49 protein-coding genes and 3 pseudogenes (2 of these 52 cut by a window edge) are annotated in these 57,525 nt (G+C 70.2%); 27 read left to right on the top strand and 25 right to left on the bottom strand.

The features are described from left to right. The 7 genes and pseudogenes from ABT342_RS17465 to ABT342_RS17435 form a co-directional block, all read right to left on the bottom strand. Positions 1–64, bottom strand: the start of a protein-coding gene (locus ABT342_RS17465; protein ID WP_351573848.1) for an MMPL family transporter. It extends 2,102 nt beyond the left edge of the window; the window shows 64 of its 2,166 coding nt (coding positions 1–64); the start codon lies at positions 62–64; its stop codon lies beyond the left edge, outside the window. A gap of 101 nt (positions 65–165) precedes the next feature. Continuing rightward, positions 166–942 (bottom strand): cytochrome d ubiquinol oxidase subunit II, encoded by a 777-nt coding sequence (locus ABT342_RS17460; protein WP_351573845.1) that lies wholly within the window; start codon positions 940–942, stop codon positions 166–168. A 9-nt stretch (positions 943–951) separates the two neighbouring features. Beyond that, entirely contained in the window at positions 952–2,079 is a 1,128-nt protein-coding gene (locus ABT342_RS17455) for a cytochrome ubiquinol oxidase subunit I (RefSeq protein WP_351573842.1), read from the bottom strand. Positions 2,080–2,090: 11 nt separating this feature from the next. Then, positions 2,091–2,513: pseudogene (locus ABT342_RS17450) on the bottom strand (response regulator); the annotation flags it as partial. Continuing rightward, entirely contained in the window at positions 2,510–3,718 is a 1,209-nt protein-coding gene (locus tag ABT342_RS17445) for a sensor histidine kinase (RefSeq protein WP_351573839.1), read from the bottom strand. The gene ABT342_RS17445 and the pseudogene ABT342_RS17450, both read right to left, overlap by 4 nt. 178 nt (positions 3,719–3,896) lie before the next feature. Beyond that, complete coding sequence (locus ABT342_RS17440; protein WP_351573836.1) at positions 3,897–4,613, bottom strand: NADPH-dependent F420 reductase; 717 nt, start codon at positions 4,611–4,613, stop codon at positions 3,897–3,899. A 152-nt stretch (positions 4,614–4,765) separates the two neighbouring features. Then, positions 4,766–5,176, bottom strand: coding sequence for an alpha/beta hydrolase (locus ABT342_RS17435; RefSeq protein ID WP_351573833.1), 411 nt, complete (start codon positions 5,174–5,176; stop codon positions 4,766–4,768). A gap of 165 nt (positions 5,177–5,341) precedes the next feature. Between ABT342_RS17435 and recA the strand changes: the two genes are divergently transcribed. Beyond that, a complete protein-coding gene (recA, locus tag ABT342_RS17430; RefSeq protein WP_351573830.1) occupies positions 5,342–6,478 on the top strand; it encodes a recombinase RecA in 1,137 nt (378 codons plus the stop codon). Further along, positions 6,363–7,055: a recombination regulator RecX gene (gene recX / locus ABT342_RS17425; RefSeq protein ID WP_351573827.1), complete on the top strand. Its 693-nt coding sequence runs from the start codon at positions 6,363–6,365 to the stop codon at positions 7,053–7,055. Before recA ends, recX begins: the two co-directional genes overlap by 116 nt. Before the next feature lie 204 nt (positions 7,056–7,259). On the opposite strand, the gene ABT342_RS17420 is transcribed toward recX, so the two are convergent. The 8 genes from ABT342_RS17420 to ABT342_RS17385 form a co-directional block, all read right to left on the bottom strand. Further along, the gene (locus tag ABT342_RS17420; protein ID WP_502965561.1) at positions 7,260–7,679 is read right to left on the bottom strand and encodes a rhodanese-like domain-containing protein; all 420 of its coding nucleotides are present in this window, start codon (positions 7,677–7,679) and stop codon (positions 7,260–7,262) included. Further along, a complete protein-coding gene (locus ABT342_RS17415; protein WP_351573821.1) occupies positions 7,670–8,206 on the bottom strand; it encodes a cupin domain-containing protein in 537 nt (178 codons plus the stop codon). Before ABT342_RS17415 ends, ABT342_RS17420 begins: the two co-directional genes overlap by 10 nt. 96 nt (positions 8,207–8,302) lie before the next feature. Beyond that, on the bottom strand, positions 8,303–8,389 hold the full coding sequence (locus ABT342_RS17410; RefSeq protein ID WP_348541654.1) for a putative leader peptide: 87 nt from the start codon (positions 8,387–8,389) through the stop codon (positions 8,303–8,305). Between the two features lie 32 nt (positions 8,390–8,421). Then, positions 8,422–10,020 (bottom strand): FAD-dependent monooxygenase, encoded by a 1,599-nt coding sequence (locus ABT342_RS17405; RefSeq protein ID WP_351573818.1) that lies wholly within the window; start codon positions 10,018–10,020, stop codon positions 8,422–8,424. Between the two features lie 174 nt (positions 10,021–10,194). Then, complete coding sequence (locus ABT342_RS17400) at positions 10,195–11,139, bottom strand: amino acid ABC transporter permease (protein ID WP_351573815.1); 945 nt, start codon at positions 11,137–11,139, stop codon at positions 10,195–10,197. Next, on the bottom strand, positions 11,136–11,801 hold the full coding sequence (locus ABT342_RS17395; protein WP_351573812.1) for an amino acid ABC transporter permease: 666 nt from the start codon (positions 11,799–11,801) through the stop codon (positions 11,136–11,138). Before ABT342_RS17395 ends, ABT342_RS17400 begins: the two co-directional genes overlap by 4 nt. Before the next feature lie 75 nt (positions 11,802–11,876). Continuing rightward, on the bottom strand, positions 11,877–12,713 hold the full coding sequence (locus ABT342_RS17390; protein ID WP_351573809.1) for a glutamate ABC transporter substrate-binding protein: 837 nt from the start codon (positions 12,711–12,713) through the stop codon (positions 11,877–11,879). 167 nt (positions 12,714–12,880) lie between these two features. Next, positions 12,881–13,666 (bottom strand): amino acid ABC transporter ATP-binding protein, encoded by a 786-nt coding sequence (locus ABT342_RS17385; protein ID WP_351573806.1) that lies wholly within the window; start codon positions 13,664–13,666, stop codon positions 12,881–12,883. A 305-nt stretch (positions 13,667–13,971) separates the two neighbouring features. On the opposite strand from ABT342_RS17385, the gene ABT342_RS17380 reads away from it, so the two are divergent. Beyond that, positions 13,972–14,673, top strand: a complete 702-nt coding sequence (locus tag ABT342_RS17380) for a response regulator transcription factor (RefSeq protein WP_351573803.1) — start codon at positions 13,972–13,974, stop codon at positions 14,671–14,673. A 15-nt stretch (positions 14,674–14,688) separates the two neighbouring features. Continuing rightward, positions 14,689–16,038: pseudogene (locus tag ABT342_RS17375) on the top strand (sensor histidine kinase); the annotation flags it as partial. 333 nt (positions 16,039–16,371) lie between these two features. On the opposite strand, the gene ABT342_RS17370 reads toward ABT342_RS17375, so the two are convergent. Then, entirely contained in the window at positions 16,372–17,391 is a 1,020-nt protein-coding gene (locus ABT342_RS17370; RefSeq protein ID WP_351573800.1) for a TAXI family TRAP transporter solute-binding subunit, read from the bottom strand. 133 nt (positions 17,392–17,524) lie between these two features. Between ABT342_RS17370 and ABT342_RS17365 the strand changes: the two genes are divergently transcribed. From ABT342_RS17365 to ABT342_RS17350, 4 genes are all read left to right on the top strand, one after another. Continuing rightward, on the top strand, positions 17,525–18,067 hold the full coding sequence (locus tag ABT342_RS17365; protein WP_351573798.1) for a DUF6153 family protein: 543 nt from the start codon (positions 17,525–17,527) through the stop codon (positions 18,065–18,067). A 92-nt stretch (positions 18,068–18,159) separates the two neighbouring features. Further along, positions 18,160–18,804: a DUF305 domain-containing protein gene (locus ABT342_RS17360; RefSeq protein ID WP_351573795.1), complete on the top strand. Its 645-nt coding sequence runs from the start codon at positions 18,160–18,162 to the stop codon at positions 18,802–18,804. 113 nt (positions 18,805–18,917) lie between these two features. Next, a complete protein-coding gene (gene miaB, locus ABT342_RS17355; protein ID WP_351573792.1) occupies positions 18,918–20,435 on the top strand; it encodes a tRNA (N6-isopentenyl adenosine(37)-C2)-methylthiotransferase MiaB in 1,518 nt (505 codons plus the stop codon). 255 nt (positions 20,436–20,690) lie between these two features. Then, on the top strand, positions 20,691–21,407 hold the full coding sequence (locus ABT342_RS17350) for a class III extradiol dioxygenase subunit B-like domain-containing protein (RefSeq protein WP_351573789.1): 717 nt from the start codon (positions 20,691–20,693) through the stop codon (positions 21,405–21,407). 104 nt (positions 21,408–21,511) lie between these two features. Here ABT342_RS17350 and ABT342_RS17345 read toward each other — a convergent pair whose 3' ends face one another. Both ABT342_RS17345 and ABT342_RS17340 read right to left on the bottom strand, forming a co-directional pair. Then, complete coding sequence (locus ABT342_RS17345) at positions 21,512–21,796, bottom strand: antitoxin (protein WP_351573786.1); 285 nt, start codon at positions 21,794–21,796, stop codon at positions 21,512–21,514. Between the two features lie 23 nt (positions 21,797–21,819). Further along, the gene (locus tag ABT342_RS17340; RefSeq protein WP_351573783.1) at positions 21,820–22,044 is read right to left on the bottom strand and encodes a hypothetical protein; all 225 of its coding nucleotides are present in this window, start codon (positions 22,042–22,044) and stop codon (positions 21,820–21,822) included. Positions 22,045–22,226: 182 nt separating this feature from the next. Here ABT342_RS17340 and miaA point away from each other — a divergent pair, with 182 nt between their 5' ends. From miaA to hflX, 6 genes are all read left to right on the top strand, one after another. Continuing rightward, complete coding sequence (gene miaA / locus ABT342_RS17335; protein ID WP_351573780.1) at positions 22,227–23,165, top strand: tRNA (adenosine(37)-N6)-dimethylallyltransferase MiaA; 939 nt, start codon at positions 22,227–22,229, stop codon at positions 23,163–23,165. Between the two features lie 106 nt (positions 23,166–23,271). Then, on the top strand, positions 23,272–23,730 hold the full coding sequence (locus tag ABT342_RS17330) for a hypothetical protein (RefSeq protein WP_351573906.1): 459 nt from the start codon (positions 23,272–23,274) through the stop codon (positions 23,728–23,730). A 91-nt stretch (positions 23,731–23,821) separates the two neighbouring features. Beyond that, positions 23,822–24,745 carry a diaminopimelate epimerase gene (dapF, locus tag ABT342_RS17325; RefSeq protein ID WP_351573777.1) on the top strand — a complete coding sequence of 308 codons (924 nt, stop codon included), beginning with the start codon at positions 23,822–23,824 and terminating at the stop codon, positions 24,743–24,745. A gap of 140 nt (positions 24,746–24,885) precedes the next feature. Further along, on the top strand, positions 24,886–27,030 hold the full coding sequence (locus tag ABT342_RS17320) for a RelA/SpoT family protein (protein ID WP_351573774.1): 2,145 nt from the start codon (positions 24,886–24,888) through the stop codon (positions 27,028–27,030). 122 nt (positions 27,031–27,152) lie between these two features. Beyond that, positions 27,153–28,655: a M1 family metallopeptidase gene (locus ABT342_RS17315; RefSeq protein WP_351573771.1), complete on the top strand. Its 1,503-nt coding sequence runs from the start codon at positions 27,153–27,155 to the stop codon at positions 28,653–28,655. A 172-nt stretch (positions 28,656–28,827) separates the two neighbouring features. Next, on the top strand, positions 28,828–30,321 hold the full coding sequence (gene hflX, locus ABT342_RS17310; protein WP_351573768.1) for a GTPase HflX: 1,494 nt from the start codon (positions 28,828–28,830) through the stop codon (positions 30,319–30,321). A 105-nt stretch (positions 30,322–30,426) separates the two neighbouring features. On the opposite strand, the gene ABT342_RS17305 is transcribed toward hflX, so the two are convergent. Both ABT342_RS17305 and ABT342_RS17300 read right to left on the bottom strand, forming a co-directional pair. Further along, positions 30,427–31,599, bottom strand: coding sequence for a trypsin-like serine peptidase (locus tag ABT342_RS17305; protein ID WP_351573766.1), 1,173 nt, complete (start codon positions 31,597–31,599; stop codon positions 30,427–30,429). A 289-nt stretch (positions 31,600–31,888) separates the two neighbouring features. Next, entirely contained in the window at positions 31,889–33,115 is a 1,227-nt protein-coding gene (locus ABT342_RS17300) for a trypsin-like serine peptidase (RefSeq protein WP_351573764.1), read from the bottom strand. A 335-nt stretch (positions 33,116–33,450) separates the two neighbouring features. Between ABT342_RS17300 and ABT342_RS17295 the strand changes: the two genes are divergently transcribed. The 5 genes from ABT342_RS17295 (at position 33,451) to ABT342_RS17275 (ending at position 41,490) form a co-directional block, all read left to right on the top strand. Next, entirely contained in the window at positions 33,451–34,827 is a 1,377-nt protein-coding gene (locus tag ABT342_RS17295; protein WP_351573762.1) for a diaminobutyrate--2-oxoglutarate transaminase family protein, read from the top strand. Positions 34,828–34,855: 28 nt separating this feature from the next. Next, on the top strand, positions 34,856–36,793 hold the full coding sequence (locus ABT342_RS17290) for an IucA/IucC family protein (protein ID WP_351573760.1): 1,938 nt from the start codon (positions 34,856–34,858) through the stop codon (positions 36,791–36,793). A gap of 43 nt (positions 36,794–36,836) precedes the next feature. Then, positions 36,837–37,592, top strand: coding sequence for a GNAT family N-acetyltransferase (locus tag ABT342_RS17285; RefSeq protein ID WP_351573758.1), 756 nt, complete (start codon positions 36,837–36,839; stop codon positions 37,590–37,592). Positions 37,593–37,651: 59 nt separating this feature from the next. Then, entirely contained in the window at positions 37,652–39,454 is a 1,803-nt protein-coding gene (locus ABT342_RS17280; RefSeq protein WP_351573755.1) for an IucA/IucC family protein, read from the top strand. A gap of 62 nt (positions 39,455–39,516) precedes the next feature. Then, positions 39,517–41,490 carry an ATP-dependent DNA helicase gene (locus tag ABT342_RS17275; RefSeq protein ID WP_351573752.1) on the top strand — a complete coding sequence of 658 codons (1,974 nt, stop codon included), beginning with the start codon at positions 39,517–39,519 and terminating at the stop codon, positions 41,488–41,490. A 176-nt stretch (positions 41,491–41,666) separates the two neighbouring features. Here ABT342_RS17275 and lexA read toward each other — a convergent pair whose 3' ends face one another. Further along, positions 41,667–42,461, bottom strand: a complete 795-nt coding sequence (gene lexA, locus ABT342_RS17270; protein ID WP_351573749.1) for a transcriptional repressor LexA — start codon at positions 42,459–42,461, stop codon at positions 41,667–41,669. Between the two features lie 479 nt (positions 42,462–42,940). Between lexA and nrdR the strand changes: the two genes are divergently transcribed. Both nrdR and ABT342_RS17260 read left to right on the top strand, forming a co-directional pair. Further along, the gene (nrdR, locus tag ABT342_RS17265; RefSeq protein WP_351573746.1) at positions 42,941–43,453 is read left to right on the top strand and encodes a transcriptional regulator NrdR; all 513 of its coding nucleotides are present in this window, start codon (positions 42,941–42,943) and stop codon (positions 43,451–43,453) included. A 157-nt stretch (positions 43,454–43,610) separates the two neighbouring features. Continuing rightward, complete coding sequence (locus ABT342_RS17260) at positions 43,611–46,505, top strand: vitamin B12-dependent ribonucleotide reductase (RefSeq protein ID WP_351573743.1); 2,895 nt, start codon at positions 43,611–43,613, stop codon at positions 46,503–46,505. 129 nt (positions 46,506–46,634) lie between these two features. On the opposite strand, the gene ABT342_RS17255 is transcribed toward ABT342_RS17260, so the two are convergent. Both ABT342_RS17255 and ABT342_RS17250 read right to left on the bottom strand, forming a co-directional pair. Next, positions 46,635–47,165 (bottom strand): TerD family protein, encoded by a 531-nt coding sequence (locus ABT342_RS17255; RefSeq protein WP_351573740.1) that lies wholly within the window; start codon positions 47,163–47,165, stop codon positions 46,635–46,637. A gap of 109 nt (positions 47,166–47,274) precedes the next feature. Beyond that, the gene (locus ABT342_RS17250; RefSeq protein ID WP_351573737.1) at positions 47,275–48,234 is read right to left on the bottom strand and encodes a DUF1152 domain-containing protein; all 960 of its coding nucleotides are present in this window, start codon (positions 48,232–48,234) and stop codon (positions 47,275–47,277) included. A 91-nt stretch (positions 48,235–48,325) separates the two neighbouring features. Here ABT342_RS17250 and ABT342_RS17245 point away from each other — a divergent pair, with 91 nt between their 5' ends. The 6 genes and pseudogenes from ABT342_RS17245 (at position 48,326) to ABT342_RS17220 (ending at position 54,484) form a co-directional block, all read left to right on the top strand. After that, positions 48,326–48,931, top strand: coding sequence for a YdbC family protein (locus tag ABT342_RS17245; protein ID WP_351573734.1), 606 nt, complete (start codon positions 48,326–48,328; stop codon positions 48,929–48,931). A 68-nt stretch (positions 48,932–48,999) separates the two neighbouring features. After that, a pseudogene (locus ABT342_RS17240) lies at positions 49,000–49,660 on the top strand (histidine phosphatase family protein). A 12-nt stretch (positions 49,661–49,672) separates the two neighbouring features. Beyond that, a complete protein-coding gene (locus ABT342_RS17235; protein WP_502965560.1) occupies positions 49,673–50,638 on the top strand; it encodes an ADP-ribosylglycohydrolase family protein in 966 nt (321 codons plus the stop codon). Between the two features lie 149 nt (positions 50,639–50,787). After that, positions 50,788–52,635 (top strand): DUF4153 domain-containing protein, encoded by a 1,848-nt coding sequence (locus tag ABT342_RS17230; protein ID WP_351573728.1) that lies wholly within the window; start codon positions 50,788–50,790, stop codon positions 52,633–52,635. 399 nt (positions 52,636–53,034) lie between these two features. Beyond that, a complete protein-coding gene (rnhB, locus tag ABT342_RS17225; RefSeq protein ID WP_351573725.1) occupies positions 53,035–53,742 on the top strand; it encodes a ribonuclease HII in 708 nt (235 codons plus the stop codon). A 106-nt stretch (positions 53,743–53,848) separates the two neighbouring features. Then, positions 53,849–54,484, top strand: a complete 636-nt coding sequence (locus ABT342_RS17220) for a hypothetical protein (protein WP_351573722.1) — start codon at positions 53,849–53,851, stop codon at positions 54,482–54,484. A 196-nt stretch (positions 54,485–54,680) separates the two neighbouring features. Here ABT342_RS17220 and ABT342_RS17215 read toward each other — a convergent pair whose 3' ends face one another. Next, the gene (locus tag ABT342_RS17215) at positions 54,681–55,310 is read right to left on the bottom strand and encodes a hypothetical protein (RefSeq protein ID WP_351573719.1); all 630 of its coding nucleotides are present in this window, start codon (positions 55,308–55,310) and stop codon (positions 54,681–54,683) included. Positions 55,311–55,524: 214 nt separating this feature from the next. Further along, positions 55,525–57,525 carry the 3' portion of a RecQ family ATP-dependent DNA helicase gene (locus tag ABT342_RS17210; protein ID WP_351573716.1) on the bottom strand. 171 nt of this gene lie beyond the right edge of the window, so the window shows 2,001 of its 2,172 coding nt (coding positions 172–2,172); its start codon lies off the right edge, out of view — the gene reads right to left on this strand; it ends in the stop codon at positions 55,525–55,527.

Here is a 57,525-nt window from a genome sequence, read left to right as displayed (position 1 = left end):
CAAGGCGTTCGAAGACGCTGCCGCGGCGGCGGACCGAGCGCTCGGCATCGCGCGTGAGGGTCATGGTTGCTCTCCGATGGTCATGATCGCTCTCCAAGGGGTGATCAAGAGGCCAGGTGATGAGGGATCACAGAGGTGATGAGGGATCACAGAGGTGATAAGGGGTTACAGATAGGAGGGGCGGGTCACGCGGTGCCGGAAGGCGTGCCACGTCCAGGCCTGGACGGCGACCAGCAGCGGTGTGATCACGAGCAGTGCGGGTACGAGCAGCCCGAGCGTCGCGTCGTCGGCGACGTACGATCCGATCTCCAGCCCACCCCCGGCGAACAGCGGCACCCCACCCATCAGCACCGAGGTCAGCGCGAACGACTTCCCGGGCCCGGTCCGCCCCACCAGCCGGCGGGCGCGTTCGTACGGAGCCCCGGTCAGCCGCATCGCCGCGAAGCCGAGCCCGTGCACGGCGAACAGGGCGGCGACCGCCGCCGCCGTGAGCGCCGCGACCGGCCCGGTGGCCACAGCGCCCGGTGCCCCGGCGAACAGCGCGGCCAGCAGCCAGCCCCAGGCCAGCGCGATGGCCCAGCTCCCGCACACGAGGGCCCCGTCGCAGACGGCACGCCACGCGCGCCCGCCGGTACGGCCCCGCAGCCACAGGCCCATGTCGCGGGTGATCCAGCCCGCCAGCAGCGCGACGACCACCGGAGCCTGGCCGCTGAGCAACTCCCCTTCGAGATCGGGGAAGCAGCCGACCAGCAGGCCCGCCGTCGCGATCAGCCACACCTCGTTGCCGAGGAAGAAGGGGGCGAAGGAGGCGATGACCAGCCGGCGTTCGCGCTCGTCACGGCCGAGGTGGGGGGCGAGCATTCCGGTTCCGATGTCGGCTCCGGCCAGGACGAAGTACCCGGCGGCGAAGAAGCCGAGCAGCACGAGGGCGAGGGTCTCCACGACGGCTCCTCAGTAGCTCGGGGCGGCAAGCGGACGGGCTGTGTCGTCGTGCGCTCGGTCGTCGTGGCCGAGCCCGTCCTCGACGGGCCCGCGCCGCGCGCAGCGCACGAGCAGCCAGATGTTGACCGCGGCCAGCAGCGCGAACAGGGTGGTGAAGGTGATGAGAGAAGCGCGCATCGCACCTGGGGAGAGGCCCGAGACGGCGTCCTCGGTCTTCAGCAGCCCGTACACCACCCAGGGCTGGCGGCCCGCCTCCCGGAACACCCAGCCGCTGATCATCGCGAGGTAGGGGAGCGGCATGGAGGCGATGAGCACGACGTGCCAGGCGCGGAAGCGGTGCACAGCGGTCCGGAAGAACGCCAGGACGACGCCCGGCACCACCAGGTACATCATCAGGGCGAAGGACAGCATCATCACGATCCCGCCGCCGCGCGTCCAGGCCTCCGATGGCACGTAGTCGCCAGGACCGAACCGGGTGACCATGTCAGCCTGGATCTGCGCGATTTCGGCCGTCTTCTGGCTGAACACGGCCGATTTCATGGGCTGGAGTGTCTTGAGTGAGGACAACTGGACCCCGCCGAAGGCCGCCGTCACGAACAGCGCGGGCAGCGACAGGAACATGCCCGTCCGCAGCCCGCTGCCGAAGAGCCGCCACTGCGGAGTGCGCCGGAACAGGTGGTACGCGCTGACGCCCGCCATGAAGAATCCGGCCGTCAGCAGCGCCCCGGCCACGATGTGCCCGAAGGCCAGCAGGGCGCTGGGGTTCGTCAGGAGGGCCCCGGCGTCCGCCAGGACCAGCTTCCCGCCCTCCTCGCGGTGTCCCACCGGGTTGTTCAGGAAGCCGTTCGACACGAGGATCCAGTACGCCGACAGATAGGCGGTCAGCGTGACGACCCAGATCATCGCCAGATGGGCCCACCTGTTGAAGCGGTTCCAGCCGAAGATCCACAGCCCCAGGAACGTCGACTCGACGAAGAACGCGACGATCGTCTCGACCGCGAGCGAGGCCCCGAAGACATTGCCCGCGTAGTGCGTCAGCCCGCTCCAGCTCAGCCCGAACTGGAACTCCATGACGATGCCGGTGACGATCCCGACCGCGTAGTTGATGACGTACAACTGCCCCCAGAAGCGCACCATCGTCTGCCGAGACCCGCGAAGTCCGCGATCAGGCGCCGGGTGACGGCGGGGGCGATCAGCGCGTCGCCGCGCGCCACCACCCGTACCCCGTGCAGCAGTTCCATCGGTTCGGTGTCCTTGACCAGGAAACCGGAAGCTCCCGCACGCAGCGCTCCGTAGACGTACTCGTCCACGTCGAAGGTCGTGAGGATCACCACGCGCACGCCGGCGAGACGTTCGTCGCCGGTGATGCGGCGGGTGGCTTCGAGACCGTCCAGGCCCGGCATGCGGATGTCCATCAGGACGACGTCGGGGCGCAGTTCGCGGGCGAGCGCAATGGCCTGCTCGCCGTCACCGGCCTCGCCGACGACCTCGATGTCGGCCTCGTCGCCGAGTATGGAGCGGAAGCCGGCCCGTACCAGCGTCTGGTCGTCCGCGAGCACGACACGAATCATCCCTGGGTCCCCCCGGTGGTGGTGAACGGCAGCCGGGCACTCACCCGGAAGCCGTCCACGGTGTTCTGAGCGGTCAGTTCGCCACCGAACGCCTTCGCGCGCTCGGTCATTCCACGGATCCCGCTGCCCAGCGCCTGCTCGTCGGCGGAGCCCCGGCCGTCGTCGTCGATCCGCACTCGTACGTCCTCGTCGGTGAAGGCGATCGTGACCAGTGCGCTGTGCGCCCCGGCGTGCCGGGTCACATTGGTCAGAGACTCCTGCACGATCCGGTACGCGGCCAGGTCGAGCGGCGGCGGCAGCGGCCTCGGTGTGCCCTCGGTCCTCGTACGTACGTCGATCCCGGCCGAACGGGCCCGCTCGACCAGCTCGCCGAGCCGGTCGAGCCCGGAGGCAGGCGCGGTCGGCGCGGCCTCGTCGGCCTGCCGCAGCACGCCGAGCGTGGCACGCAGCTCGCGCAGGGCGTCCTTGCTGGTGGCCTTGACCGCCTTGAGCGCCTCCTCGGCGGTGGCCAGGGCGGCCGCCGGCTCCGGCTTCTTGCCGAGCTTGTGCAGCGTGGCGGCGGACTGGACGTTGATCAGCGAGATGCTGTGGCCGATCACGTCGTGCAGTTCGCGGGCGATCCGCAGCCGTTCCTCGGTGGCGCTCTGCCGGGCCCGCGCCTGCTGCTCCCGCTCGGCGGCGAGCGCGCGTTGCTCCACTTCGTGGAGATACGCGATACGGGTGCGCTGCACGCGGCCGATCGCGACCATGCTGATCAGCCAGCCGGCCAGCATGAAGAGCGAGGTGTCGTCGATCTGGCGGTTCCCGGCCGTCTGCCGGACCTCGCCGAAGCCGACCGCGAGCAGGGTGATGACGCCGAGCGCGACCGCGGCGGTGAAACGGCCCTCGGCGCTCGCCGTGTACAGGGCCAGCGCGAAGGTGATCATCAGCGGCCCGTCGTGCGTGCTGAGCGGGTAGTACACGACCGAGACGGCCAGGGTGACGACGGCGACCGCGACGGGGTGGCGACGGCGGAAGTACAGCGCCCCGCAGCCGACGGCGATCAGTGCCCAGCCGATCAGGGTGCGGCTCGGCGACTCGCTCGCGTACCGCATGGCGACCAGCGTCCACACGATCACGAGGGCCGTGACGGCGAGCGTGATCGCGATGTCGGCGGCGCGCGCGGATATCCGGCCGCCGTCGGGGGCGCGGGAGGGGAGAGCCATGCCCGAAGGATAGGCAGGGAGCGCCGGTGGCCGTGCCGTCCGGGGCGGCCCACTGCCTCGCTCAGTTCGCCGGATCCGATTCGTCATGGTTCGGCAGAACCGGTTCGTCACAACGGGGCTCGGCATAACCAGTTCGGCATAACCGGTTCGTCGCGACCGGCCCGGCGCAACCGGTTCGTCACGTCCGCACGATCTTGATGCCGAACCGGTGGCTGCCGCCGAGGGCGAGTCCGATGGCGGTGTGCAGGTGCGAGTGCATTTCCATGCCACGGGCGGCGTGCAGCGAGCCCAGGTCGAGGATGTCGCTCCAGCCGTAGGAGCGCAGCAGCTCGGCGACGGCCGTCTTGGCGTCCTCGTGGTCGCCCGCGACGAACATGGTGTGGTCGCCGCCGCCGAACTCGGCCGGATTCACGACGGTTTCCTGTTCCTGGGTGACGAAGGCTTTGACGACCTTCGTGTCGGGAAGGGCGCGCTGGATCTGCTCGCCGAGGCTGTCGGTGTCGACAGGGCTCAGGCGCGGCATGGTGCCCCAGGGGGTCGGCCAGGGGTGCGGGACGTCGGGGTTGTAGATGAACGGCACGGCGTAGTCGATCAGGACCTTGCCGGCCAGGGCACCGGACGGGATGGCGGTCAGGGTGCGGACGGCGTTGGCGCCGTCGATGCCGTTGATGACCAGCTCGCCCGCGGCGGCGGCGTCGGCGAACGTGGTGAGCGCCAGGTCCGGGTGGCCGGCGAGGAAGTCGGCGAAGGGCGGGGTCCCCATCATGTCGGGCTCGGTACGGGCCAGTGTGGCCTCGGGGTCCCGGGTTCCGACGGTCACCTGGTGGCCGAGCTCCTTGAGCTTGGCGGCGTGACAGCGGGCACCGGCTCCGGTACCGAGGACGGCGATCTTCATGGGTCTCCCTCTGCGGACGAAGGGCGACAGCTTGCCGCCCCGATTGAGGACGATAGGTCCCTTTTAGGTCGCTGCATGTCCTAGATGCGCCGCGAGCCGGGTGAACAGCTCGCTGACGGCGGCGTCGGCGGCGGGCGAGATGGGGAACATGTTCAGGAAGCCGTGGATGAGCCCGTCGTAGTTGCGTACGAACACATCCCCCCGGCCTTTCGCAGGGCCCGGGCGTAGGCGAGGCCTTCGTCGCGCAGGGGGTCGTACTGGGCGGTGCGCGAGGGGTGGTCGCCGTCGAAGTCGGTCGGCGGGTAGGCCGGCAGCTGGGCGGCGAGGGGACGGTCCTCGTCGCGGAAGGTCCGGGCGATCACGGTGGCCAGGTCGGCGCCGGCGCTGTCCCCGGCCTGGGCGAGACGGTCGCGCACTGCGTCCTCGGCCGTGCGCCCGGTCTCGACGGCGGCGTCGAGGAACGCGATCAGCCGGTATTCGAAGCCCGCACCCGGTCGAGCGCCCCGTCGCGTGGGGGCCGCGATGTGCGCGTGGTGCGCTTGACAGCGAAATCGAACATCCATTCTTATGGGATTCCGGCCGCCCTCAGAACCTCTGAAATCCCTTGGAACCCCGGGGATTCCGATCGAGTTGTCCACAGGCCGGACGGGCGTCGGGGCGCATTGTCAGTGGCAGGGGTTAGCGTCTTTGACGTGAAGCGATCGACTCAAGCAAACCGGGTGGAACCCATGGCAGGAACCGACCGCGAGAAGGCGCTCGACGCCGCGCTCGCACAGATTGAACGGCAATTCGGCAAGGGCGCCGTGATGCGCCTGGGCGAGCGGCCGAACGAGCCCATCGAGGTCATCCCCACCGGGTCGACCGCGCTCGACGTCGCCCTCGGCGTCGGCGGCCTGCCGCGCGGCCGTGTGGTGGAGGTGTACGGCCCGGAGTCCTCCGGTAAGACGACCCTGACGCTGCACGCCGTGGCCAACGCGCAGAAGGCCGGCGGCCAGGTCGCCTTCGTGGATGCCGAGCACGCCCTCGACCCCGAGTACGCGAAGAAGCTCGGCGTCGACATCGATAACCTGATCCTGTCCCAGCCCGACAACGGCGAGCAGGCTCTCGAGATCGTCGACATGCTGGTCCGCTCCGGAGCCCTCGACCTGATCGTCATCGACTCCGTCGCCGCGCTCGTGCCGCGCGCGGAGATCGAGGGCGAGATGGGCGACTCGCACGTGGGACTGCAGGCCCGGCTGATGAGCCAGGCGCTGCGGAAGATCACCAGCGCGCTCAACCAGTCCAAGACCACGGCGATCTTCATCAACCAGCTCCGCGAGAAGATCGGTGTGATGTTCGGCTCGCCGGAGACCACGACCGGTGGCCGCGCGCTGAAGTTCTACGCCTCGGTGCGTATCGACATCCGTCGCATCGAGACCCTGAAGGACGGCACGGAGGCGGTCGGCAACCGCACCCGCTGCAAGGTCGTGAAGAACAAGGTGGCGCCGCCCTTCAAGCAGGCCGAGTTCGACATCCTCTACGGCCAGGGCATCAGCCGCGAGGGCGGCCTGATCGACATGGGCGTGGAGCACGGCTTCGTCCGCAAGGCCGGCGCCTGGTACACGTACGAGGGCGATCAGCTCGGTCAGGGCAAGGAGAACGCGCGCAACTTCCTGAAGGACAACCCCGACCTCGCCAACGAGATCGAGAAGAAGATCAAGGAGAAGCTGGGCGTCGGCGTCAAGCCGGAGGCCCCCACGGCCGAGCCGGGTGCGGACGCGGCGGGCTCGGCGGCCGCTGCGGCGGACGACGCGGGGAAGTCGGTGCCCGCGCCGGCCACGAAGGCCACGAAGGCCACCAAGGCGGCCGCGGCGAGCAAGAGCTGAGCCGTCCGTGACCCGGCGCACCGAATGGCCGGGCGACAGCCCCGACTCGTCGAGGGCCGAGAAGGAGCTGTCGCCCCAGGAACCGGCTGAGCGGGCGCGGGCGATCTGCCTGCGCCTGCTCACCGGAACCCCGCGCACGCGGAAGCAACTCCGCGACGCGCTGCACAAGAGGGACATCCCGGATGATGTCGCCGAAGAGGTCCTGTCCCGCTTCGAGGACGTCGGCCTCATCGACGACGCGGCGTTCGCGGACGCGTGGGTGGAGTCCCGGCATCACGGGCGGGGCCTGGCCCGCCGGGCCCTCGCCCGCGAGCTGCGTACCAAGGGCGTCGACCCGTCGGTGATCGACGACGCGGTCGGACAGCTCGACTCCGAGCGGGAGGAGGCGACGGCCCGCGAACTGGTCGCCCGCAAACTGCGGGCCACCCGCGGCCTCGACCGCGACCGCCGCCTGCGGCGCCTTGCGGGCATGCTCGCCCGCAAGGGATACGGGGAGGGCATGGCGCTGAGGGTGGTGCGCCAGGCCCTGGAGGAAGAGGGAGAGGACACCGAGGGCCTCGACGAGGGGCTGTACTGACGCGGAGACCAGGGGCACACCGTGGCCGAGGCACCCGGACGGGGCACCCCAGGCCGGCCCGCCCCTGGGCCCGGGGCGGGCCGGGGCGGGGAGCCGACGGCCTCCTCGCTCACCACGTGCGGATCGCCCGGAAGCCCGACCGTACGAGTACCTCCGCGCCGCCGCCCGTGGCAGGGAGGCCCTGCGCTTGCGTGCCCGGAAGCCCTATGCCCCGGTGACTGACGGGGAGGCCTCGGTGACCGGGAGGCCCTGCGCGCGCCAGGCCTGGAATCCGCCCGTGAGGTCGGTCGCGCGGTGGAGGCCGAGTTGCTGGAGGGACGCCGCCGCGAGCGAGGACGCGTACCCCTCGTTGCAGATCACCACGACCCGCAGATCATGGCTGGTGGCCTCGGGTGCCCGGTGGCTGCCCAACGGGTCCAGCCGCCACTCCAGCTCATTGCGTTCGACGACGAGCGCGCCGGGGATCAGCCCGTCCCGCTCGCGCAGTGCCGCGTAACGGATATCCACGAGCAGGGCGCCGTCCGCCGCCGCCTCGTAGGCCTCGCGTGGAGCGACCCGGTCCAGGCCTTCCCGGACCCGCTCCAGCAACTCATCGATACCCACCGGACGTTCGCTCACTGCCAGTCCTCCGGACGCTCGACCTGCTCCAGCCGCAGCACGGCACCGGACCGGCTGAAGCGCCGGATCAGTGGCAGCGGAGGGTAGTACGCGTGGACCGACACCGCGTGCGTGTCGGCGGACTCGTTGAGCACCTCGTGCACATGGTGCCGCCCGAACGCCCGGCCGTCCCCGGGGCCGAGCCGCCGCTCGCGGTCGACGCCGTCGTTCAGCTCCAGGGTCTTCCAGCCGCTCGCCGGAAGCCGTACCGCGAGCGCGTTCTCCTTGAGTTCACCCGAGGCCGTGGCGAAGGCCCCGACCGACTCGGCGTGGTCGTGCCAGCCCGTGCCGGTGCCCGGCGGCCAGCTGATCAGCCAGGCCTCGCTGCCGCCCGGCCCGTCGAGGCGTAGCCAGGTACGGCCCTCCGGGTCGAGCGGAAGGGAGGCAATCAGTTCGGTGTCGGCGGCGGTGCGCCGGACGAAGTCGAGAAGGTCGGCCGCGGTGGGTGCGGTGGGCGCGGCCGTTTGTGTCCGTACGGAAGCAGACTGAGGCACGGGAACCGTCCTGAGAGTTCGCTGAGGCACGCGCGGCCCGGGGTGTCCCCGGTGCGTCGTTGAACGCGGCCACGCGGAAGGAAGAAGGAGGCGAATTCAGCAGGACGGACGACACACGCAGCCCGCGTAGCGGACGAGGTCCATATGGACCCTCCGCCACAGGCGCAGATCGGTGTCGGTCACGATCCGGAGTACACCATGTGCGCCCGTGTCGGTCAATTGATGTCCGCGGTGCGGTCGGTGCGCACCGTGACAGGAGCGCCTCCGCGCACCGCGTCCGCCGCCGCGTGCAGGTCGGCCGGGCGCACCCCGGCGAACGCCGCGACCAGATGCCCGTCCGGCCGCACCAGCAGCACCGTGTGCGCGGACGCGCCCGGATAACCCTCGGTCACCAGCAGCTCGGCCCGTACCGGCAGCGCCGTGACGGCGGCGGCCAGCTGCGGCATCAGGCCCGCGGTCATCCAGTGCCGCCGTTCCCATACGCCCGTACCCGGAGCGACCAGCACCACCAGCAGCCGGCCCAGCCCGAGCCGGTCCCGGAGCCTTACGGCCGTGCCGTCCGGCGCCGTGACCGGGACATCGGCGACCGGCGCGCCGGGCGGCGTGCCCACGGCGGTGTGACCGTCGGCGTACGGAGGCGCGAGGGGGGAGTGTGGGTACGAGGGGGGCGCGCCCAGCGGGCCGAGCCCCAGATGCCCATCGGTCAGCAAGGTGTCGTGCCCCCGTGCGGCCCCCGGCAGATAGGTCCGCAGCCCCCCGCTGCCGCGCAGTATCGGCAGTGACTGATCGGCCGCCCGCAGCCGCGCGGCGACGGCGGTGCGGCGCTCGTCCTGATAGCTGTCGAGCAGGGTGTCCGACGCGCTGTGGTGCCACGCCTGGGCCAGCTTCCAGGCCAGGTTGTCGGCGTCGCGCAGCCCTTCGTCGACCCCCTGGGTGCCGACCGCGCCCAGGAGATGGGCGGCGTCCCCGGCGAGGAAGACCCGGTCCACGCGCCAGCGCCGGGCCAGCCGGTGGTGCAGCGTGTAGACGCCCGTGTCGATCAACTCGTACGGCGGCGTCCCACCGCACCAGCCGTCCAGCGTGTCCCGCACCCGGGTCACCAGAGCTTCGGGCGTGACCAGGTCGCCGCGCGCGGGAAGCAGCCAGTCCAGCCGCCAGGCCCCGTCCGGCAGCGGCCTGGCGGTCACCTCGTCGCCGCCCGTGCGCCAGGGCGGCAGCCGGTGCAGCACCGCCTCGTCGGGCCAGGGCAGTTCGGCGCGCAGCGCGGCGACGGCGTGGCGTTCGACCGCCGTACGGCCGGGGAAGCGGACTCCGAGCAGTTTGCGCACCGTAGACCTGGCCCCGTCGCAGCCGACGAGATAGCTCCCGCGCCACCATGTCGCCTCCGGGCCGCGCGTATGGGCTGTGACGCCGTCGCCGTCCTGCTCCAGGGAGTCGAGCCTGCTGTGTGTGGCGACCTGCACCAGATCACCACAGGCGGCGATGGCGTCGCGCAGCCCGCGCGTCAGGGCGTGCTGCGGAATGTGCACGGGGGCGGGGTACTCCTCGCCGCCGAGCTCCAGCGCGCGCATGTCCTGCTTGCGCCGGATCGACCGCCAGCCGACCCAGCGGGCGCCCTCGTCACGCAACGTGGTGCAGCCGAGCCGCTCCAGCAGGGCAGCGATGTCGGCACGCAGCACGACCGTACGGGCCGAGCGGGGCTCCTCCTTGCCCGCGCCCTCGTCGAGGACGACCGAGGGCACGCCCTGCGCCGCCAGGGCGAGCGAGAGCGCGAGCCCGACGGGGCCCGCGCCGACGACGATCACCGGGTCCACGGCACGACTCCGAGGGCCCGTACGGTCATGCGGAGAACACGAGAGGGAGCGGTTGGAGCCCGGTGCGCGATCACAGAACGTATGCAACCCACTGCCGGTGCCCCCGTCAAGCGACGAGGGGCGGCAGCGCATTCGCGCCGCCGCCCCCCTGGAGCCCTTCCAGCCACCGTGCGGTCAGATGCCGCCGCCGGCTCCGGCACCTCCGGTGCCGGAGTGGAAATCGCCCTGCGTCTGGATCTTGGCGGGGCCGACGGTCTCCAGACCGCCGCCGGGTCCCGCGTGCACCGCCGCGCCCGTGCTCTTCTTGCCGCGTCGCAGCTTGCGCTCCAGCCAGCTCGCGAACGAGGTGAGCGCGAAGTTCAGCGCGACGAAGATGACGGCGACGACGGTGAAGCAGGCGATGGTGTTCGCACCGTAGTTGGCACTCATGGGACGCACGGACGCCAGCAGTTCGGAGAAGGTCAGCATCGCGCCGCCGAGGGCGGTGTCCTTCACGATGACGACCAGCTGGCTGACGATCGCCGGCAGCATGGCGGTCACCGACTGCGGCAGCAGCACGTACCGCATGGTCTGGCCCTTGCGCATGCCGATCGCCTTGGCCGCGTCGGTCTGGCCCCGGGGCAGGGACAGGATGCCCGCCCGTACGATCTCCGCGAGCACCGAGGCGTTGTAGAGCACCAGACCGGTGACCACCGCGTACAGCGGACGCATGTCACTGCTGACGTCGGTGAACTCCGAGTACGCCGCGTTGGCGAACAGCATGAGGATGAGCACCGGGATCGCGCGGAAGAACTCCACGACGGTGCCCGCCGCGCCCCGCACCGACCGGTGGTCGGAGAGCCGGGCGATGCCGAAGAGCGCCCCGAGCGGCAGGGCGATGACCAGGGCCAGGCCCGCGGCCGTCAGGGTGTTCTCGAGCCCCGGCCAGATGTACGTCACCCAGGGCTGGGAGCTGGTGAAGAACGGTTCCCACTTGGCCCAGTCGAGCTGGTTCTTGGAGTCGAGGGCGTCGTACACCCACCACACCACGGCCGCGAGGGCCACCGCGAAGAGCCCCGTGTACAGGACGTTGCGCCGCTTGGCGCGCGGCCCCTGGGCGTCGTAGAGGACGGAAGTCATCGCTTCACCGCCACCTTCTTGCTCACCCAGCCGAGAACCAGTCCGGTCGGCAGGGTGAGGCAGATGAATCCGAACGCGAAGACGGCGGCGATCAGCAGGAGCTGCGCCTCGAACTCGATCATTTCCCGCATCAGCAGCGCGGCTTCGGCGACACCGATCGCGGCGGCGACGGTGGTGTTCTTGGTCAGCGCGATCAGCACGTTGGCCAGCGGATTGACGACCGCGCGGAAGGCCTGCGGGAGGATGATCAGCTTCAGGACCTGCGTGAAGCTGAGGCCGAGGGCACGCGCCGCCTCCGCCTGGCCGACGGGCACCGTGTTGATACCGGATCGCAGCGCCTCGCACACGAAGGCGGAGGTGTACGCGATCAGGCCGAGCACCGCGAGCCGGAAGTTGATCACATCGAAGTCCTCGGCGCCGAGGCTGATGTTGAGCGTCTGGAAGAGGCCCAGCGAGGCGAACACGATGACGACGGTGAGCGGGATGTTACGGACCACGTTCACATAGGCGGTGCCGAAACCACGCATCAGGGGGACCGGGCCGACCCGCATTCCGGCCAGCAGCGTTCCCCATATCAGGGATCCGAGGGCGGAGTAGACGGTGAGTTTCACCGTCACCCAGAAGGCCCCCAGCAGGTCATAACCTTCAAGAAAGTCGAACACGATCTCCCGCGCTTCCGCGTGTGGGGAGGGCTCGGCGCGCCGCCGTCACGGGCGGCGCGCCTTGTCAGCCCTGCTTCACTTGACGACGTTGCCGATCTTCGGGGCGGGCTCGTTCTTGTAGCCGGCCGGGCCGAAGTTGGCCTTCACGGCCTTGTCCCAGGAACCGTCGGCGACCATCTTGGTCAGCGCCGCGTCGATCTTCTTCTTGAGGTCGGAGTCGCCCTTCTTCAGGCCGATGCCGTAGTTCTCGTTGGTCATCTTGAAGCCGGCCAGCTTGAACTTGCCCTGGAACGAGGCCTGGGAGGCGTAGCCGGCGAGGATGGAGTCGTCGGTGGTCAGAGCGTCAACGGCCTTGTTCTCCAGGCCGGTGAGGCACTCCGAGTAGCCGCCGTAGTTCTGCAGCTGGGCCTTCGGGGCGAGCTTCTCCTTGGCGTTCTTCGCCGAGGTCGAACCGGTGACCGAGCACAGCTTCTTGTTGTTCAGGTCCGCCGGCGACTTGATCGAGTTGTCGTCGGCGCGGATCAGGACGTCCTGGTGGGCCAGCAGGTACGGACCGGCGAAGTCGACCTTCTTCAGACGCTCGTCGTTGATCGAGTAGGAGGCGGCGATGAACTTGACGTCACCACGCGAGATGGCCGACTCGCGGTCGGCGCTCTTCGTCTCCTTGAAGACGATGTCCTTGGCGTCGTAACCGAGCTCCTTGGCGATGTACGTGGCGACGTCGACATCGAAGCCGGTGTACTTGCCGTCAGGCGTCTTCAGGCCGATGCCCGGCTGGTCGATCTTGATGCCGATGGTGATCTTTCCGTCACCGCCGCTGCCCTTGTCGTCACCGCCGCCGCCGCACGCGGTGGCGGTCAGGGCGAGCGCGACGGCGCCGGCTGCGGCGAGGGATGCCTTGCGGAGCTTCATGGTGAACTTCCCTTGGTTAGACGTGATGTGCGACGCGATCAGCTGAACGTTGCCCACGCAACGTGCCCCGAGCCCGCCCGGTTCAACACCCGGGGCGGTACCCGGTTCGGGCGGTACCCGGTTCGGGCAGTACTCGCTTCGGCGGGGCAGGCCGGTGCGGGTGCGGTTCAGTGGTGCAGGATCTTCGACAGGAAGTCCTTCGCCCGGTCGCTGCGCGGACTGCTGAAGAACTGGTCGGGCGTGGCCTCTTCGACGATCTTGCCGTCCGCCATGAACACGACCCGGTTGGCGGCCGAGCGCGCGAAGCCCATCTCATGGGTGACGACGACCATCGTCATTCCGTCGCGCGCCAGCTGCTGCATGACCTCGAGCACCTCGTTGATCATCTCGGGGTCGAGGGCGGAGGTGGGCTCGTCGAAGAGCATCACCTTCGGGCCCATCGCCAGCGCCCGTGCGATCGCGACACGCTGCTGCTGACCGCCGGAGAGCTGCGCCGGGTACTTGTCGGCCTGCGAGCCGACACCCACCCGGTCGAGCAGGGCGCGGGCCTTCTCCTCGGCGGCCTTCTTGTCCGTCTTGCGGACCTTGAGCTGGCCCAGCATGACGTTCTCCAGCACGGTCTTGTGCGCGAAGAGGTTGAACGACTGGAAGACCATGCCCACGTCGGCACGCAGCCGGGCGAGCTCCTTGCCCTCCTGGGGCAGCGGCTTGCCGTCGATCGTGATCACGCCGGAGTCGATCGTCTCCAGCCGGTTGATGGTGCGGCACAGTGTGGACTTGCCGGACCCGGAGGGCCCGATGACGACCACGACCTCGCCACGCGCGATCGTCAGGTCGATGTCCTGGAGCACATGCAGCGCGCCGAAGTGCTTGTTGACGTTGCTCAGTACGACCAGGTCCGCCGCCGCAGGCGCAGCGTCCTCGGCGCCCTTGGTCACTGAAACTCCGCTCATCGGCTTCTTGCTCCGTCCTCCTCGGTTGGGAGGACACTAATCACGCAGTGCGATCAGCGTCAGTACATCTGAGCGGAAATTGAGCATAACGATCCGGCCTCAACCGGACACTCAGGGTGAACGGGGCGGGGAAGCTGGTTCCGGGTGCGTAACGGAAACCCCGGTGCCACAGGAACCCTCTTGACTCGCTGGTGCGCCATCGGCGTTCATTCCCTGTACACACGCGAGAGCTGCGCGACATATACGCGACACGCGCGCCATACCTACGCCATCGATACGCCAAGGTCACACCACGGAGGGGGGCCATGAGACTGCTGCTCGTCGAGGACGACAACCACGTCGCCGCGGCCCTGTCCGCGGTGCTCGCCAAGCACGGCTTCCAGGTGACGCACGCCCGCAGCGGCGAGGAGGCGCTCCAGGCGGTGCTCCCCGCGGCCGCCGCGGGGAAACCACCCTTCGGGGTCATCCTGCTCGACCTGGGACTGCCCGACCAGGACGGCTATCAGGTCTGCGGCAAGATCCGGAAGCTCACCTCCACCCCGGTGATCATGGTCACCGCGCGGTCCGACGTACGTTCCCGGATACACGGCCTCAACCTCGGCGCCGATGACTACGTCGTCAAGCCGTACGACACCGGCGAACTGCTCGCCCGCATCCACGCCGTCAGCCGGCGCAACGCACCCGGTGACGAGACGGGGCCGGCCGGCGAGGACGCCCTCCAGCTGGGCTCGGTCACCATCGAACTGCCCACGCGCCGCGTCAGCGTCGACGGCACGGCCGTACAGCTGACCCGCAAGGAATTCGACCTGCTCGCCCTGCTCGCCCAGCGGCCGGGTGTCGTCTTCCGCCGGGAGCAGATCATCAGTGAGGTGTGGCGCACCAGCTGGGAGGGCACCGGCCGCACCCTCGAAGTGCATGTCGCCTCCCTGCGCTCCAAGCTCCGTATGCCCGCCCTGATCGAGACCGTGCGCGGCGTCGGCTACCGCCTGGTCGCGCCCGCCGCGTAACGGCGACACCTCCCCTTGCGTACCCGCCTGCTGCCGCTGCTCATCGTCCTGATGGCGGGCGTCCTGCTCGCCCTGGGTTTCCCGCTCGCCGTGAGCCTCGCCGCGGCCGAGCAGCAGAGGGTTGTCGTCGACAGGCTGGACGACACCGCGCGGTTCGCGGCGCAGGCCCAGTTCGTCACCGACGGCACGGCCGGCCAGGACGAGCGCCGCGCGACGCTCGTGGCGGAGCTGAACCGCTACAACGACGTGTACGGAATGCGCGGGGGCGTCTTCTACCGCAGTGACGTCCCCATGGCCCGCGCCCCCGAGGACTGGCGGATCCCCTACTCCGGGGAGGGCCGCCGGGCCTACCAGGAGGCTCTTCTGGGGCGACGCAGCCACGATCCGCCCCAGGTGTGGCCCTGGCAGGAGGACGCCAGGCTCGTCGTCGCCTCGCCGGTGGTACGGGACGGCGACGTCGTCGCGGTCGTCGTCACCGACTCGCCCACCGGGCAGCTGCGCTCGCGGATCCTGAACGGTTGGCTGGTGATCGCGGCGGGCGAATTCGCGGCGATGCTGCTCGCGGTGGGCGCGGCCATCCGGCTCACCGGCTGGGTACTGCTGCCCGTACGCGTCCTCGACGCCGCAACGCACGACATCGCGACCGGCCGGATGAACTCGCGGGTCGCGGCGGCCGGCGGACCGCCGGAACTGAGGCGGCTGGCCCATTCGTTCAACGAGATGGCCGACAACGTCGAAGAAGTGCTGGAGCAGCAGCGCGCCTTCGTCGCCGACGCCTCTCACCAGCTGCGCAACCCGCTCGCGGCCCTGCTGCTGCGCATCGAGCTCCTCGCCCTCGAGCTCCCCGAGGGGAACGAGGAGATCGCGTCCGTACGCACCGAGGGCAAGCGCCTCGCCCGGGTCCTCGACGACCTGCTGGACCTGGCGCTGGCCGAGCACGCCTCCGCGGAGCTCCAGCTCACCGACGTCGGCGAGCTGGCGGACGAGCGGGTCGCGGCCTGGCGGCCGCTCGCCGACGAGAAGGGGGTCCTGCTCACCGGTGACTGCCCCGCGCTCACCGCGTGGGCGGACCCCATCGCCCTCTCCAGCGCCCTCGACGCCGTGATCGACAACGCCCTGAAGTTCACTCCCGGGGGAGAGGAGGTCACGGTGACGGTCGCTGCCGACGGCGAGCGCGCCACGATCGTGATCACCGACCGGGGTCCGGGGTTGACCGACGACGAGCTGGACCGTATCGGCGACCGCTTCTGGCGCAGCAACCGCCACCAGAACGTGAAGGGCTCGGGCCTCGGCCTCTCCATCAGCCGCGCGCTGCTCTCGGCGGGTGGTGGCACGCTGTCGTACGAGCACGGTGAACCGGCCGGGCACGGTGAACCGGCCGGGCACGGTGAACCGGCCGGGCACGGTGGGGCGGAGGGGCATGCTGGGCCGGACGGGCACGGTGAACCGGCCGGGCACGGTGAACCGGCCGGGCACGGTGAACCGGCCGGGCACGGTGGGGCGGAGGGGCATGCTGGGCCGGACAGGCACGGTGGGCCGGACGGCGAACGGCGCGGGCTGCGCGTGACGCTCGCGGTTCCGCGCACCGCTACCTCCGCGGCGACGCGCCTCCCCGCGTAGACGACGCCGAAGATCCGAGCGGCAGGCGGGGTTTGAGAGCCATCTGCGGTCCAAGAGGGCCCGCCGCCGCCACGCGGCCTACGGTTTGACCGAGCGGTAGTACCGCCGGGCACCCTCATGCAGCTGCAACGGGTCGGTGTAGATTGCCGTCCGCAGATCCACCAGTTGGGCCGGGTGCACCTCTTGCCCGATCCGGTCCCGGCTGTCGATGACCGCACGGGTGAAGCTCTCGGTCAGTTCCGACTCGGCACGATCGGTCGTCACCAGCAGGTTCGTGACGGCGAGGGTCTCCACCTGCACCGCACCGCCCATGATGTGCGGATAGGCGTCGGCGGGAACCACGGCCGAGCGGTAGTAGCGGGTCGCCCCGCCCGCGTCGTGGACCCGGTCGATCAGCAGCTTGTCGAGCGGGACGAGCCGGATGGCGAAGCGCTCGGACAGCTTCTGCACGGCGTTCGTGGGCAGTCCGCCCGACCAGAAGAAGGCGTCCAGCTCGCCCCGCTCCAGCCGGCCCGGCATGGTGTCGATCCCTGCGGACACCGGCTCGACGTCCTTCACGGGGTCGAGGCCGGCCGCCGACAGCACCCGATCGGCGATGATCCGCACACCCGACCCGTCCTGACCGACGCCCACGCGCTTGCCGCGCAGATCCGCCGGCTTTCGCGCGGGCGAGTCCTGCGGCACGACCAGTTGCACATAGTCGTCGTACAGCCGTGCGCAGCCCCGCAGCCGGTCCGCACCGGGGCGGCTCTCCCGCTGGTACTTCGCCACCGCGTCGGCGGTGGCGATCGTGAAGTCGGCCTCGCCGTTCGCGACGCGGGCCAGGTTCTGCTGGGAGCCCTCGCTGGTCCGCAGGTCTATCGAGACCTCCGGCAGATCGCGGGCGAGCACGTTCTGCAACAGCTCGCCGTACCGCTGGTAGACCCCGGTCTTCACGCCCGTACTGAACGTGAGCCGTCCGCCGGGCGCGCTCTCGCCGACCGGCAGCAGCCACCACAGCAGCAGCCCGCCCACCACGGCCATGACGACGGACCCCTGCAGGGCACGACGGCGGGTGATGCGGATGTTGCGGCGGATTCTGGACAGAGCCGGGAGCATGGCGTGATCCTGCCAGTCCACTCCTCGTGATCGCCAGGGTCGGCGTCACGCCCCCCGGTGCGCGGTGGCTGGCCCGGGGCACCGGGTACTCCTACCGGGGCGGGGTGTCGGAGCCGCCGACTAGGATGCGGGCATGAGTCAGCAGGTGTGGCGCGCGGCCCGGCCCCATGGGGTGCGGGACTACGTGCTGCTCGTGCCGGCAGTCCTGGCCGTGCTCGCCGGACTGGTGGCCATGCATGGTCTCGGGCCCGCGGTGCCTTCCGCGCTGTCCCATCCCGCGCCTGCGGGACATGCGGCGCCGGCGGCGCATGCGGTGCCCGTCGCGCCTGCCGTGCCCGCGGGGCCTGTGGGACATGCGGCGCCCGCCGCCGCGCCCGCCATGCATGAAGCCCACCACGTGGCCCCGGCGGCGTCACACACCGCCATGGCGGACCCCGAGGGCTGCGTCCATGCCGACCGTGCCGACCATGACGGCGGCGGCGCCGGCGGACATGCCGAGCACGCCGACGCCACCTGCGCGGCCGGTGGCACCAGCACGGCGCCGGAGCTGCCCGCCCCCCACCAGGGCCGGACCGTCACGGGACTGATGGAGGACCTGCCCTCTCCCGTTTCCGCGGCCACTCCGAGCGGGCGCGCCCCGCCCTCGCTGAGCGAATTGCAACTCCTGCGCATATAGGGCAGCCCCGGTGCGCCCGGCCCCCTTTTTCGGCCGGCGTCGCCTCCGAGAGCCATGCCTGAATTCAGCGCAGACACAGGAGTCGCATCATCATGACCGCACACCGTTCCCTGATCCGTCGTGCCACCGCCGTCGCGGCCACGGCCACCGCCGCCCTCGTGCTCGTCGCCTGCGGCGCCGGCGACGAGAGCTCGCCCGGCCACGGCGACCACGGCGGGACCTCCTCGCCCAGTGCGTCGGCCTCCGCGGACCGGGGCACCGAGCAGGGCGGCCGCAATGCCGCCGACGTCTCCTTCGCGAAGGGGATGATCCCGCACCACCGGCAGGCGGTCGAGATGGCCGGACTCGCCGCGACCCGGGCGGAGTCCGCCGAGGTCAAGAAGCTGGCCGGAGAGATCAAGAAGGCGCAGGACCCGGAGATCAACACGCTGTCCGGGTGGCTGAGGTCCTGGGGTGAGGATGTCCCCGCGGAGAGCCAGGGCGCGGAGCACGCTGGGCACTCGATGTCCGGGATGATGACGTCCGGCGAGATGGACAAGCTGGAGAAGTCCTCAGGCAAGGCGTTCGACACCGCGTTCCTCGAGTTGATGATCAAGCACCACGAAGGCGCCGTCGAGATGGCCAGGACCGAGCAGTCCGACGGTCGCTACGCGCCCGCCAAGGACATGGCGGGCGCCATCGTCACGTCCCAGAGCGCCGAGATCTCGCGCATGAACAAGCTGCTGGGCAGGGGCTGACGCTCAACCGCGCGCCGCGGGACGGTCACCCGGCCGTCCCGCGGCGCCTTGCGTAACGTCTTCTGCAGGCTCCGGCGTCGGGAGTTACCCGGGGCACCGCCTACCCTTGTTCCATGACCAGCAGCGACCGGAGCCAGGCAGTGGACGTCAAGGGAACTTACGAGGTACGCACCTACGGGTGCCAGATGAACGTTCACGACTCCGAGCGGCTCTCCGGTCTGCTGGAGGACGCGGGCTACGTTCGCGCGCCCGAAGGCTCCGACGGCGACGCCGACGTCGTCGTCTTCAACACCTGCGCGGTCCGTGAGAACGCCGACAACAAGCTCTACGGCAACCTCGGCCGGCTCGCCCCGATGAAGACCAGGCGGCCCGGCATGCAGATCGCCGTCGGCGGCTGTCTGGCGCAGAAGGACCGCGACACCATCGTCAAGAAGGCGCCCTGGGTCGATGTCGTCTTCGGTACGCACAACATCGGCAAGCTGCCGGTGCTGCTGGAGCGCGCCCGCGTCCAGGAGGAGGCGCAGGTCGAGATCGCCGAGTCGCTGGAGGCCTTCCCCTCCACACTGCCGACCCGGCGGGAGTCCGCGTACGCGGCCTGGGTCTCGATCTCCGTCGGCTGTAACAACACGTGCACCTTCTGTATCGTGCCGGCGCTGCGCGGCAAGGAGGAGGACCGCCGCCCCGGCGACATCCTCGCCGAGATCGAGGCCCTGGTCGGCGAAGGCGTTTCCGAGATCACCCTGCTCGGCCAGAACGTCAACGCGTACGGCTCCGATCTGGGCGACCGCGAGGCCTTCAGCAAGCTGCTGCGCGCCTGCGGCGAGATCGAGGGCCTGGAGCGGGTCCGCTTCACCTCGCCGCACCCGCGCGACTTCACGGACGACGTGATCGCGGCGATGGCCGAGACGCCGAACGTGATGCCGCAGCTGCACATGCCGCTGCAGTCCGGCTCGGACACGATCCTCAAGGCGATGCGCCGCTCGTACCGGCAGGAGCGGTTCCTCGGGATCATCAAGAAGGTCCGCGACGCCATCCCGCGCGCGGCGATCTCCACCGACATCATCGTGGGCTTCCCCGGCGAGACCGAGGAGGACTTCGAGCAGACGATGCACACCGTGCGGGAGGCCCGCTTCGCGAACGCCTTCACCTTCCAGTACTCCAAGCGCCCCGGCACCCCGGCGGCCACCATGGAGGGGCAGGTCCCGAAGGAGGTCGTACAGGCCCGGTACGAGCGCCTGGTCGCCCTCCAGGAGGAGATCTCCTGGGAGGAGAACAAGAAGCAGGTCGGCCGCACCCTGGAGGTCATGGTCGCGGAGGGCGAGGGCCGCAAGGACGGCGCCACCCACCGCCTGTCGGGCCGGGCTCCCGACAACCGCCTGGTGCACTTCACCAAGCCGGAGCAGGAGGTCCGCCCCGGCGACGTGGTGACCGTGGAGATCACGTACGCGGCACCGCACCACCTGCTCGCGGAGGGCCCGGCCCAGGCCGTGCGCCGTACCCGCGCGGGCGACGCCTGGCAGAAGCGCAACGAGGCCCCGCCGCAGCAGCCCGGCGTGATGCTAGGCCTGCCCACGGTGGGCATTCCCGCCCCCCTCCCGGCCCCGACGGGCGGCTGCTCGGCACTCGGCTGACCCCCATCCGCCCGGCCCCCTCCGCCGGACCCGCACGACGCGACCCCGCCCGGCTCCCGCGAGGGATGCCGAGGGCGGCCCGCGCCGGGATTCCCCAGCGGCTCGTACGGTGGCGCCTCGGCCGGGCCCGAACGGCGGCCGGAGGGCTCCCGCGACGGGGTTCGCGTGGCCCGCGCGGTGGATGTGCCGCGAGTCCTTGTGGTGGATCCCGAGGGCGGCCCCGAACGGCGCACTCCACGGACTAGGCTGCGGATCATGCTTGTCTCCGCCGCCGTCTGCCCCTGCCCGCCGCTCCTGGTCCCCGAGGTCGCCGCAGGCGCCGCGCCCGAGTTGGACGCCGTCCGGGACGCGTGTGCCGACGCGCTGGGCGTGCTGGCCGCGTCCCGTCCCGACCGGCTGGTCGTGGTCGGGCCCGCGGACGAGGGCGCGAGCGGGCCGCACCCGGAGGGCGCCACGGGGTCCTTCCACGGCTTCGGCGTCGATGTCGCCGTACGCCTGGGCGCGGCCGGCGCCACGACGCAGTCCGGGCGCCCCCTCCCGGTGTCGCTCGCCGTCGCCGCCTGGCTGCTCGACCGGGTGCGCTGGGCCGGCGTTCCTGTGGAGGGCGTCGGCATCGAGGAGCGGCTCGCCGCCGAGCGCTGTGCGGAGGCCGGCCGGGAGCTCGCCGCAGGACAGGACCGGATCGCGCTGCTCGTCATGGGCGACGGCAGCGCCTGCCGCACCCTGAAGGCGCCCGGCTATCTGGACCCCCGCGCCGCGGCCTTCGACGCGGAGGCGGCCCGCGCGCTGGGCACGGCGGACGTGCCGGCGCTCAAGGCCCTGGACGCGTCATTGGCGTACGAACTGAAAGCGGCGGGCCGCGCACCCTGGCAGGTGCTCGCGGGGGCCGCCGATGGCGCGGATCTGGCCGGGCAACTGCTCTACGAGGACGCCCCGTACGGCGTCGGCTACTTTGTCGCCGCCTGGTCCTGAAACCACGCACACGCAACACGAGCGGCGGACGGCCGCGGAGTCACTCTCCGCGGCCGTCCGCCGTTGCTACCGCACTGCTCAAGCGCTGTCAGCGCATCGCCGCCTCAGGGTGCGGGCGGTGGTGTGGTGCCCTCGTCCTTCCGGCCGGTGCCGTCGTCGTCCTTGTGGGCGAGACGGTCCAGGGCGTCCTTGGCCTTGCCGGTGCCAGACTCGATCTTGTCGCTGTACTTGCCCTTGGTCCGTTCATCGACCTTCCGCGCGGCCTTGTCCAGACCGTCCCCGATTTTGTCGATCTTGTCCCCGTGCTGCTGCGCGTAGCCGGAGACCTTGTCGGAGACCTTCTCCTTGGCGGGGGCGAACTTGGCCTTCAGCGTGTCCATGATGCCCATGGGTCACCTTCACTCGTGGGGATCTATTTCCGGGCGCCGTCGCCAGCCTCGTTGTCCGCGGCCTCCTCGGCGGACTGCTGCTTGGGGATGTCCACACTCTCCGCGGCGGGAGCCTCCGCCGCGTCGGGCTCGGCCCCGGCCGAGGGACCGTCCTCGGATTCGGCCGTCGGAGTGCCGACCGGGCTCTCCTCGGTTGACGCCTCGGCAGTTTCCTTACCCTTACGGCGAAACCTTGCAAAAACGCCCATATCTACTCCATAGCCTACTCGTGCGGGCGAAATTCCGCGTCGCCCGGAGCGTCCCATTGCGCCGCTCGGGGGTGCCGGTCCAGAAACCGGCGGCCGGAACCTCGCAACAGGCAACGACCCCGCTGGTGTGCCGTCACGTAACTCGTTCGGGGACGGCCCGCGAGGTTTGCGAGACTGGGGCGGTGAGAAGTGCAGCTCCCGCACCGCGGGTCATCGCCGTCGTCGGTCCCACAGCGGCCGGAAAGTCCGATCTGGGCGTTCATCTGGCCCAGCAGCTCGGCGGCGAGGTCGTCAACGCCGACTCGATGCAGCTGTACCGGGGGATGGACATCGGCACCGCCAAGCTGACGCCCGAGGAGCGCGGCGGCATCCCGCACCACCTCCTCGACATCTGGGACGTCAGGGAGGCGGCCAGCGTCGCCGAGTACCAGAAGCTGGCCCGCGCGGAGATCGACCGGCTGCTCGCCGAGGGGCGTACGCCCGTCCTCGTGGGCGGCTCCGGGCTGTACGTACGCGGGGCGATCGACGTCCTGGAGTTCCCCGGCACCGATCCCGCCGTACGGGCCCGGCTGGAGGCCGAGCTGGAGGAGGGCGGCTCCGGCGCCCTGCACGCCCGGCTGGCCGCCGCCGACCCGGACGCCGCCCAGGTCATCCTGCCCAGCAACGGCCGGCGCATCGTGCGCGCTCTCGAGGTCATCGAGATCACCGGCAAGCCCTTCACCGCCAACCTCCCGGGTCACGACTCCGTGTACGACACGGTCCAGATCGGCGTGGATGTCGAGCGCCCGGAACTCGACGAGCGCATCGCCCTGCGCGTGGACCGCATGTGGGAGGCGGGGCTCGTCGACGAGGTGCGCGAACTGGAAGCGCGGGGGCTGCGCGAGGGGCGCACGGCATCCCGGGCCCTCGGGTACCAGCAGGTGCTCGCGGCGCTGGCCGGGGAGTGCACCGAGGACGAGGCGCGCGCCGAGACCGTACGCGCCACCAAACGCTTCGCGCGCCGTCAGGACTCATGGTTCCGCCGCGACCCCCGTGTCCACTGGCTGAGCGGGGCCGCCGCCGACCGCGCGGAACTCCCGCACCGTGCCCTGGCGTTGGTCGAACGACCGGTTACAGCCTGATCACGTGATGGCATCGGGACGCTCCGGCCGTCATTCCGGTGCCCGGGGGCGTGCCATCATCGAGCATCGATCGACAGTTGAGTCCGAGTTGGGAGGGCGCGTGGCGATGGAGGCCGGCCCTCGCGAAAGAGATCAGGAAGCGAGTGAGGACGCGACGCGTCTGAGCCCCGACGGACCTGACGACACCCAGGACGTGCCCCCGGACGACGCGGGGGCGGGGGTGGGCGCCGAGGTCGAGGTGGAGCTGCGCCCGCAGCGCCGGCTGCGGATCTGGCAGCTCGCACCCATCGTGATGCTCGCCGCGGTCGGCTCGCTCATGTTCGCGTTCCCCCTCGCCTTCGGCTCGGGGGACGGCGGAGCCGTCGTCGCGATGCTCGGACTGCTGATCAGCAGCTGCGCCGCGGGCTGGGGCATGATGGCCGCCCGCAAGGTCGGACACACCTGGCCCGGCCTGCCGAAACGGGGATCGGGTGATCGCCCCGACTGGCGGGTGATCGCCCTGTACGTCGTCGTCGTGGCCGCACTGGTCGCGCTCGCGGTGTGGCGCGTCGCCCGCCTCCGCTGACGGCGACCGCCGTGCGGCCGCCGGTCCGGTGGGACGGCCCGCCGGGCTCCTCTCGTACGCGCTGTCGTACCCGGCCCGTACGATTGATCTCGTGACCTCAGCGCAGACCTCCCCGAGCACGTCCTCGTTCGCCTTCCTCAAGGGCCACGGCACCGAGAACGACTTCGTGATCGTCCCCGACCCAGAAGGCGCCCTGGAACTGTCCGCGGACAGCGTCGCCCGGCTCTGCGACCGCCGGGCCGGCATCGGCGGCGACGGGCTGCTGCGCGTCGTGCGCTCCGCCGCGCACCCCGAGGCGCGCTCCATGGCCGACGAGGCCGAGTGGTTCATGGACTACCGCAACGCGGACGGCTCGATCGCGGAGATGTGCGGCAACGGCATCCGGGTCTTCGCCCGCTACCTGGAGCACGCGGGTCATGTCACCGCCGGTGATGTCGCCATCGCCACGCGCTCGGGCGTCAAGCAGGTCCACCTCGCCAAGACCGGCGACGTGACGGTCTCGATGGGCCGCGCCCGGCTCCCCGAGGGCGGGGCCACGGTCACCGTCGACGGCCGCAGCTGGCCCGCCCGCAACGTGAACATGGGCAATCCGCACGCCGTGGCCTTCGTCGAGGACCTGGACCACGCGGGCGATCTGCTGTCCGTCCCGCCGTTCGCCCCCGCCTCGGTCTACCCGGACGGGGTCAACATCGAGTTCGTCGTGGACCGCGGCCCCCGCCATGTGGCGATGCGCGTGCACGAGCGCGGCGCGGCCGAGACCCGCTCCTGCGGTACGGGCGCGTGCGCGGTCGCGGTCGCCACGGCCCGCCGGGACGGCGCCGACCCCGCGGAGAGCGGCGCCCCCGTGACGTACACCGTGGACGTCCTCGGCGGCACGCTGGTGATCACCGAGCACCCGGACGGCGAGATCGAGATGACCGGCCCCGCGGTGATCGTCGCGGAGGGCCGTATCGAGCCCGGCCTGCTCACCGGTTCCACCGGCGACGCCACCGGTGATCAAACGGCTGTCGCATAGAGCTTCGCTCGAATGGGTGATCCGGTTCACGCTCGGCGAGAGCCGGACTCCGGCGCGTGGTGGGCTCGGTAGCATCAAGCACCGGCCGGGAGAGCAAGCCTGCCCTTCCCACCACCGGTCGACGCCGCCGGAGGTGCCCCATGAGTGCAGAGGCCACCAACCCTGGGAGCGCGGAGGTCACCAACCCCGGTGCCCCCAGCCGCCGCCGCGGCCGCCCCAGGATCGACCTCCGACGGCTGGGCCGGGCCGCGCTCCTTGGTTCCGCCGCCAGGGACCGGTTGCCCGACGCGATCGGCCACGTGGCGGACGCGCACCGAGCCCATCACCCCGACGCCGATCTCGCCATCCTGCACCGGGCGTACGTCCTGGCCGAGTCCTCGCACCGAGGCCAGTTCCGCAAGAGCGGCGAGCCGTACATCACCCATCCCCTCGCCGTGACCCTGATCCTCGCCGAACTCGGCGCGGAGACCACCACCTTGACCGCCGCCCTCCTCCACGACACCGTCGAGGACACCGAGGTGACGCTCGATCAGGTGAGAGCCGCGTTCGGCGACGAGGTCTGCTACCTCGTCGACGGCGTCACCAAACTCGAAAAGGTCGACTACGGTGCGGCGGCCGAGCCCGAGACCTTCCGCAAGATGCTCGTCGCCACCGGCAGCGACGTACGGGTCATGTCGATCAAGCTCGCCGACCGGTTGCACAACATGCGCACGCTCGGTGTCATGCGTCCCGAGAAGCAGGCCCGTATCGCCAAGGTGACCAGGGACGTTCTGATTCCGCTCGCCGAACGGCTCGGTGTCCAGGCGCTGAAGACCGAGCTGGAGGACCTCGTCTTCGCGATCCTCCACCCCGAGGAGTACGAACGCACCCGCGCGCTGATCGCGGACAACGCCGACGCGGCGGACGCGCTCGCGGCCATCGCCGAGCAGGTGCTGACCGTGCTCCGGGAAGCGGGCATCCAGGCGGAAGTGCTCATCCGGCCACGCCACTTCGTCTCCGTCCACCGCGTCCGGCTCAAGCGCGGCGAGCTGCGCGGCACCGACTTCGGAAGACTCCTCGTGCTCGTGGGAGAGGACGCCGACTGCTACGCGGTCCTCGGTGAACTGCACACCTGTTTCACCCCGTTGATCTCCGAATTCAAGGACTTCATCGCCGCGCCCAAGTTCAACCTCTACCAGTCGCTGCACACGGCGGTCGCAGGGACGGACGGCGCGGTGGCCGAAGTCCTCATCCGCACCCACCAGATGCACAAGGTCGCCGAGGCGGGCGTCATCGCCCTCGGCAATCCGTACACGGCATCCGACGGCCCCGAGACGGAGGCGGCACCGACCGCACAGACCGACCAGCCCGACGGCGAGCGCGCCGACCCGACCCGGCCCGGCTGGCTCTCGCGCCTGCTGGAGTGGCAGGAGTCAGCTCCCGACCCCGACACCTTCTGGACCTCGCTGCGCGCCGAACTCGCCGAGGACCGGGAGATCACGGTGTTCCGCGCCGACGGCGGCACGCTCGGCCTTCCGGCCGGAGCGAGCTGTGTGGACGCCGCGTACGCACAGTACGGAGAGGAAGCGCACGCCTGCATCGGCGCCCGCGTCAACGGCCGCCTCGCCACGCTCAGCACCCAGCTCAGCGACGGTGACACGGTGCAGCTCCTGCTCGCCGAGGACTCCGTTTCCGGGCCCTCGCCCGACTGGCTGGGGCACGCTCGTACCCCCGCCGCCCGCATCGCCATCACCGCCTGGCTCAGCAGGCATCCGGAGGGCGCGATCGCCGTCGGCGGAGCGGGGACCACCGTGCCCCGCGCGCCCGCCGCGCCCGCGGCCGGCCGCCGCGCCGCCGCGGGCGCCGTCACCGACCTGCCGGAGGCGACCGTACGGCTGGCCGGATGCTGCACCCCCGTACCGCCCGACGCGGTGACCGGCTTCGCGGTGCGCGGCGGGGCCGTCACCGTCCACCGCGCGGAGTGTCCCGCCGTGAGCCGGATGCGGGCCCTGGGGCGGGCCCCGGTCGGGGTCCGCTGGGGCGATGCGGCCGAATGCCGGGTGACGCTCGTTGCCGAATCGTTCGGGCGGCCGAGGCTGCTCGCGGACCTCACCGAGGTCATCGCGACGGCGGGTGCGGCGATTGTCGCGGCCACCATCGAACCGCCGAGCGAGCAGCGCGTTCGGCACACGTACACGCTCCAGCTCCCGGACGCCGCCGGGCTGCCCGCGCTGATGCGCGCGATGCGCGATGTCGCCGGGGTGTACGACGTCAGCCGCGCCCAGCACCCGGCCGCCACTCCCTGAGGGGCGTCTTCGGAGTCCCTGCCGCCCTTCGAAGACGCTCCCCAGTGCCTCGGAGTCCCCGTTCGGGTGGGTGCGGAGCGCGTCGTCGCGGTTCACGATCACCGCGCTGGTAGCCGTGGTGCATGCCGCTCACCTCACGACGCACTTCCCGGCTCTCGTCCCGGCTCTCCTCCCGGCGCCTGCGGGCCGCTCTGCTCGCCGCCGCATCGGCAGGCATGCTCGCCGCTGCCACCGTGCCCGCGCCCGTGCCACTCGGCATCGGCGATCCGCTCTTCCCACATCTGGGCAACCCCGGGTACGACGTCCTCACGTACGACATCGCCTTCACCTACGGGGGATCCAACAGCAAGCCCCTGGAAGCCGTCACGAAGATCGACGCGCGGGCCACCCAGAGCCTGGAGCGGATCAATCTCGACTTCACCCACGGCAGCGTCCGGTCGGTCGAAGTGAACGGCCGCAGCGCCGATTTCACGACCGCCGAAGAGGACCTGGTGATCACCCCGCAGGCGGCTGTCGCCGAGGGCATGCCGCTGACGATCACCGTCAGCCACACCAGCGACCCGAACAGCAGCGTCCCCGGTGGCTGGGTACGTACCGCCGACGGGCTCGCGATGGCGAACCAGGCCGACGCGGCCCACCGCGTCTTCCCCTGCAACGACCACCCGGCCGACAAGGCGTACTTCACGTTCCGGATCACCGCGCCGGCCGAGCTGACAGCCGTCGCCAACGGCCTCCCCGTGGCGAAGGCCGGAGCCGGTGCGACCACCACCTGGACGTACCGCACCCGGCACCCGATGGCGACCGAGCTGGCGCAGGTCTCCATCGGCAAGTCGTCCATCGTCCACCGCGAGGGCCCGCACGGACTGCCTGTACGGGACGTCGTGCCCACGGCCGACCGCGAGCGCCTCGAACCCTGGCTCAAGAAGACCCCGGGGCAGATCGAATGGATGGAGAGCAAGATCGGGCGCTACCCGTTCGAGACGTACGGGGTGCTGGTCGCCTCCGCCACGACCGGATTCGAGCTGGAGACCCAGACGCTCTCTCTCTTCGAGAGAGAGCTGTTCACCCGTCCCGAGTTCCCGCAGTGGTACGTCGACTCGATCATGGTGCACGAGCTGGCCCACCAGTGGTTCGGCAACAGCGTCTCGCCGCGTGGCTGGTCGGACCTCTGGCTCAATGAGGGCCACGCCACCTGGTACGAGGCGCTGTACGCCGAGGAGCACGCCGCGAAGTCCCTGGAAACGCGCATGCGTGACGCGTACACGAAGTCCGACGGCTGGCGTGCGGCGGGCGGCCCGCCCGCGGCCCCCAGGCCGGCGGCCCCGGGACAGCAGCTCGGACTCTTCCGGCCGGTGGTCTACGACGGCAGCGCGCTGGTGCTCTACGCGCTTCGGCAGGAGATCGGCAACGAGGCGTTCGACCTGCTGGAACGGCTGTGGGTGGCCGAACACAAGGACGGCACGGCGACGACCGCGGACTTCACCGAGCTCGCCTCACAGGTCTCCGGGCGTGATCTCTCCGGCTTCTTCCAGGAGTGGCTGTACGGGGAGAAGACGCCGAAGATGCCCGGTCACGCGGACTGGCGCAGCGCGGCGCCGACGGCGACGCCCAAGGCGAAGCCGTAGAGCGAGGGCGTAAATCGGGGTGACGGCCCCGGAGACACCGTGGGACCATCGAAGGGCCGGTGAACGCCGCCGGTCCGGAACCCTTCGGGAATCTTCCGGGGCCGTCACACGTTGTGACCGGCGTATCGTACGTTCCGTACGGACTTCCCTCACCGATCGACGTAAGGATCCAATGACCTCCTCTTCATCCCCTTCCAAGGACGCGCAGAGCTTCGCGGACACCACCCGCACCGAGAGCCTTCGGGCCGATGCCCTGATGGAAGAGGACGTCGCCTGGAGCTACGAGATCGACGGAGAGCGGGACGGCGATCAGCTCGACCGCTCCGAGCGTGCCGCGTTGCGGCGTGTGGCGGGCCTCTCCACCGAGCTCGAGGACGTCACCGAGGTCGAGTACCGGCAGCTGCGCCTGGAGCGCGTCGTGCTCGTCGGTGTCTGGACCTCGGGGACCGCCCAGGACGCGGAGAACTCCCTCGCGGAGCTGGCCGCGCTCGCCGAGACGGCGGGTGCGCTCGTGCTCGACGGCGTCATCCAGCGCCGTGACAAGCCGGACCCGGCCACGTACATCGGCTCGGGCAAGGCGAGCGAGCTGCGTGACATCGTGCTCGAATCCGGAGCCGACACCGTCGTCTGCGACGGTGAGCTGAGCCCGGGCCAGCTGATCCACCTCGAGGACGTCGTCAAGGTCAAGGTGATCGACCGGACCGCCCTGATCCTCGACATTTTCGCGCAGCACGCCAAGTCCCGCGAGGGCAAGGCGCAGGTGGCGCTGGCACAGATGCAGTACATGCTGCCCCGGCTGCGGGGCTGGGGTCAGTCGCTGTCCCGGCAGATGGGCGGCGGCAAGGGCGGCGGTCTCGCCACCCGAGGCCCCGGTGAGACCAAGATCGAGACGGACCGGCGCCGGATCCGCGAGAAGATGGCGAAGATGCGCCGGGAGATCGCGGAGATGAAGACGGGCCGCGAGATCAAGCGCCACGAGCGCCGACGGAACAGGATCCCGTCGGTCGCGATCGCCGGCTACACCAACGCGGGCAAGTCCTCGCTGCTCAACCGCCTCACCGGCGCCGGTGTCCTGGTGGAGAACGCACTGTTCGCGACCCTCGACCCGACCGTGCGCCGGGCCGAGACCCCGAGCGGCAGGCTCTACACGCTGGCGGACACCGTCGGATTCGTCCGGCATCTGCCGCACCACCTGGTCGAGGCGTTCCGTTCCACCATGGAGGAGGTCGGCGAGTCCGACCTGATCCTGCATGTGGTGGACGGTTCGCACCCGGCTCCGGAGGAGCAGCTCGCCGCCGTGCGCGAGGTGATCCGCGAGGTCGGCGCGGTGGACGTGCCCGAGGTCGTGGTGATCAACAAGGCGGATGCGGCCGATCCGCTCGTGCTGCAGCGCCTGCTGCGGATCGAGCGGCACGCGATCGCGGTGTCGGCCCGTACGGGCAAGGGCATCAATGAGCTGGTCGCGCTGATCGACGCCGAACTGCCGCGGCCCGAGGTCGAGATCGAAGCTCTCGTGCCGTACACCCTGGGAGCACTGGTCTCCCGGGTGCACGCCGACGGCGAGGTGCTCTCCGAGGAGCACACCTCCGAGGGCACGCTGCTCAAGGCACGCGTCCATGAGGAACTGGCCGCGGCCCTCGAGCCGTACGTCCCGGTGACCCGCTGACCCTCGCGCGGATCGCGCGCTGAACGGCGAAGGCCCGCCCCCTCCGGCTTCTGGCGGAGGGGGCGGGCCTTCGGTCGTTCGTGGAGACGACCCGGGCGCCGGGGCCTACTGGCCCGCGAACTTCTCGGTCATCATGGTGTAGATCTGCTCGGCGCCCTCACCGAGGCGCGGTCCGGCCAGCCAGCCTGCCGTGACCGGGCCGATGGAGGTGTTGGAGACCAGCGCCAGCTTGCCGTTCGGCTGCTGGGTGAACCAGCCGCCACCCGAGGAGCCACCAGTCATGGTGCAGCCGATGCGCCACATCGTCGGGGTGGCGGGGCTGATGGACAGCCGGCCCGGACGGTCGACGCACTTGTGCATGATCAAGCCGTCGTACGGCGCTGCCGCCGGGTAGCCCCAGGCGCCCATCACGCCGATGTCCTTCGCCTCGGGCGCGTCGAAGTTGATGTCGAGGGCGACGCCCACGGTCTCTTCGAGGGACTTGCTGCCCTGCTGCGGCTTCACGTGCATGAGGGCGTAGTCGTACGGAGCACCCTCTCCACCGGTCGGCCCGCCCTGGGAGATCCACTCACCCGAGGTCGAAACCCAGTCCGCCCAGTAGGAGCCGTACGGGGCGATCTCCTGCGGCTGCGCGTTCTCCAGCTGCGCCGGGGACTTGCCGAGGTCGTTGTAGGCGGGGACGAAGATGATGTTGCGGTACCAGCCGCCTTCCTTGCCGGCGTGCACGCAGTGGCCCGCGGTCCACACCATGTTGGACTTGCCCGGGTTCTTCGGGTCCTTGACCACGGTCGCCGAGCAGACCATGGAGCCCTCGGGCGCATCGAAGAACACCTTGCCGACCGGCGCCGCGTTCTCGTGGTACGGCTTCTTCTCCGGCTCGGCCTGGACGGGCGCCGGCTCCGGGTCCGTGACGCCCTGGTCGCCCGAGAAGTCTCCGGCGGCCATGGTCTTCTGCGGAGACTTGGCCTCCTTCATCCGCTCCGGCTTCCACAGGCCGTCGATCACCGGGTTGACGAAGTCCTTGGCCTCACGCAGCCACTTGTCCTTCTCCCAGTTCTTCCACTCGCCGTTCTTCCACTTCTCCGGGTCGACGCCGTGCTCCTTGAGCTTGTCGGCCAGGTCGGCGGGGATCTCGGCGTTACCGCCGTTGCCCCCGGCGGGCGTGGAGGCGGCGGGTTTGCCGGACGCGTCGTTCTCCGTCGGGCCGCAGGCCGTGGCCGTCAGTGAGAGCGCCGCGGCGAGGCCGACGGCGGCCAGCAGCGGACGAATGGATCGCATGGAAACGATTCCCCCTGTGTATTGCGTCAGTGCGCGTATTGCCATGAACGTGTCACATGTTTGGGCGAGCCCAGACATACGAAAGGGGCGGTCCGCCGTGGGACCGCCCAGAGTGCGCCCCCTACTCTATGCCGCTGTCGCCACGGGGAGTCGCGATCGCCCGGGACCTGCACGGAGTCTCCACGCCCCTGACGGGGGAGCTGCACGGCAAGAAGCGTATGGGGCCCTCGGATGTGCTCCGAAGGCCCCATACGTCGAGTGCTACCTACTCCGTGTCAGCGGCGATGTCCTACCGGCCCGCGAACTTCTTGCTGACCGCGTCGAAGACGCCCTTGGCCTCCACTCCCAGGCGCGGTCCGGCCAGCCACCCGGCCGTCACGGGGCCGATGGAGGTGTTCGACACCAGCGCGGGCTTGCCGTCCTGACCGGCCGCGACCCAGCCGCCGCCGGACGAACCACCGGTCATCGTGCAGCCGATCCGGTACATCGTCGGCTCGTTCGCCTTGATGGACAGTCGGCCCGGCTTGTCCTCGCACTGGAACAGCTTCTGGCCGTCGTACGGCGGGGCCGCCGGGTAGCCGGTCGCCGTCATGCTGCTGATCTTCGGCGCGGCCGGGGCGTTGAACTCCACCGGAAGCGCGGAACCGACCGTCTCCTCGAGGGACTTGCCGCTGCTGCCCTTCTCCGGGGTCACGTGGAGCACCGCGAAGTCGTACGGCGCGCCCTGGCCGCCCGTCGCAGCGCCCTGGGAGATCCACTGGTCGGAGGTCTGCGCCCAGTCACCCCACCACACGCCGAACGGAGCGATCTGCTCCTTGGGAGTGTTCTCCAACTCGGCCGTGGGCTTGCCGCCGTTGTTGTACGAGGGGACGAAGGCGATGTTGCGGTACCAGCCGCCTTCCTTGCCGGCGTGCACGCAGTGGCCCGCGGTCCACACCATGTTGGACTTGCCCGGGTTCTTCGGGTCCTTGATCACGGTCGCGGAGCAGACCATCGAACCCTCGGGGCCGTCGAAGAAGACCTTCCCGGCCTCGGCGGCGTTGTCGTGGTAGGGAGTGCTGACAGCCTTCGCCTCGACCACCTTGGGAGTGGGGTCGGTGACACCCTCGTCGCCGGAGATGTCCTCCTCCTCGACCGGCTTGTCGGGCTGCTCGGCGTCCCGCATCCGGTCCGGGTCCCAGAGGTCCTCGATGATCGGGTTGACGAAGTCCTTGGCCTCACGGAGCCACTTGTCCTTGTCCCAGTTCTTCCACTCCCCGTTCTTCCACTTCTCCAGGTCGATCCCGTGCTCCTTGAGCCGCTCCTTGAGATCGTCCGGGACCGTGATCTTCCCGTCGGCGGACTGGCTGGCGGCCGGGGCACTGGGCTTGTCGCCCGCGTTGTTCTCGCTGGGGCCGCAAGCCGTGGCGGTGAGAGCGAGAGCCGCGGCGACAGCGGCGGCGGCGAACACCGGAGAGGTTCTGCGACCGCCACTCCTCCCACGGTGTGCGGCGAAGGTCGGGCGATTGAATCGCATGTCGTGATCCCCCTGGGACTTCATAAGTTCTCTACGTACTGAAACGACCGTGCTCGAACGCGCCGAAACTCGCTGAACACGAACTGCTCGTGCACTCCCGGCCGTACTGACCAGTGCAGGAGTGCGGCCCCCCACTATGCCGGTGCCGATGGGGACGGCGTGCGGCAGGTCCGTGGTTCCGCGCCGCAAGGATCTTCCGAATGACCGTGATCTCCCGCTTCCGGCGTCGTTGGTACGTACGGGGGACACAAGGTCAGCGTTCAGCCCCACGGTGCGGGCCTGTTGATTCCGTGCCGATGTGGAACGCAACTGTGACAGCAGGAGGACCCAGAGCCGTGGCCGTGACCGAACCCGCCCCGGTGGCACAACCCGCCGCGTACGAAGGGATCCTGCGGCGCCAGTCGCTGCGTGAGTCGGCGGCGCGGACATACGCGCGCTCGCTGCCCATCGTTCCCGTACGGGCCAGGGGACTGACGATCGAGGGCGCGGACGGCCGCAGGTACCTCGACTGTCTTTCGGGGGCGGGGACCCTGGCGCTCGGCCATAACCACCCCGTTGTGCTGGAAGCGATCAAAAAGGTGCTCGACTCCGGGGCGCCGTTGCACGTCCTCGACCTGGCCACTCCGGTCAAGGACGCCTTCACCACCGAGCTGTTCGCGACCCTGCCGCGTCCGCTCGCCGACAACGCCCGCATCCAGTTCTGCGGACCCGCCGGTACGGATGCGGTCGAAGCGGCGCTCAAGCTCGTCCGCACCGCGACCGGCCGCAACGGACTGCTCACCTTCACCGGGGCCTACCACGGCATGACCGCCGGAGCCCTCGACGCCTCGGGCGGCGCCACCGACGTCCGCGTGACCCGGCTGCCCTACCCGCAGAACTACCGTTGCCCCTTCGGGACCGGCGGGGAGCGCGGCGCCGAACTCGCCGCCCGCTGGACCGAGAACCTGCTCGACGACCCCAAGGGCGGTGTCCCCGCACCGGCCGGGATGATTCTCGAGCCGGTGCAGGGCGAGGGCGGCGTCATCCCCGCGCCCGACGCCTGGATGCGCCGGATGCGTGACATCACCGCGACCCGCTCCATCCCGCTCATCGCCGATGAGGTCCAGACGGGCGTCGGCCGAACCGGCACCTTCTGGGCGGTCGAGCACAGCGGGATCATCCCCGACGTGATGGTTCTGTCGAAGGCCATCGGCGGCTCCCTTCCCCTCGCCGTCATCGTCTACCGGTCGGATCTCGACGCCTGGCAACCCGGCGCCCACGCCGGTACGTTCCGCGGCAACCAGCTCGCCATGGCCGCGGGCGCCGCCACCCTGGCGTACGTCCGCGAGAACCGCCTCGCCGAACGGGCCGCCACCCTCGGCGCCCGCATGCTCGGCCGGCTCCAGGGCCTCGCCGCCACCCACCCCGGCATCGGGGACGTACGAGGCCGGGGTCTCATGATCGGCGTCGAACTCGTCGACCCGGACGCGGTCGACCCACGTGCGGACGCCCCACCGACCGACGCCGCCCTCGCCGCCGCTGTCCAGCAGGAATGCCTGGCCCGCGGACTCATCGTCGAACTCGGCGGGCGCCACTCGGCCGTTGTGCGCCTCCTGCCTCCTCTCACGCTCACCGACGAACAAGCCGTCGCTGTCCTCGACCGCTTCGCCGACGCCCTGGCCGCGGCCGAACGCTCGCCGCACCGCAGGAACGAAACCGGACCGTCTCACTGATCCGGACGACATCACAAGGAAGTCCCCCGTGAACCCCACCTCCGCATCCGACTCTCCCGAGCCCGACGGCGACCCCACCGCCCAGCACAGAGGGCAGAGCGGGAATCGCGGCCCCCTGATGGTCGAGCAGGCGACGGTGCCGCGACAGTTGTCGGGGTCCCCCGGCGAACGGACAGTCCCCGAATCTCCCCGGACTCCCACCCCCGCGACGGTCCCCGCGACGGTCCCCGCGGCGGCCCCCGACCCGCTGGACCACCCCGACCCCCACGTCGCGGCGGACGCAGCGGCAGTGGAGAGCCTGCTGCGCTGCTGGGTACGGGAGAACGACCTCGCGCGGCCGGACGGGCCCACCCTGCGCATCCCGCTCGAAGCCAGTGGCACAGCCCTGCACGTACCGGTCCGGTACTGGTCTGCCGCCGGCTGGCACCGCTTCGGTTCGCCCGCGCTGGAGGGCGGCCCTCGCGATGCCCCGACGGCCGATGCCGTCACCGTCGCCGCTCTCCTCACCCGCGAGGGCCGACAGGCACAGCCTGCCGAAGGTGCCGACCTGGTCGGCAGGGTCGCCGACTCGACCCGGCGCACAGCCGACTTCATCGCCGACCGACGCCGATACCCCGCACCCCACCCCGACGCCGACCTGTTCCTCACGGCCGAGCAGTCACTGATCCTCGGCCACCCGCTCCACCCCACACCCAAGAGCCGCGAGGGGCTCTCCGAGGCCGAGGTCCGTCTCTTCTCGCCCGAGTTGTACGGCTCCTTCCCGCTCCACTGGGTGGCCGTCGACCGCTCCGTCCTGGCCACCGAATCGGCCTGGACGGAGAACGGCCGTATCCTCCCCGCCGAACAGCTCACCGCACGCCTTGCCGGGGATATCCAACTCCCCTCCGGCACCGTGCCCTTGCCGCTCCATCCCTGGCAGGCCCGCGAACTGGCCCACCGCCCCGCCGTGGCAGCCCTCCTAGACGCCGGCCTCCTCCACGATCTCGGTCAGGCCGGCGAGCCCTGGCATCCCACCTCGTCGGTCCGCACCGTCCACCGGCCCGGCGCTCCCGCCATGCTCAAGCTCTCTCTCGGCGTACGCATCACCAACTCCCGTCGGGAAAACCTCCGCAAGGAACTCCACCGCGGCGTGGAGGTCCACCGCCTGCTCCGCAGCGGCCTGGCCCAGGAATGGCGGGCCGTCCACCCCGGCTTCGACATCGTCCGCGACCCCGCCTGGCTCGCCGTCGACACCCCCGACGGTCTGCCCGTGCCAGGACTCGACGTCATGCTGCGCCACAACCCGTTCGGCATCAGCGACGACGCTGTCTGCATCGCCGGCCTCACCGCCCCCCGGCCCTGGCCAGGCCGAGCCCGGATGCACTCACGTCTCGCCGACCTCGTGAGCCGGCTCGCGACCCGCACGGGACGGCCCGTCGGAGCCGTCGCCGCCGAGTGGTTCCTGCGCTACCTCGACCACGTCGTGCGCCCGGTGCTCTGGCTCGACGGCACAGCGGGAGTCGCCCTCGAAGCCCACCAGCAGAACACACTGGTAATCCTCGACCCCGAAGGCTGGCCGGTCGGCGGACGCTACCGCGACAACCAGGGCTACTACTTCCGCGAGTCCCACCGCGCCGCGCTCAAGCGCAGACTCCCCGGCATCGGCGGTTCCAGCGACACCTTCGTGCCCGACACCGTCACCGACGAACGCTTCGCCTACTACCTCGGTATCAACAACGTCCTCGGCCTGATCGGCGCCTTCGGTTCGCAGCGCCTCGCCGACGAGCGTGTCCTCATCGCAGCCTTCCGTCAGTTCCTCACCTCGGCCACAGCCCTGGGCTCGCCTCTCGCCACGCAGCTCCTGGAGACCCCCACCCTGCGATGCAAGGCCAACCTGCTCACCCGACTCCACGGCCTCGATGAACTCGTCGGCCCCGTGGACACCCAATCCGTCTACGTCACCATCACCAACCCCCTCCATTCCTGAAGGACATCAGCCCTTCCGACCTGCCGAGAGGAGAGCGCCACCCATGCCCCCCACCGACGCGGACACCGACTCCACCCCCTGTCCCGGCGAGGGCGTCGAGGACACCTTGGACCTGCGGCTGCCCGACGAACTCCTCACGCTGTTCGGACGGGACCAACCGGCCGGGGCCGCCTCTTCCTCCTCCCCCCGGTCCCTCACCGCGCCGCGCGACGGGGGCCCGGCCGGCGATGACCTCCTGGACACTCTCGCCGACTGGAGTGCGGCCACCACCCCCGTCGGTTCCTTCCAGCTCGTCCCTGTCCGTATCGAACGCGATCTGGGGCGCATCGCCCGCTGGATGAACGATCCCGCCGTCGCCGCCTTCTGGGAACTGTCCGGCCCGGAGTCGGTCACCGCCGCCCATCTGCGCACCCAGCTGGACGGTGACGGCCGTAGCATCCCGTGCCTCGGCGTCCTCGACGGCACCCCCATGAGCTACTTCGAGATCTACCGCGCCGACCTCGACCCCCTCGCTCGCCACTACCCGGCCCGCCCCCACGACACCGGCATTCACCTCCTCATCGGAGGCGTCGCCGACCGCGGGCGCGGCCTCGGCACCGTACTGATGCGAGCCGTCGCCGACCTCGTGCTCGACAACCGTCCACGCTCGGCTCGCGTCGTCGCCGAACCCGACCTACGCAACACCCCTTCCGTGTCCGCCTTTCTGAGCGCCGGATTCCGCTTCTCGGCGGAAGTCGACCTCCCCGACAAGAGGGCCGCGCTCATGGTCCGCGACCGCGCCCTGCGGAGTCTGCTGTGAACGACCCTCTGACTTACATACACCGCTCGTCCCGCATCGGTTCCACTCGAGGAGTCCCCGTGCCGAAGTCCCCCGCCGTCCCTGACTCCGACGAGGCGCCCGCCCTGCTCGCCCCCGCCGAGCTGAACCCGGAATCATGGCTGCGGGCAGCCCGCCGTCTCCTCGCCAAGATGGTCGGCGAATTCGCGTACGAGGAACTCATCGAGCCGCTCCCGCAGGGCGCCGACGACCACTACACACTCCCGCTCGACGACGGCGAGACCCTCACCTTCCGCGCCCGGCGCGGCGCGTACGGCAGCTGGCGCGTCGCGCCCGACTCGCTCAGCAGCGCAGGCAAGCCCTTCGGCGACCCGCTGCAATTCCTCGTCCGGGCCCGCCGCACGCTCGACATCGACGGCGCCACCCTCGGCCATCTCATCCGTGAACTGAACACGACACTCGCCGCGGACTGCAGGCTCGACCACACCGCGCTCCCCGCCGCCCGGCTGGCCGACCTCGATTACGCCGCACTCGAAGGACACCAGACGGGCCACCCCTGGCTCGTCCTCAACAAGGGCCGTATCGGCTTCTCCGCCCGCGACGCCGCCCGATGGGCCCCGGAGGCCCGCGTTCCGGCACGCCTTCCCTGGATCGCGGTCAGCACCAGCTGCGCCTCGTACCGCGGAGTGCCGGGGCTCGCCACGCCCGACCGCCTCTATGCCAGGGAACTCGATCCCGCCGTTCGTGACGGATTCGCCGCCGAACTCCGCTCCCGGGGCCTCGACCCCGACAGCTATCTCTTTCTGCCGGTGCACCCATGGCAGTGGGACCAGGTGCTGCTTCCCCTCTTCGCGGGCTCCGTCGCGCGAGGCGAGATCGTCCCGCTGACCACGGACGGCGATCTGCGTCTGGCGCAGCAGTCCGTCCGCACCTTCCTCAATACGGACCGGCCCGACCGCCACACGGTCAAGCTCCCGCTCTCCGTGCTCAACACCCTCGTCTGGCGCGGTCTGCCCACCGAACGCACCCTCGCGGCACCGGCCGTCACCACCTGGGTGCACGCGCTGCGCGACGCCGATCCGTTCCTGCGGGACGACTGCGGTGTCATCCTGCTCGGCGAGGTCGCGTCCGTCACCGTCGAGCACCCGCACTACGACCGTCTTCCCGAGGTCCCGTACCAGTACAAGGAGCTCCTCGGGGCGATCTGGCGGGAACCTCTGCGCCTGCCACCCGGCGAGCGGGCGCGTACGCTCGCCTCGCTCCTGCACACCGACCCGAGCGGGCGTGCCTTCACCGCCGAGCTGGTCGAACGCTCCGGACTCGCCCCCGCCGCATGGCTCCGGCACCTCTTCGCCGCGATGCTGCCGCCGCTGCTCCACTTCCTCTACCGCTACGGCACCGTGTTCTCCCCCCACGGGGAAAACGCCATCGTCGTCTTCGACGACCACGACGTTCCGGTACGGCTCGCGATCAAGGACTTCGTCGACGACGTGAACGTGAGTGCTCAGCCGCTGCCGGAGCACGAGTCGATGCCCGACGACGTCCGGGCGGTCCTGCTGACCGAGGAGCCCACTTTCCTCACCCAGTTCATCCACGCCGGACTCTTCGTCGGAGTCTTCCGGTTCCTCGCCCCCCTCTGCGAGGACCACCTGGGAGTGCCGGAGAGCGACTTCTGGTCCCTCGTGCGGGCGGAAATCCTCCGTCACCAGGCCCGCTTCCCCGAGCTCAAGGACCGTTACGAGATGTTCGACCTGCTCACTCCCCGTATCGAACGTCTCTGCCTCAACCGCAACCGACTGCACCTCGACGGCTACCGAGACCGGCCGCAGCGCCCGCACGCCGCGGTACACGGCACGGTCGCCAACCCCCTCGGCGTGGGCTGAAGGCCATGCGGGTACCGGTGTGTGATCGTGCTGTCAGTGGCGCACCGTAGGCTGGACGGCCTATGACGAAGCCATCCCTCCCCGAGCTCCTCCACGCCGCCGTCGCAGCCGTCGGCGGGATGGAGCGGCCAGGCCAGGTCACCATGGCCGAGTCCGTGGCCGCAGCCATTGACGACGGGTCCCATCTGCTCATCCAGGCCGGCACGGGCACCGGAAAGTCCCTCGGCTATCTGGTGCCGGCCCTGGCCCACGGGGAGCGTGTCGTCGTGGCCACCGCGACACTGGCGCTGCAGCGCCAGCTCGTGGAGCGCGACCTGCCGAGGACCGTGGACGCGCTGCATCCGCTGCTGCGCCGCCGTCCCGAGTTCGCCATGCTCAAGGGCCGGTCGAACTATCTCTGCCTGCACCGCCTCCATGAGGGCGTCCCGCAGGAGGAGGAGGACGGGCTTTTCGACCCCTTCGAGTCCGCCACGCCCACCAGCAAGCTCGGCAAGGATCTGCTGCGCATGCGTGACTGGGCGGACGAGACGGAGACTGGCGATCGTGACGATCTCACCCCGGGCGTCTCCGACCGGGCGTGGTCACAGGTCTCCGTGTCCTCCCGCGAGTGTCTGGGCGCCAGCAAGTGCGCCTACGGGGCCGAGTGCTTCGCCGAGATGGCCAGGGAGCGCGCCAAGCTCTCCGACGTGGTGGTGACGAACCACGCCCTCCTGGCCATCGACGCGATCGAGGGCGCGCCGGTGCTGCCGCAGCACGAGGTGCTGATCGTCGACGAGGCCCATGAGCTGGTCTCCCGGGTGACCGGTGTCGCGACCGGGGAACTGACCCCGGGGCAGGTCAACCGGGCCGTGCGCCGTGCCGCGAAGCTGGTCAACGAGAAGGCCGCCGATCAGCTCCAGACCGCCGCCGAGACCTTCGAGCGGCTGATGGAGCTCGCGCTCCCGGGTCGTATCGAGGAGATCCCGGAGGACCTCGCATACGCGCTGATGGCGCTGCGCGACGCGGCTCGTACGGTCATCTCGGCGCTCGGCTCGACCAGGGACAAGTCCGTCCAGGACGAGGACGCCGTGCGCAAGCAGGCTCTCGCCTCCATCGAGAGCATTCACGACGTGGCCGAGCGCATCACCAATGGCTCCGAGTACGACGTCGTCTGGTACGAGCGGCACGACCGCTTCGGCGCGTCCCTGCGGGTTGCGCCCCTGTCCGTCTCCGGGCTGCTCCGCGAGAAGCTCTTCGCGGACCGGTCGGTGGTCCTGACGTCGGCGACGCTCAGGCTCGGCGGTGACTTCAACGGCGTCGGCGCCTCACTCGGGCTGGCGCCCGAAGGCACCGAGGGCGAGGACGTGCCCGTCTGGAAGGGCGTCGACGTCGGCTCGCCCTTCGACTACCCGAAGCAGGGAATTCTCTACGTCGCCAAGCATCTGGCCCGCCCCGCGCGCGACGGTGACCGCGGCGACATGCTCGACGAGCTCACCGAGCTGATCCAGGCAGCGGGTGGCCGCACGCTCGGCCTGTTCTCCTCGATGCGGGCTGCTCAGCTCGCGGCCGAGGAGCTGCGCTCCCGCATTCCTGAGTTTCCGATCCTGTTGCAGGGCGAAGAGACGCTGGGCGAGCTGATCAAGAATTTCGCGGCCGATCCGAAGACGTGTCTCTTCGGCACGCTCTCGCTCTGGCAGGGCGTGGATGTCCCGGGCCCCAGCTGTCAGCTGGTCGTCATGGACAAGATCCCCTTCCCTCGCCCCGACGACCCGCTGATGAGCGCGCGCCAGAAGGCGGTCGAGGAGGCCGGAGGCAACGGCTTCATGGCGGTCGCGGCCACGCACGCGGCGCTGCTGATGGCGCAGGGCGCCGGCCGTCTCGTACGGGCCGTAGGGGACCGCGGTGTGGTCGCCGTGCTGGACCAGCGACTGGCCACGGCCCGCTACGGCAGCTATTTGAAGGCGTCACTGCCCGACTTCTGGTACACCACGGACCGTAACCAGGTGCGCCGTTCCCTGGCGGCGATCGACGCCACGGCCAAAAAGGACGACAAGTAGGGCCGACGCGGCCCATACGAGCCGCAACCATCACCCGCACGAGCCGCAACCATCAATTGAGCAACCCCATGGCGCTCAGCCACCTCCGCCTAACCGGCGCCGGTTGAGGTGCAAAGGCAGGGCCCCGGGACCGGCGCAGTGGGTCCCGGGGCCCGGTCAGGGGCGACGAGGTGAACTCACACTCGTCGAAGCACCGCCACCACCTTGCCGAGGATCGTCGCCTCGTCACCGGGGATCGGCTGGTAGGCCGCGTTGTGCGGGAGCAGCCACACGTGGCCGTCCTCGCGCTTGAAGCGCTTGACCGTGGCCTCGCCGTCGAGCATCGCCGCGACGATGTCACCGTTCTCCGCGACGGGCTGGCGGCGGACCGTCACCCAGTCACCGTCGCAGATCGCGGCCTCGATCATGGAGTCACCCACGACCTTCAGCACGAACAGTTCACCGTCGCCGACCAGCTGCCGGGGGAGCGGGAAGACGTCCTCGACCGACTCCTCCGCGAGGATCGGCCCTCCGGCGGCGATCCGCCCGACCAGAGGCACGTACGACGCGGCGGGCTTGCCGGTCGTGTCCGTCGTCTGGGTGGCCGGCTGGTCGGAGCCACGCACCTCGTACGCGCGCGGCCGGTGCGGGTCGCGGCGTAGGAAGCCCTTGCGCTCAAGAGCCATCAGCTGGTGCGCGACCGACGAGGTGCTGGACAGGCCCACGGCCTGACCGATCTCACGCATCGACGGCGGGTATCCGCGCCGCTGCACGGAGTCTCGGATGACCTCGATGACCCTCCGCTGCCGGTCTGTGAGACCCGAGCTGTCCGCGCGGATCCCTGGAGGTCGGCCGGGCAGCGAACGCGTAGGTCGCGAGGGCTCGGCCCCTTCCGGGGTCGTGGCTGCGTCGTTCATGGCATGCACCGGCTCGAATCGATTCTGGGAGCGGTCCTGGGCAGTGATGGTGGCACTGTCTGCGGTGGTGGTCACGTCGGCCCCTCTCGAAATGGTCTCCCTAGCTGGACAACGGTAGTTGCTTTCGAAAGGTTGCGCCAAACACACGTTCGAGTGAAAAATCGCAGATAACCTGACGCATGGATATGACCGGGTGTATACGCGGGGCCGTGCTCGTCGCCAGTCGTTCGGGTTGTCACGGTAACCTTCACGGCCGGGCGTGAGGCCTCAGGGGCCTCTTCCCAGTGTGTCATCCATGCCCCCGGAGGCAGGGGAGCCGCGCGTCTCCCGTACCCTCGTGGCCGACCGGGTCCGCCCGCTCCGCGCGACACGCGCTGGGACGCGAAAGGCGGCTGAACCCCAGATCTAGTGGTTGGATTGGTCCGGCCGCCCAGAAGTTGTGGTCCCCGGTCATCAAGGCTGTGGCTATCGCCTATGCTTGAGCCTGCTTCGAGGGGGGTCTGACCGCCTCTGTCGGGGCTATTCAGTCGTGCTGTGAAGGAGGGTTGGGAGCCATGCACTGCCCCTTCTGCAGGCACCCCGACAGCCGCGTCGTCGACAGCCGGACAACGGACGACGGCACGTCGATCCGGCGCCGCCGCCAGTGCCCCGACTGCTCCCGTCGATTCACGACGGTGGAGACCGCGTCACTGATGGTGATCAAGCGCAGCGGTGTGACCGAACCCTTCAGCCGCACCAAGGTCATCTCCGGAGTGCGGAAGGCGTGCCAGGGGCGGCCGGTCACCGAGGACGCCCTCGCCCAGCTCGGCCAGCGGGTCGAGGAGGCGGTGCGCGCCACCGGCAGCGCCGAGCTGACCACCCACGACGTGGGGCTGGCCATACTCGGCCCGTTGCAGGAGCTCGACCTCGTCGCGTACCTGCGCTTCGCGTCCGTGTACCGAGCGTTCGATTCGCTCGAAGACTTCGAGGCCGCCATCGCGGAGCTCCGCGTGCGGCGGCCACCCGCAGAGGCTTGCGGGCCCGGCGTGACCCCTGAGGTCCCCGTGCCCGCCACCGCCGCCGACTGATCGGCCCGGCCCCCGGCGAGGGGCCTGGTGATCGGCCGCAGTGCGGCAATAGGACCTGTCACGGGCGTTCTGCGCGGCGCCCGGGCATCAGACAAAGACTGTGCCACGGGAAGATCTGGGCACTTTAGGGCGTTTTTGCCCGTATATGGGAGGCGGCATGACAGAGACGACGAGCGGCCCGGCACGAGGCTCCCGCTCCAAGGGATCCAAGGCCGCAGCGGCCCGCCAGGGTCTGCGTATCGAGCGAGTCCACACCACCCCCGGCGTGCATCCGTACGACGAGGTGGTCTGGGAGCGCCGTGACGTCGTCATGACCAACTGGCGCGACGGCTCGGTCAACTTCGAGCAGCGTGGCGTCGAGTTCCCCGACTTCTGGTCGGTGAACGCGGTCAACATCGTCACCAGCAAGTACTTCCGCGGTGCTGTCGGCACCCCGCAGCGGGAGACCGGTCTCAAGCAGCTCATCGACCGGATCGTGAAGACGTACCGCAAGGCCGGTGAGGACTACAACTACTTCGCCTCGCCCGCAGACGCGGAGATCTTCGAGCACGAGCTGGCGTACGCCCTCCTGCACCAGATCTTCAGCTTCAACTCGCCGGTGTGGTTCAACGTCGGCACGCCCCAGCCGCAGCAGGTGTCCGCCTGCTTCATCCTGTCCGTCGACGACTCCATGGAGTCGATCCTCGACTGGTACAAGGAAGAGGGCATGATCTTCAAGGGCGGCTCCGGCGCCGGCCTGAACCTCTCCCGCATCCGCTCCTCCAAGGAGCTGCTCTCCTCCGGCGGCAACGCCTCCGGCCCGGTCTCCTTCATGCGTGGCGCCGACGCCTCCGCAGGAACGATCAAGTCGGGTGGCGCCACGCGCCGCGCCGCGAAGATGGTCATCCTCGACGTCGACCACCCCGACATCGAGGGCTTCATCGAGACCAAGGTCAAGGAGGAGGAGAAGATCCGCGCGCTGCGCGACGCGGGCTTCGACATGGACCTGGGCGGCGACGACATCACGTCCGTCCAGTACCAGAACGCCAACAACTCGGTCCGTGTGAACGACGAGTTCATGAAGGCCGTCGAGGCCGGCGGAAAGTTCGGACTGCGCGCCCGCATGACCGGCGAGGTCATCGAGGAGGTCGACGCCAAGAGCCTCTTCCGCAAGATGGCCGAGGCCGCCTGGGCCTGCGCCGACCCGGGCATCCAGTACGACGACACCATCAACCACTGGCACACCTGCCCCGAGTCCGGCCGGATCAACGGCTCGAACCCGTGCAGCGAGTACATGCACCTGGACAACACCTCGTGCAACCTCGCCTCGCTGAACCTGATGAAGTTCCTCAAGGACGACGGCAAGGGCAGCCAGTCCTTCGACGTCGAGCGCTTCGCCAAGGTCGTCGAGCTGGTGATCACGGCGATGGACATCTCCATCTGCTTCGCCGACTTCCCGACCCAGAAGATCGGTGAGAACACCCGCGCCTTCCGCCAGCTCGGCATCGGTTACGCCAACCTCGGCGCCCTGCTCATGGCCACCGGCCACGCGTACGACTCCGACGGCGGCCGCGCCCTGGCCGGCGCGATCACCTCCCTGATGACGGGTACGTCGTACAAGCGCTCCGCCGAGCTCGCCGCGGTCGTCGGCCCTTACGACGGCTACGCCCGCAACGCCGAGCCGCACCAGCGCGTCATGAAGCAGCACGCCGACGCCAACACCAAGGCCGTCCGCATGGACGACCTGGACACCCCGATCTGGGCCGCCGCCACGGAGGCCTGGCAGGACGTGATCCGCCTCGGCGAGAAGAACGGTTTCCGCAACTCCCAGGCGTCCGTCATCGCCCCGACCGGCACCATCGGTCTCGCGATGTCCTGCGACACCACCGGCCTCGAGCCCGACCTCGCGCTGGTCAAGTTCAAGAAGCTGGTCGGCGGCGGCTCGATGCAGATCGTCAACGGCACGGTCCCGCAGGCGCTGCGCCGCCTCGGCTACCAGCAGGAGCAGATCGAGGCGATCGTCGCCCACATCGGTGAGCACGGGAACGTGATCGGCGCCCCGGGTCTGAAGACCGAGCACTACGAGGTCTTCGACTGCGCCATGGGCGAGCGTTCCATCTCCGCCATGGGCCACGTCCGCATGATGGCCGCCATCCAGCCGTGGATCTCGGGCGCGCTCTCCAAGACGGTCAACATGCCGGAGTCGGCGACCGTCGAAGAGGTCGAGGAGATCTACTTCGAGGCGTGGAAGATGGGCGTCAAGGCGCTCGCGATCTACCGCGACAACTGCAAGGTCGGCCAGCCGCTCTCCGCGAAGAAGAAGGAGACCGAGAAGGCCGAGATCACCGCGAAGTCCGAGGAGACGATCCGGGCAGCGGTCGAGAAGGTCGTCGAGTACCGCCCGGTCCGCAAGCGCCTCCCGAAGGGCCGCCCGGGGATCACCACCTCCTTCACGGTCGGCGGCGCCGAGGGCTACATGACGGCGAACTCCTACCCGGACGACGGTCTCGGCGAGGTCTTCCTGAAGATGTCCAAGCAGGGCTCCACCCTCGCAGGCATGATGGACGCCTTCTCCATCGCCGTCTCGGTCGGTCTGCAGTACGGCGTGCCCCTGGAGACGTACGTCTCGAAGTTCACCAACATGCGCTTCGAGCCGGCCGGTATGACGGATGACCCGGACGTGCGGATGGCCCAGTCGATCGTCGACTACATCTTCCGTCGCCTGGCGCTGGACTTCCTGCCCTTCGAGACCCGCTCGGCGCTCGGCATCCACTCCGCCGAGGAGCGTCAGCGCCACCTGGAGACCGGGTCGTACGAGCCCGCGGACGACGAGGTCGACGTGGAGGGCCTGGCCCAGTCGGCTCCTCGCCAGACGGAGACGCTGAAGGCGGTCGTCGCCCCGAAGGCGGAGATCCCGGCTCCGAAGGAGGCGCACACCTCCGCCGAGCTCGTCGAGATGCAGCTCGGCATCAGCGCGGACGCGCCGCTCTGCTTCTCGTGCGGGACGAAGATGCAGCGGGCCGGCTCCTGCTACATCTGCGAGGGCTGCGGCTCCACCAGCGGCTGCAGCTGAGCCGACGGCGGGCGCGGACGGGTAGTCCGCGAACCCGGCGGACAGTGAAGTGAAGGGCGGGTACCGGCTGTGGGCCGGTACCCGCCATTCGTGTGGTTTGACAGCGAGCAGTGTGCTGAAGGGGCGCTCTCAGAAGGAGGCGGCGCCCATCAGTCCCGCGAACTCCGTCGGATCGGCGGTGAAGCCGCTGACGGACGTACGCAGCCGCCATCCGCCGGTGCCGTCCCGAGTGAACTCCGCGATGGTCGCGGCAGTGGCGCCGGGGACACCCGAGAGATCGTCTTTCGCCAGCTCGACGGGCCCTTCGAGTATCCGGACACCGGTGTTCGTGATGTCGGAGAACGTCTTCTCACCGCTGTGCTGCTGTATGACCACGCCCACGACGACCCGTGCGTACGTGTCGGCCAGCCGGTCGAGTTCCAGAGTCATGACCTCGTCGGAGCCGAAGCCCTGGCCGGTCCGGCTGTCCCTGTTGAGGGTGATCGTGCCGTCGGGCGACCGGCTGCCGAAGTGCACCAGGTAGGCGGGCTTGCCGTGCGGAACGTCTGCCGTGTAGGTCGCGGCGACGATGTCGAGATCGTTGGCCGGTGTACCGATCGGGCTGGGGTCCCACTTGAGCGTCACCTGGACCTTCCGGAGCCCTTTGCTGAGACTGCTCACCCTGCTTCCCTTCCTCGTGGACGGCCGGTGCGGACGTCAACGCCCCTGCGAATGGCCCATGTTGTCACGCGTACGCGTTCGGACCGCGCACAGTTCGGGCCGAGATTGGTCAGTGCGGAATGCGCCGGGGCGACCGCTGTTGAGCGACCTCGTCACGGAAGAGCTCGATGGCGCTGCTGACCTGACGCATCAACTGCGTGTGCTCGATACGATCGAGATACAGGCAACGCTGGGCCAATCCCTCCAGTTCGAAGGCGAAGTAGAACGACATCAATGGATTGATGAACAGTTCACTGCCTCGGGTGCGTGAAGTGAACTGAACGTCTCCGAACGAGCCGCGGACCGCAGCGGCTATGGAGCCGTTGACGATGCTCGGATGGTCGGGATTGTGTGCCTGGGCGTGCGCCACGGCGTCCAGGAACAGGGCACCTTCCCGGGAAGACCGGGACACGGAAAAGCCGCCCAGGTAGGCGCCGTCACGCTCCAGAGCGGCGATGTTCTCCAGGACCAGTCCATGGCTCACCCCGTGGTAGGCGTCCACGCCGAATCCGAGAGAGAGGACCAGCCGTTCGGGTACGTCGATGCCATGGAGGGCCGCGACACTGGTGAGGTCCTCCTCGGGGGTGCCCAGCCCTGATTCGTCGCCCCGCATGAGGATGTCGGTCCCGCCGTCGACCAGGACGACCGCGTCGATCTCGTACCGCTCGATCAGCGCCCGGTAGGCGGCGCGCAGCGGCTGCACGCCCACCCGGGCGAACGCGTGGACCGTGCTGGGGTAGCCGTGCAGCGAGAGCCACTGGGCGAGCGTGCGCTCCGGGAAGTACGTCTGGTGGAGCGCGGTGGAGGGGGTGACGATCGCGACGTCGGGAGCGAGCCAGGAGTCGATCGGCAGCCCTTCGACGGCGCTGAACGAAAGATTGGCCAGATGCACTTGTTTGCCCTGGTGGAGCAAGGAGAGGGCCACAGGCAGCCCGGCGTAGATGTCGAAACCCCCGCCCGCGCCGACGACGAGTATCCGCTCGGCGGAGTCGAGGCGTGCGAAGAGCGGGTTCAGATGGAGCGCGGTCATGGTGATCATTCTGTGCGGGAAGGGTCGCCGGCGGGTATCGCCTTCTTCCGGAGAGTGACCAGGGCCACGTTCCGGGCCGTACGATGGCGCGGTGCTGGTCAAGTGGATTCGCTGCACCGTGGTGGACCGTCGAGGTTTCGAGCGGGGGCAGCGGAAGTGGGCGGGGCTGCTGGGTGAGCCGGGATTCCGGGGGCAGGGCGGAGGGTGGAGCCGGTCGCGGCCGGGCGTCGCGCATGTCTTCTCGTTCTGGGAGACCCGTGCCTTCTACGACTCGTTCATGGCGCGCTCCCACGATCGGCTGGCCACCGCGCAGTCGGGCACGTACAAGGACCTCCAGGTCAAGTTGTTCGACCATCGCTTCGACGTGAAAACGGGCTTCGAGCCGCGTTTCACCGACGCCGACGTGGTGCGCGTAGCGCACTGCAAGGTGCACGAGGACCGGGTCGAGCACTTCTCTCTGATGCAGGAGAAGGTGTGGAATCCGGCCATGGCGGGGTCGCCGGGGATGCTGCGAGGGCTGTTCGGCGAGGCTCCTGGGAGCGAATTCCTGGTGTTGTCGATGTGGCAGTCCGCCGCAGAGCACGGCAAATACCGGGTGGAGCGGGTGGAGCGGCTCTCGCTGCGGGCGCAGACGGACGCCGACGTCGCAGCGCTGGCCGGAGACGTCGTGCAGCTCGAGGCTTCCTGGACGGTGTGACCGCCGGTACGCCGGATGGGGGCCGGACAGCTGCTCGACGAGGCCAGGTTCGATCTAGGGTTTCTCCTATGGCACGACCGCGGCGCATCGTTCTTGTCCGGCATGGAGAGTCGGAGGGAAATGCGGACGACTCGGTGTACGAGCGCGTGCCCGACCACGCTCTGCGGCTCACCGAGCGGGGGTGGCGCCAGGCCGAAGAGGCCGGAGCGCGGCTGCGCGAGGTGTTCGGGCGGGAGCGGGTCAGCGTCTATGTCTCGCCCTACCGCCGTACGCGCGACACCTACCGAGCGCTCCGACTGGACCCGGAACTGGTGCGGGTCAGGGAGGAACCGAGACTGCGCGAGCAGGACTGGGGGAACTGGCAGGACCGGGACGATGTCCGTCTGCAGAAGACCTATCGCGACGCGTACGGGCACTTCTTCTACCGGTTCGCCCAGGGCGAGTCGGGCGCCGATGTGTACGACAGAGTGGGCTCGTTCCTGGAGAGCCTCTACCGGAGCTTCGAGGCGCCCGATCATCCGCCGAACGTTCTGCTCGTCACCCACGGACTGACGATGCGGCTGTTCTGCATGCGCTGGTTCCACTGGACGGTGGACGAGTTCGAATCGCTCTCGAATCCGGGCAATGGCGAGATGCGCATGCTGCTGCTCGGTGAGGACGGGCGGTACGGACTGGACCGGCCTTTCGAGCGCTGGCGAACCCCGGGAACCGAACGGGACCACCGGATAGAGTGGCCGAGCGATGACCGCTGACACTTCTCCCGAATCTCCAGAATCTCCCGAACCTTCCGGCTCCCCCGACTCTCCTGAGTCCTTCGGCTCCCTCGAGCGGCGCTTCGCGCGCGCCATGGCCAGCCTGCGCGGGCTGTCCGTAGGAGACGCCCTGGGCTCTCAGTTCTTCGTCCCGGCGAACTACCCGCTGCTCAAGCAGCGCGAACTGCCTCCCGGCCACTGGCAGTGGACCGACGACACCGAGATGGCCTGCTCCGTCCTGGCAGTGCTCGCCGTCCATGGCCGGATCGACCAGGACGCACTTGCGCGTTCCTTCGCCGTCCACCATGACTTCGACCGTGGTTACGGGCCGGCCGTGAACCGGATGCTCCGGCTCATTCGCGAAGGCGGCGACTGGCGAGAACTCGCCGCGGGGCTGTTCAACGGCCAGGGCTCGTGGGGTAATGGTGCTGCGATGCGCATCGCCCCGCTCGGTGCGTGGTACGCCGACGACCCCGAGCAGGCCACGCACCAGGCCGAGATCTCCTCGTACACCACGCATCAGCACCGCGAGGCGGTCGTGGGCAGCATGGCGGTGGCCGCGGCCGCTGCGCTGGTCGCCGCACCATCCGGTCCGCCTGCGCCGGGCGACCTGCTCGACGGGGTCATCGCTCTGGTTCCGCGGAGCGCGGTGGGGGCAGGGCTGCGTCGGGCGCGCGACATGCTCGACTACGACGACGCCGGGACGGTCGCCGCAGTCCTCGGCAGCGGACGCCGTACGAGCGCGCACGACACGGTGCCGTTCGCGCTCTGGTCGGCCGCCCGGGCGCTCGGTGACTTCGAGGAAGTGTTCTGGACGACCGCGCAGGTGGGCGGAGACACCGACACGACCTGCGCGATCGCAGGGGGAGTGGTGGCCGCGGCCGGGGCTCCGCCGGCGGCCTGGCTGGACCGGACCGAGGCATTGCCGGGTTGGCTGCCCGCCGAGGTCGGCTGAGGGTCCGCCGGTCATCGGGCAGCGGATGACTGTCACGGTCATGCCACAGGATGGCCTCGTCGGGCCGGGCCACCGCGCCCGAGGGCTACCCTTCGGCCACGCCGCTGCTTGGATCATGACGGGCGCGCGCCGACGAGGTACCGGGCTGTATGTGTGGCCACCCGGCCGCACAGGGGCACCGGTCGGGAGGGGATCCCGTGCCAGACGTACCGCCCATATCGCCACCGTCCTCCGGGCCGGATCCGGAGTGGCGCCGCGATGGTGAGCTGCCGGAATCGGATCGGGGTCCGGACCAGGTCCGAGCTCAGGATCCGGGCCAGGACCGGGACTCGGGCCAGGTTCAGGACCGGGACTCGGACCCTGTGCGGTGGCAGCAGCCGGCACCAACCGGCCCCGTGCGTGTACCGCCATCACCGTGGCGACCGCCCGTGCAGCCGCCCAAGCCCCGGTTCGCCCGTATACGCCCCCGCCGGCCGGGATCCGCCCGCCCGGCGACGCTCTGGTGCGCCCTGGCCACCGCACTGCTCAGCGCGCTGCTGCTCGGCGACGGGCTCGGCGTGAACCTGCTGATCGTGGCCGTCTCCGCAGCGCTCGCCGCGGCCTTCCCCGCCTTGGCGGCAGGCCGCAGACTCCGTCCCTGGACCCTGGTCTGGGCGGTCGGCGGCCTCGGCCTCCTGGCCGTTCCGGCGCTCCGTGACGCGGGCTGGCCCACCTTCCTCGCCGTTGCCTCCGCCCTGGCGCTCGGCTCACTGGCTCTGCACGGCGGGCGTACCTGGCCGGGTGTGGTGCTCGGCTCCGTCGGCGTGCTCGAAGCACTCGGCACCGGTCCGGTCTGGGGCTGGCGGGGCCTGCGTGAGCGCGCGAGCGCGTCGGACGGCCGCTGGGCGCCCATGGTTCGTACGATCGCGGTGGCGGCCGCCCTGGTGATCGTGTTCGGCGCACTGTTCGCAGGAGCTGACGCCGCGTTCGCCGATCTGCTCGGTGAGCTGATCCCGGATGTTTCGCTCATCGACGGCCCCTGGCGCTTCTTCCTCTTCCTGGTCGGGCTGGCCGGAGCGCTCGCCGCGGCACGGACCGCAGCGGCTCCGGTTCGATGGGACCGCCTCGTCGTCCGTCCCGGCAGGGCGAGAGGGCGGGTGGAATGGGCGCTTCCGCTCGTCGTCCTCAACCTGCTCTTCGCGGCCTTCATCGCGGTCCAGCTCGCCGTCCTTTTCGGCGGCTACGACACGGTGCTGCGCGAAACCGGCCTCAGCTACGCCGAGTACGCACGTCAGGGCTTCTGGCAGCTGCTCTGGGTCACGCTGCTCACCCTCCTTGTCATCGGGCTCGCGCTGCGCTGGGCTCCGCGCGACGGCGTACGCGACCGCGGCCTGGTGCGCACCGTCCTGGGAACGCTCTGTGTGCTCACTCTGGTCGTGGTGGCGTCCGCGCTGCGGAGGATGGACCTGTACGTCGACGCGTACGGGCTGACGCGGCTGCGCGTATCGGTGGCCACGATGGAGCTGTGGCTCGGCCTCGTGATCGCCCTGATCATCGCAGCAGGGGTCTTCGGGAGCCGCTGGCTGCCCCGCGCGATCGCGGGCAGCGCAGCGGCCGCCGTGCTCGCCTTCGGCCTCGCGTCCCCCGACGCGCTGATCGCCGAGCGGAACGTGCAGCGCTACGAGAGAACTGGCAAGATCGACGTCCGCTATCTGGGCAACCTGTCGGCGGACGCCGTGCCCGCTCTCGACCGGCTTCCGGAGCCCCTACGGTCCTGCGCCTTGAGGCTGACGGCGCTCGACCTCGAAGGCGCGGACGAACCCTGGTACGCGACCAGTTGGGGGGTGGCCCGTGCCCGGGAGATCCTGGACGAGCGGCCCGCCGAGACCGATGCCGCAGGTTGCCTGGAGGAAGACCGGCGGTACGGCGAGGACCGCGACGCTTACGACGATGACGCCGAGTTCCACGGCGGCGAGGACGGCTCCGGCGACTACGACCCAGGAACCGGTGAGGACTGAGCACGGCCCCGCCAGTGAGGGCGAGATCCGGGTTTCGCACTGCGTGCGGTGCTTCACGAGTACGATGCATCTGCGACCTGCGATCTCAGTGCCGATGGTCGGCGGGGTTGTCGAACCCTCGGTCCACCTCTGTCTGATTGGCGGCGAATCGCGGTGCAGCGCGGGATGTTGTCCGACCTGACCGGTCGACGGGCTGCTCTCCGATGCGATCCCGGCGAATCGTGACGTAATGCTCCATGGTGTGCGGAAGCGAATGCGCGAACTCTGGAGTCGTCGCGGTGACCTGTCGATTTATGGCCCCGCCGCCGCGGTCCGGATCCGCCTGATCGCGGGGGCGAGTCCGGAGATCGGGATCCGGGGTGTTGCCGCCCGCCCGGGCGGCGTACCCTGTCTGGCGCCATGCCGTACGAACCACCCACCCACACCGTTGAGCGCTCGCTCCGGGCCACCACTGGTGCCAAGATCATCGCCGGAGTCGATGAGGTCGGGCGCGGGGCGTGGGCCGGTCCGGTCACCGTGTGTGCCGCAGTCACGGGACTGCGTAGGCCTCCTGCCGGGCTCACCGATTCCAAGCTCATCAGTCCCAAGCGCCGTACGGAGCTGGCGGCACTGCTGGAGGACTGGGTCACCTCGCATGCCCTCGGGCACGCGTCGCCGGAGGAGATCGACGAGCTGGGGATGACGGCGGCTCTGCGGCTGGCGGCCGTCCGTGCCCTGGAGGCGCTGCCGGTTCGGCCCGACGCCGTCATTCTCGACGGCAAGCACGACTATCTCGGTCTGCCCTGGCAGGTCCGTACGGTGATCAAGGGCGACCAGTCCTGTATCGCGGTCGCAGCCGCCTCGGTGATCGCCAAGGTGCGTCGTGACGCGCTGATGGCCGAGCTGGAGCTGGAGTCGGTGTGCGAGCCGTACGGGTTCGCGCACAACGCCGGCTACCCCTCGCCCGTGCACAAGGCGGCGCTGGCGGAGCTGGGCCCCTCGCCGTACCACCGGCTCTCCTGGGCCTACCTTGACGCGCTGCCGAAGTGGCGGCACCTCAAGAAGGTCCGGGTCTCCGCGGAGGCCGCAGCTCTGGAAACCGGGGGCCAACTCGGCTTCGACTTCTGACTCGACGATGGACACCGATCGCGGTGTGCACTGCTGACCACTCCGGTCGCACTTATGTGCCCACCCGCTGATGCCTGGCGCATCGGCATTTGATAGACAACCACTCATGCCTCTCATCCCCGAGGAGCCTCAGATTCACGAGAGTGCCCAGGGTCCCCGCGCCACCCCGGCCGCAGGCCGCACCGCGCCGACCCCCCGTCCCGTACCCGGTCCGCGTTCCGCGGCCGCGCCCCGTCCCGGACGTCCGGGCCCGGGTCCGGCCAGGCCCGCGGCCCCCGCGCAGCGCACGCACACCCCTGCTGCGCAGACTGCCGCCGCACAGAGCGCTGCGCCTCGGCCGGAGAATCGTTCCGTGCCGCAGATCCAGCTGATCCCCGCCCCTGTCGAAGGCGCGCTCGACGCCGCCGACGAGGCCGTCGACCTGCTGCTCGACTCCGGTCGGGCACCCGGCGATGTCCTGGTGCTCACCACGGGTGAGCCGCACCCGTGGGCGGCGCACGAGCTGTCCTTCGGCGAGCCGGCCTACTGGGCGCAGCACGACGCCCGCGACGACGTCTTCTACGCGGATGCCGCCTCGGCGAGCCGCGCTTCGGCGAGGCCTGTCGTCGTCGTCGCCGTCAACGGCGGCAGCGATGAAGTCGCCGCTCGGGCGCTGCCCGTCGCCATGAGCCGTGCCGACGCGCTGCTCATCGTGTGCGGAGATCCGCAACGCATCAACGCTGTTCTCGGCGCGGGTATCTGAACGGCACGACACCACGGGTGGGCCGGGGCCGACCGGGTGCTGAGCCGGTCGATGCCCTGCCCCACTGCGCCGCTTCCGGCCGCCCGTTCCGTGTGCGCGGTGCGGTCGGCACGAGGCCGACCGCGCGCTGCACACCACGGCTCGCCCGAAGTGCTTTCGCGAGGGCGTGCCGGACCGCGGCGGTGCGTGGCGCGGCTCAGCGGGCCGCCGTACGGCGGAGCACATCGGCCGCGCCGCTCGCCGTGCGCAGGGCGACCGGTTCCGGCTCGGTCAGCGCCTGGGCGAAACCATCCGGCCGGGACTCGGAGTTGGGCCGACGGCCGCCACGACCCTCACCGAGCACCTGCCATCCGCCGCGCGTCAGTGTGATGTACGCGCCGCAGCGCAGCCCGTGCAGAGTGCAGGCATCGCGCAGTCCCCACATCCACGCCCCGTCCTCCTCCGTCCAGCGCTCGTCGCCCTCACGGCAGTAGAGCAGTACGGCGGTACGCGTGGGAGTGCGGCGGCGCAGATCGTGCGGGATGACCCGGCGCAGATGCGCGAGCAGCGCGTTGCGGAACTCCCACCCGTCGGCGGGGGCCGTACGCCGGGTGAATGAGGCACTGGCGGCCAGCCGCTCCTCGTGGTCGAGCACGGCGACGACGGCGGTCGCCGGTGTCGGCCGATGACGGGTGTGCAAGCCGCTCACCACATCGCGGGGGTTGCGCAGCAGGGGAATCCCGGCAGCCGCCCACTCGGCGGGTTCCAGCATCCTGGCCAGGCGGCTGGCGGAGCCATCCGCTCCGTTCATGGAAGTGGCTGCGGACGAAGCGAATCCGAAGGTCACGGTCCTCCCTTCGGTACGCGCCCACAGTGCGGGCAGGGTTTGGTGAGGGCGCACCGCTACGCAACCCTTCCGGGCTGCGAAGGGGCCGTGCGGGGGCGCTTCCAATTCTTGCGGGCCTACGGGCGAGCGGCAACGAGCAATTGAGCTCGCTGACTGGAATAGGCGGGTATGGCGCTCATATCCCTGCCCATCCAGGCCGACTGTCACGCGGACTTCATGCCTGGACGGCGAGGACCAGCGGAAACACCCCCTCTGCTCCGGCTCGGCGCAGCAGGCGTGTGGCTACGGCCAGCGTCCAGCCACTGTCCGAGAGATCGTCCACGAGCAGCACGGGACCCCCGGCAGAGTCGATCGCCTGGGCCAGAGCGGGCGGTACGACGAGGGCGTCGTGGAGCCCCCGCACCCGCTGGGCGCTGTTCGTGCGCGAGATGTGGGTGTCCTGCGCCCCCGGCGCGTACTCGACGGTGCCGAGCAGCGGCATACGGCCGACCTCGGCGATCCGGGACCCGAGCGAGCTCACGAGCTGCGGCTTGCCGCGCGAGTCCATGGTGACCACTCCCACCGGGCGGGGCGGAGCGTCCGCGGCTCCCGACGACCAGCCGCCGGGCCCCTTGGCCCAGTCGGCCAGCACACTCACCACGGCATTCACCACATCGTCCGGAACTGGTCCGTCCGGGGACTGGGGCGCAAGCAGCGGACGCAGCCGGTTGCCCCATCCGATGTCGGAGAGCCGCCCCAGCGCCCGTCCCGCCGAGGACTGCTCGCCGACGGGGATACGCCCCTTCAGATCGATGCCGACCGCCGCGAGTCCAGTGGGCCACATCTTGCGCGGCTCGACCTCGACGCCGGGCCGGCCCAGCTCGCCACGCGCCGCGTCCAGGGCGGCGGAGGACACGACGGCGTCGAAGCGGGCCCCTGAGCAGTTGTCACAACGCCCGCACGGGGCGGCTTCCTCGTCGTCAAGCTGCCGCCGCAGAAACTCCATACGGCAGCCGACCGCCGACACGTAGTCGCGCATCGCCTGCTGCTCGGTCTCCCGCTGGCGCGCCACCCACGCGTACCGCTCCGAGTCGTAGACCCAGGGCTGTCCCGTCGTGGTCCAGCCGCCCTTCACCCGGCGGACCGCCCCGTCCACGTCCAGGACTTTGAGCATCGTCTCCAGACGAGTGCGCCGCAATTCGACCAGCGGCTCCATCGCGGGGAGCGACAGAGGCCTGCCCGCCTGCGCCAGCACGTCCAGGGTGCGCCGAACGAGCTCCTCCGGCGGGAAGGCGACCGAGGCGAAGTACTGCCAGATCGCCTCGTCCTCCTTGCCGGGAAGCAGCAGCACCTCGGCGTGCTCCACACCACGCCCCGCCCGACCCACCTGCTGGTAGTACGCGATGGGCGACGAAGGGGAGCCGAGATGGACGACGAATCCGAGATCAGGCTTGTCGAAGCCCATGCCCAGAGCGGAAGTCGCCACCAGGGCCTTGACCCGGTTGGCGAGAAGATCTTCCTCGGCCTGCTGGCGATCCGCGTTCTCCGTACGGCCCGTGTAGGACGCGACGGTGTGACCGCAGTGCCGCAGATAGGCCGTGACCTCCTCGGCCGCGGCGACCGTGAGGGTGTAGATGATGCCGGAACCGGGCAGCTCGCCGAGGTGGTCGGCCAGCCAGGCAAGCCGATGGGCGGCATCGGGGAGCTGAAGGACACTCAGGCTGAGGCTCTCCCGGTCGAGCGGCCCGCGGAGCACCAGCGCGTCGGTCCCGGCACCCGTCCCCAGCTGCTCGGCGACATCCGCTGTCACGCGGGCGTTGGCGGTGGCGGTCGTGGCGAGCACCGGCACACCCGGCGGCAGATCGGCCAGCATCGTGCGCAGCCGCCGGTAGTCCGGCCGGAAATCATGGCCCCAGTCCGAGATGCAGTGTGCCTCGTCGACCACCAGAAGTCCGGTCGCGGCGGCGAGCTTGGGCAGCACCTGGTCCCGGAAATCCGGGTTGTTGAGCCGCTCAGGGCTGACCAGCAGGACGTCGACCTCGCCGGCGGCCACCTCGGCCTGGACCGTGTCCCACTCCTCCGTGTTGGAGGAATTGATCGTCCGGGCCCGGATTCCCGCTCGGGCAGCGGCGTCGACCTGGTTGCGCATGAGCGCGAGAAGGGGGGAGACGATCACGGTCGGACCACTGCCGCGCTCCCGCAGCAAGGAAGTCGCGACGAAATACACGGCGGACTT

The organism is Streptomyces sp. NPDC000410 (assembly GCF_040300305.1).
In the GTDB taxonomy this organism is placed as follows: domain Bacteria; phylum Actinomycetota; class Actinomycetes; order Streptomycetales; family Streptomycetaceae; genus Streptomyces.
This window is presented reverse-complemented; position numbering and strand designations above follow the sequence as displayed.

Excerpts from the sequence above, each read along its gene's own strand:
- ABT342_RS17455 (WP_351573842.1), bottom strand. The coding sequence starts at position 2,079 with ATGGTGCGCTTCTGGGGGCAGTTGTACGTCATCAACTACGCGGTCGGG.
- ABT342_RS17445 (WP_351573839.1), bottom strand. The coding sequence starts at position 3,718 with ATGGCTCTCCCCTCCCGCGCCCCCGACGGCGGCCGGATATCCGCGCGC.
- ABT342_RS17440 (WP_351573836.1), bottom strand. The coding sequence starts at position 4,613 with ATGAAGATCGCCGTCCTCGGTACCGGAGCCGGTGCCCGCTGTCACGCC.
- ABT342_RS17435 (WP_351573833.1), bottom strand. The coding sequence starts at position 5,176 with ATGGATGTTCGATTTCGCTGTCAAGCGCACCACGCGCACATCGCGGCC.
- recA (WP_351573830.1), top strand. The coding sequence starts at position 5,342 with ATGGCAGGAACCGACCGCGAGAAGGCGCTCGACGCCGCGCTCGCACAG.
- ABT342_RS17400 (WP_351573815.1), bottom strand. The coding sequence starts at position 11,139 with ATGACTTCCGTCCTCTACGACGCCCAGGGGCCGCGCGCCAAGCGGCGC.
- ABT342_RS17390 (WP_351573809.1), bottom strand. The coding sequence starts at position 12,713 with ATGAAGCTCCGCAAGGCATCCCTCGCCGCAGCCGGCGCCGTCGCGCTC.
- ABT342_RS17385 (WP_351573806.1), bottom strand. The coding sequence starts at position 13,666 with ATGAGCGGAGTTTCAGTGACCAAGGGCGCCGAGGACGCTGCGCCTGCG.
- ABT342_RS17380 (WP_351573803.1), top strand. The coding sequence starts at position 13,972 with ATGAGACTGCTGCTCGTCGAGGACGACAACCACGTCGCCGCGGCCCTG.
- ABT342_RS17370 (WP_351573800.1), bottom strand. The coding sequence starts at position 17,391 with ATGCTCCCGGCTCTGTCCAGAATCCGCCGCAACATCCGCATCACCCGC.
- ABT342_RS17365 (WP_351573798.1), top strand. The coding sequence starts at position 17,525 with ATGAGTCAGCAGGTGTGGCGCGCGGCCCGGCCCCATGGGGTGCGGGAC.
- ABT342_RS17360 (WP_351573795.1), top strand. The coding sequence starts at position 18,160 with ATGACCGCACACCGTTCCCTGATCCGTCGTGCCACCGCCGTCGCGGCC.
- miaB (WP_351573792.1), top strand. The coding sequence starts at position 18,918 with ATGACCAGCAGCGACCGGAGCCAGGCAGTGGACGTCAAGGGAACTTAC.
- ABT342_RS17350 (WP_351573789.1), top strand. The coding sequence starts at position 20,691 with ATGCTTGTCTCCGCCGCCGTCTGCCCCTGCCCGCCGCTCCTGGTCCCC.
- ABT342_RS17345 (WP_351573786.1), bottom strand. The coding sequence starts at position 21,796 with ATGGGCATCATGGACACGCTGAAGGCCAAGTTCGCCCCCGCCAAGGAG.
- ABT342_RS17340 (WP_351573783.1), bottom strand. The coding sequence starts at position 22,044 with ATGGGCGTTTTTGCAAGGTTTCGCCGTAAGGGTAAGGAAACTGCCGAG.
- ABT342_RS17330 (WP_351573906.1), top strand. The coding sequence starts at position 23,272 with ATGGAGGCCGGCCCTCGCGAAAGAGATCAGGAAGCGAGTGAGGACGCG.
- ABT342_RS17320 (WP_351573774.1), top strand. The coding sequence starts at position 24,886 with ATGAGTGCAGAGGCCACCAACCCTGGGAGCGCGGAGGTCACCAACCCC.
- ABT342_RS17315 (WP_351573771.1), top strand. The coding sequence starts at position 27,153 with ATGCCGCTCACCTCACGACGCACTTCCCGGCTCTCGTCCCGGCTCTCC.
- hflX (WP_351573768.1), top strand. The coding sequence starts at position 28,828 with ATGACCTCCTCTTCATCCCCTTCCAAGGACGCGCAGAGCTTCGCGGAC.
- ABT342_RS17305 (WP_351573766.1), bottom strand. The coding sequence starts at position 31,599 with ATGCGATCCATTCGTCCGCTGCTGGCCGCCGTCGGCCTCGCCGCGGCG.
- ABT342_RS17300 (WP_351573764.1), bottom strand. The coding sequence starts at position 33,115 with ATGCGATTCAATCGCCCGACCTTCGCCGCACACCGTGGGAGGAGTGGC.
- ABT342_RS17285 (WP_351573758.1), top strand. The coding sequence starts at position 36,837 with ATGCCCCCCACCGACGCGGACACCGACTCCACCCCCTGTCCCGGCGAG.
- ABT342_RS17275 (WP_351573752.1), top strand. The coding sequence starts at position 39,517 with ATGACGAAGCCATCCCTCCCCGAGCTCCTCCACGCCGCCGTCGCAGCC.
- nrdR (WP_351573746.1), top strand. The coding sequence starts at position 42,941 with ATGCACTGCCCCTTCTGCAGGCACCCCGACAGCCGCGTCGTCGACAGC.
- ABT342_RS17260 (WP_351573743.1), top strand. The coding sequence starts at position 43,611 with ATGACAGAGACGACGAGCGGCCCGGCACGAGGCTCCCGCTCCAAGGGA.
- ABT342_RS17250 (WP_351573737.1), bottom strand. The coding sequence starts at position 48,234 with ATGACCGCGCTCCATCTGAACCCGCTCTTCGCACGCCTCGACTCCGCC.
- ABT342_RS17235 (WP_502965560.1), top strand. The coding sequence starts at position 49,673 with ATGACCGCTGACACTTCTCCCGAATCTCCAGAATCTCCCGAACCTTCC.
- ABT342_RS17230 (WP_351573728.1), top strand. The coding sequence starts at position 50,788 with ATGTGTGGCCACCCGGCCGCACAGGGGCACCGGTCGGGAGGGGATCCC.
- rnhB (WP_351573725.1), top strand. The coding sequence starts at position 53,035 with ATGCCGTACGAACCACCCACCCACACCGTTGAGCGCTCGCTCCGGGCC.
- ABT342_RS17220 (WP_351573722.1), top strand. The coding sequence starts at position 53,849 with ATGCCTCTCATCCCCGAGGAGCCTCAGATTCACGAGAGTGCCCAGGGT.